This is a genomic window from Selenomonas sp. (assembly GCF_057272215.1).
The window spans coordinates 1-57,127 of the sequence record NZ_DBHIUY010000008.1 but is presented as its reverse complement, the minus strand read 5'-3'; the positions used below and the strand labels follow the sequence as shown (position 1 = coordinate 57,127).

58 protein-coding genes (1 of these 58 cut by a window edge) are annotated in these 57,127 nt (G+C 55.5%); 49 read left to right on the top strand and 9 right to left on the bottom strand.

Going from position 1 to position 57,127, the window contains the following annotated elements; genetic code table 11:
* Nucleotides 1–466, bottom strand: the start of a protein-coding gene (tkt, locus tag ACO5Z0_RS08380; protein ID WP_485649920.1) for a transketolase. Its footprint begins 1,529 nt before the window's first position; only the first 466 of its 1,995 coding nucleotides appear in the window; it begins with the start codon at nt 464–466; its stop codon lies beyond the left edge, outside the window.
* Nucleotides 467–582: 116 nt separating this feature from the next.
* On the bottom strand, nt 583–1,464 hold the full coding sequence (locus tag ACO5Z0_RS08375; protein WP_485649919.1) for a DMT family transporter: 882 nt from the start codon (nt 1,462–1,464) through the stop codon (nt 583–585).
* Nucleotides 1,465–1,669: 205 nt separating this feature from the next.
* Between ACO5Z0_RS08375 and ACO5Z0_RS08370 the strand changes: the two genes are divergently transcribed.
* Together ACO5Z0_RS08370 and holA are read left to right on the top strand one after the other, a co-directional pair.
* Entirely contained in the window at nt 1,670–2,611 is a 942-nt protein-coding gene (locus tag ACO5Z0_RS08370; RefSeq protein WP_485649918.1) for a 2-hydroxyacid dehydrogenase, read from the top strand.
* A gap of 118 nt (nt 2,612–2,729) precedes the next feature.
* Nucleotides 2,730–3,809, top strand: coding sequence for a DNA polymerase III subunit delta (gene holA, locus ACO5Z0_RS08365; protein WP_485649917.1), 1,080 nt, complete (start codon nt 2,730–2,732; stop codon nt 3,807–3,809).
* A gap of 65 nt (nt 3,810–3,874) precedes the next feature.
* Here holA and ACO5Z0_RS08360 read toward each other — a convergent pair whose 3' ends face one another.
* From ACO5Z0_RS08360 to ACO5Z0_RS08350, 3 genes are read right to left on the bottom strand one after another with little or no spacing between them, the layout of a single operon-like run.
* Nucleotides 3,875–4,273: a putative toxin-antitoxin system toxin component, PIN family gene (locus tag ACO5Z0_RS08360; RefSeq protein WP_485649916.1), complete on the bottom strand. Its 399-nt coding sequence runs from the start codon at nt 4,271–4,273 to the stop codon at nt 3,875–3,877.
* Entirely contained in the window at nt 4,257–4,589 is a 333-nt protein-coding gene (locus ACO5Z0_RS08355; RefSeq protein WP_485649915.1) for an AbrB/MazE/SpoVT family DNA-binding domain-containing protein, read from the bottom strand. Before ACO5Z0_RS08355 ends, ACO5Z0_RS08360 begins: the two co-directional genes overlap by 17 nt.
* On the bottom strand, nt 4,586–5,509 hold the full coding sequence (locus ACO5Z0_RS08350) for a hypothetical protein (protein ID WP_485649914.1): 924 nt from the start codon (nt 5,507–5,509) through the stop codon (nt 4,586–4,588). Before ACO5Z0_RS08350 ends, ACO5Z0_RS08355 begins: the two co-directional genes overlap by 4 nt.
* Before the next feature lie 202 nt (nt 5,510–5,711).
* On the opposite strand from ACO5Z0_RS08350, the gene ACO5Z0_RS08345 reads away from it, so the two are divergent.
* From ACO5Z0_RS08345 to ACO5Z0_RS08305, 9 genes are all read left to right on the top strand, one after another.
* Entirely contained in the window at nt 5,712–6,680 is a 969-nt protein-coding gene (locus tag ACO5Z0_RS08345) for a glycosyltransferase family 2 protein (RefSeq protein WP_485649977.1), read from the top strand.
* Between the two features lie 30 nt (nt 6,681–6,710).
* Nucleotides 6,711–7,133 carry a sugar 3,4-ketoisomerase gene (locus ACO5Z0_RS08340; RefSeq protein ID WP_442672325.1) on the top strand — a complete coding sequence of 141 codons (423 nt, stop codon included), beginning with the start codon at nt 6,711–6,713 and terminating at the stop codon, nt 7,131–7,133.
* Nucleotides 7,123–8,235 carry a DegT/DnrJ/EryC1/StrS family aminotransferase gene (locus tag ACO5Z0_RS08335; protein WP_485649913.1) on the top strand — a complete coding sequence of 371 codons (1,113 nt, stop codon included), beginning with the start codon at nt 7,123–7,125 and terminating at the stop codon, nt 8,233–8,235. Before ACO5Z0_RS08340 ends, ACO5Z0_RS08335 begins: the two co-directional genes overlap by 11 nt.
* Nucleotides 8,236–8,245: 10 nt before the next feature.
* Complete coding sequence (locus tag ACO5Z0_RS08330; protein WP_485649912.1) at nt 8,246–9,478, top strand: CDP-glycerol glycerophosphotransferase family protein; 1,233 nt, start codon at nt 8,246–8,248, stop codon at nt 9,476–9,478.
* Between the two features lie 3 nt (nt 9,479–9,481).
* A complete protein-coding gene (locus ACO5Z0_RS08325; protein WP_442672322.1) occupies nt 9,482–10,081 on the top strand; it encodes an HAD-IB family phosphatase in 600 nt (199 codons plus the stop codon).
* Nucleotides 10,054–10,689 carry an NTP transferase domain-containing protein gene (locus ACO5Z0_RS08320; protein WP_485649911.1) on the top strand — a complete coding sequence of 212 codons (636 nt, stop codon included), beginning with the start codon at nt 10,054–10,056 and terminating at the stop codon, nt 10,687–10,689. Before ACO5Z0_RS08325 ends, ACO5Z0_RS08320 begins: the two co-directional genes overlap by 28 nt.
* Before the next feature lies 1 nt (nt 10,690).
* On the top strand, nt 10,691–11,464 hold the full coding sequence (locus tag ACO5Z0_RS08315; RefSeq protein ID WP_485649910.1) for a class I SAM-dependent methyltransferase: 774 nt from the start codon (nt 10,691–10,693) through the stop codon (nt 11,462–11,464).
* A 273-nt stretch (nt 11,465–11,737) separates the two neighbouring features.
* A complete protein-coding gene (locus ACO5Z0_RS08310; protein ID WP_485649976.1) occupies nt 11,738–12,226 on the top strand; it encodes an aspartate/glutamate racemase family protein in 489 nt (162 codons plus the stop codon).
* A 37-nt stretch (nt 12,227–12,263) separates the two neighbouring features.
* Nucleotides 12,264–13,202, top strand: a complete 939-nt coding sequence (locus tag ACO5Z0_RS08305) for a GNAT family N-acetyltransferase (RefSeq protein ID WP_485649909.1) — start codon at nt 12,264–12,266, stop codon at nt 13,200–13,202.
* Between the two features lie 17 nt (nt 13,203–13,219).
* Here ACO5Z0_RS08305 and mutY read toward each other — a convergent pair whose 3' ends face one another.
* The gene (gene mutY, locus ACO5Z0_RS08300; protein ID WP_485649975.1) at nt 13,220–14,380 is read right to left on the bottom strand and encodes an A/G-specific adenine glycosylase; all 1,161 of its coding nucleotides are present in this window, start codon (nt 14,378–14,380) and stop codon (nt 13,220–13,222) included.
* Nucleotides 14,381–14,690: 310 nt separating this feature from the next.
* Between mutY and dapB the strand changes: the two genes are divergently transcribed.
* The 36 genes from dapB (at nt 14,691) to ACO5Z0_RS08120 (ending at nt 47,358) form a co-directional block, all read left to right on the top strand.
* Nucleotides 14,691–15,482: a 4-hydroxy-tetrahydrodipicolinate reductase gene (gene dapB / locus ACO5Z0_RS08295; RefSeq protein WP_485649908.1), complete on the top strand. Its 792-nt coding sequence runs from the start codon at nt 14,691–14,693 to the stop codon at nt 15,480–15,482.
* 31 nt (nt 15,483–15,513) lie between these two features.
* The gene (locus tag ACO5Z0_RS08290) at nt 15,514–16,548 is read left to right on the top strand and encodes an aspartate-semialdehyde dehydrogenase (protein WP_442675842.1); all 1,035 of its coding nucleotides are present in this window, start codon (nt 15,514–15,516) and stop codon (nt 16,546–16,548) included.
* 43 nt (nt 16,549–16,591) lie between these two features.
* Entirely contained in the window at nt 16,592–16,855 is a 264-nt protein-coding gene (locus ACO5Z0_RS08285) for an IreB family regulatory phosphoprotein (RefSeq protein WP_485649907.1), read from the top strand.
* Entirely contained in the window at nt 16,855–17,301 is a 447-nt protein-coding gene (gene ruvX / locus ACO5Z0_RS08280; RefSeq protein ID WP_485649974.1) for a Holliday junction resolvase RuvX, read from the top strand. Before ACO5Z0_RS08285 ends, ruvX begins: the two co-directional genes overlap by 1 nt.
* Nucleotides 17,302–17,312: 11 nt before the next feature.
* Nucleotides 17,313–17,651, top strand: coding sequence for a DUF1292 domain-containing protein (locus ACO5Z0_RS08275; protein WP_485649906.1), 339 nt, complete (start codon nt 17,313–17,315; stop codon nt 17,649–17,651).
* A gap of 104 nt (nt 17,652–17,755) precedes the next feature.
* Nucleotides 17,756–19,003, top strand: coding sequence for an endolytic transglycosylase MltG (gene mltG / locus ACO5Z0_RS08270; RefSeq protein ID WP_485649905.1), 1,248 nt, complete (start codon nt 17,756–17,758; stop codon nt 19,001–19,003).
* A complete protein-coding gene (locus ACO5Z0_RS08265; RefSeq protein ID WP_485649904.1) occupies nt 19,004–20,281 on the top strand; it encodes a peptidase U32 family protein in 1,278 nt (425 codons plus the stop codon). It abuts the gene before it with no gap.
* Nucleotides 20,282–20,287: 6 nt separating this feature from the next.
* Nucleotides 20,288–20,572 (top strand): acylphosphatase, encoded by a 285-nt coding sequence (locus ACO5Z0_RS08260; protein ID WP_442672328.1) that lies wholly within the window; start codon nt 20,288–20,290, stop codon nt 20,570–20,572.
* A gap of 29 nt (nt 20,573–20,601) precedes the next feature.
* Nucleotides 20,602–21,051: a type II 3-dehydroquinate dehydratase gene (gene aroQ, locus ACO5Z0_RS08255; RefSeq protein ID WP_442672310.1), complete on the top strand. Its 450-nt coding sequence runs from the start codon at nt 20,602–20,604 to the stop codon at nt 21,049–21,051.
* A complete protein-coding gene (locus tag ACO5Z0_RS08250; RefSeq protein ID WP_485649903.1) occupies nt 21,048–22,124 on the top strand; it encodes a M24 family metallopeptidase in 1,077 nt (358 codons plus the stop codon). The genes aroQ and ACO5Z0_RS08250 overlap by 4 nt, the downstream gene beginning before the upstream one ends.
* A gap of 22 nt (nt 22,125–22,146) precedes the next feature.
* Entirely contained in the window at nt 22,147–22,704 is a 558-nt protein-coding gene (gene efp / locus ACO5Z0_RS08245; protein ID WP_442672308.1) for an elongation factor P, read from the top strand.
* A gap of 81 nt (nt 22,705–22,785) precedes the next feature.
* Nucleotides 22,786–23,163, top strand: a complete 378-nt coding sequence (locus ACO5Z0_RS08240) for an Asp23/Gls24 family envelope stress response protein (protein WP_442672327.1) — start codon at nt 22,786–22,788, stop codon at nt 23,161–23,163.
* Between the two features lie 17 nt (nt 23,164–23,180).
* Nucleotides 23,181–23,759 carry an alkaline shock response membrane anchor protein AmaP gene (amaP, locus tag ACO5Z0_RS08235; RefSeq protein ID WP_485649902.1) on the top strand — a complete coding sequence of 193 codons (579 nt, stop codon included), beginning with the start codon at nt 23,181–23,183 and terminating at the stop codon, nt 23,757–23,759.
* A gap of 14 nt (nt 23,760–23,773) precedes the next feature.
* Nucleotides 23,774–24,046 carry a DUF2273 domain-containing protein gene (locus ACO5Z0_RS08230; RefSeq protein WP_485649901.1) on the top strand — a complete coding sequence of 91 codons (273 nt, stop codon included), beginning with the start codon at nt 23,774–23,776 and terminating at the stop codon, nt 24,044–24,046.
* A 77-nt stretch (nt 24,047–24,123) separates the two neighbouring features.
* Nucleotides 24,124–24,546 (top strand): transcription antitermination factor NusB, encoded by a 423-nt coding sequence (gene nusB / locus ACO5Z0_RS08225; protein ID WP_442675848.1) that lies wholly within the window; start codon nt 24,124–24,126, stop codon nt 24,544–24,546.
* 65 nt (nt 24,547–24,611) lie between these two features.
* Complete coding sequence (gene xseA / locus ACO5Z0_RS08220; RefSeq protein WP_485649900.1) at nt 24,612–25,814, top strand: exodeoxyribonuclease VII large subunit; 1,203 nt, start codon at nt 24,612–24,614, stop codon at nt 25,812–25,814.
* The gene (gene xseB / locus ACO5Z0_RS08215; RefSeq protein WP_485649899.1) at nt 25,814–26,065 is read left to right on the top strand and encodes an exodeoxyribonuclease VII small subunit; all 252 of its coding nucleotides are present in this window, start codon (nt 25,814–25,816) and stop codon (nt 26,063–26,065) included. Before xseA ends, xseB begins: the two co-directional genes overlap by 1 nt.
* Nucleotides 26,049–26,936: a polyprenyl synthetase family protein gene (locus tag ACO5Z0_RS08210; RefSeq protein WP_485649898.1), complete on the top strand. Its 888-nt coding sequence runs from the start codon at nt 26,049–26,051 to the stop codon at nt 26,934–26,936. The genes xseB and ACO5Z0_RS08210 overlap by 17 nt, the downstream gene beginning before the upstream one ends.
* 12 nt (nt 26,937–26,948) lie before the next feature.
* Nucleotides 26,949–28,850, top strand: a complete 1,902-nt coding sequence (gene dxs / locus ACO5Z0_RS08205) for a 1-deoxy-D-xylulose-5-phosphate synthase (RefSeq protein WP_485649897.1) — start codon at nt 26,949–26,951, stop codon at nt 28,848–28,850.
* A complete protein-coding gene (locus ACO5Z0_RS08200) occupies nt 28,831–29,673 on the top strand; it encodes a TlyA family RNA methyltransferase (protein ID WP_485649896.1) in 843 nt (280 codons plus the stop codon). The genes dxs and ACO5Z0_RS08200 overlap by 20 nt, the downstream gene beginning before the upstream one ends.
* Nucleotides 29,661–30,515, top strand: coding sequence for an NAD(+)/NADH kinase (locus tag ACO5Z0_RS08195; protein WP_485649895.1), 855 nt, complete (start codon nt 29,661–29,663; stop codon nt 30,513–30,515). The genes ACO5Z0_RS08200 and ACO5Z0_RS08195 overlap by 13 nt, the downstream gene beginning before the upstream one ends.
* A 51-nt stretch (nt 30,516–30,566) precedes the next feature.
* The gene (gene argR / locus ACO5Z0_RS08190; protein ID WP_442675855.1) at nt 30,567–31,022 is read left to right on the top strand and encodes an arginine repressor; all 456 of its coding nucleotides are present in this window, start codon (nt 30,567–30,569) and stop codon (nt 31,020–31,022) included.
* A 10-nt stretch (nt 31,023–31,032) separates the two neighbouring features.
* Entirely contained in the window at nt 31,033–32,739 is a 1,707-nt protein-coding gene (recN, locus tag ACO5Z0_RS08185) for a DNA repair protein RecN (protein WP_485649894.1), read from the top strand.
* A gap of 10 nt (nt 32,740–32,749) precedes the next feature.
* A complete protein-coding gene (locus tag ACO5Z0_RS08180) occupies nt 32,750–33,298 on the top strand; it encodes an NUDIX domain-containing protein (RefSeq protein ID WP_485649893.1) in 549 nt (182 codons plus the stop codon).
* Nucleotides 33,299–33,311: 13 nt separating this feature from the next.
* On the top strand, nt 33,312–33,938 hold the full coding sequence (locus ACO5Z0_RS08175; protein ID WP_442672295.1) for a site-2 protease family protein: 627 nt from the start codon (nt 33,312–33,314) through the stop codon (nt 33,936–33,938).
* Nucleotides 33,939–33,943: 5 nt separating this feature from the next.
* Nucleotides 33,944–34,666: a segregation and condensation protein A gene (locus tag ACO5Z0_RS08170; protein ID WP_485649892.1), complete on the top strand. Its 723-nt coding sequence runs from the start codon at nt 33,944–33,946 to the stop codon at nt 34,664–34,666.
* Entirely contained in the window at nt 34,666–35,319 is a 654-nt protein-coding gene (gene scpB, locus ACO5Z0_RS08165; protein WP_485649891.1) for an SMC-Scp complex subunit ScpB, read from the top strand. The genes ACO5Z0_RS08170 and scpB overlap by 1 nt, the downstream gene beginning before the upstream one ends.
* A gap of 56 nt (nt 35,320–35,375) precedes the next feature.
* Complete coding sequence (locus ACO5Z0_RS08160; RefSeq protein ID WP_485649890.1) at nt 35,376–37,862, top strand: U32 family peptidase; 2,487 nt, start codon at nt 35,376–35,378, stop codon at nt 37,860–37,862.
* 16 nt (nt 37,863–37,878) lie between these two features.
* Nucleotides 37,879–40,254 (top strand): endonuclease MutS2, encoded by a 2,376-nt coding sequence (locus ACO5Z0_RS08155; protein WP_485649889.1) that lies wholly within the window; start codon nt 37,879–37,881, stop codon nt 40,252–40,254.
* Nucleotides 40,255–40,361: 107 nt separating this feature from the next.
* A complete protein-coding gene (locus ACO5Z0_RS08150) occupies nt 40,362–42,527 on the top strand; it encodes a transglycosylase domain-containing protein (RefSeq protein ID WP_485649888.1) in 2,166 nt (721 codons plus the stop codon).
* Nucleotides 42,528–42,560: 33 nt separating this feature from the next.
* Nucleotides 42,561–43,781 (top strand): tyrosine--tRNA ligase, encoded by a 1,221-nt coding sequence (gene tyrS / locus ACO5Z0_RS08145; RefSeq protein ID WP_485649887.1) that lies wholly within the window; start codon nt 42,561–42,563, stop codon nt 43,779–43,781.
* Nucleotides 43,782–43,821: 40 nt separating this feature from the next.
* The gene (locus ACO5Z0_RS08140) at nt 43,822–44,553 is read left to right on the top strand and encodes a YebC/PmpR family DNA-binding transcriptional regulator (protein WP_442672288.1); all 732 of its coding nucleotides are present in this window, start codon (nt 43,822–43,824) and stop codon (nt 44,551–44,553) included.
* A gap of 35 nt (nt 44,554–44,588) precedes the next feature.
* Nucleotides 44,589–45,083, top strand: a complete 495-nt coding sequence (ruvC, locus tag ACO5Z0_RS08135) for a crossover junction endodeoxyribonuclease RuvC (RefSeq protein WP_442672287.1) — start codon at nt 44,589–44,591, stop codon at nt 45,081–45,083.
* Nucleotides 45,084–45,106: 23 nt separating this feature from the next.
* The gene (gene ruvA / locus ACO5Z0_RS08130; protein ID WP_442675865.1) at nt 45,107–45,712 is read left to right on the top strand and encodes a Holliday junction branch migration protein RuvA; all 606 of its coding nucleotides are present in this window, start codon (nt 45,107–45,109) and stop codon (nt 45,710–45,712) included.
* A 24-nt stretch (nt 45,713–45,736) separates the two neighbouring features.
* A complete protein-coding gene (gene ruvB / locus ACO5Z0_RS08125; protein WP_442675872.1) occupies nt 45,737–46,741 on the top strand; it encodes a Holliday junction branch migration DNA helicase RuvB in 1,005 nt (334 codons plus the stop codon).
* On the top strand, nt 46,738–47,358 hold the full coding sequence (locus ACO5Z0_RS08120; protein ID WP_485649886.1) for an epoxyqueuosine reductase QueH: 621 nt from the start codon (nt 46,738–46,740) through the stop codon (nt 47,356–47,358). The genes ruvB and ACO5Z0_RS08120 overlap by 4 nt, the downstream gene beginning before the upstream one ends.
* A 138-nt stretch (nt 47,359–47,496) precedes the next feature.
* Here the strand turns inward: ACO5Z0_RS08120 and ACO5Z0_RS08115 are convergent, their stop codons facing one another.
* From ACO5Z0_RS08115 to murQ, 3 genes are read right to left on the bottom strand one after another with little or no spacing between them, the layout of a single operon-like run.
* Complete coding sequence (locus ACO5Z0_RS08115; RefSeq protein ID WP_442672284.1) at nt 47,497–48,579, bottom strand: DUF871 domain-containing protein; 1,083 nt, start codon at nt 48,577–48,579, stop codon at nt 47,497–47,499.
* Between the two features lie 14 nt (nt 48,580–48,593).
* Nucleotides 48,594–50,027 carry a PTS transporter subunit EIIC gene (locus ACO5Z0_RS08110; protein WP_485649885.1) on the bottom strand — a complete coding sequence of 478 codons (1,434 nt, stop codon included), beginning with the start codon at nt 50,025–50,027 and terminating at the stop codon, nt 48,594–48,596.
* Entirely contained in the window at nt 50,024–50,929 is a 906-nt protein-coding gene (gene murQ, locus ACO5Z0_RS08105) for an N-acetylmuramic acid 6-phosphate etherase (RefSeq protein ID WP_485649884.1), read from the bottom strand. The genes ACO5Z0_RS08110 and murQ overlap by 4 nt, the downstream gene beginning before the upstream one ends.
* 469 nt (nt 50,930–51,398) lie before the next feature.
* Here murQ and ACO5Z0_RS08100 point away from each other — a divergent pair, with 469 nt between their 5' ends.
* Together ACO5Z0_RS08100 and ACO5Z0_RS08095 are read left to right on the top strand one after the other, a co-directional pair.
* On the top strand, nt 51,399–56,279 hold the full coding sequence (locus tag ACO5Z0_RS08100; RefSeq protein ID WP_485649883.1) for a TonB-dependent receptor plug domain-containing protein: 4,881 nt from the start codon (nt 51,399–51,401) through the stop codon (nt 56,277–56,279).
* Between the two features lie 123 nt (nt 56,280–56,402).
* A partial coding sequence (locus ACO5Z0_RS08095) for a transposase (protein ID WP_485649882.1) occupies nt 56,403–57,127 on the top strand: 725 nt, incomplete at its 3' end.

The window sequence follows — 57,127 nt, the reverse complement described above, 5'->3', positions numbered from 1 at the left end:
CGCCGCCGAGGACGAAGGTATAGTGATCGACGATGGGAAACTCCGGCTTGTTGAAGACGGCGGCGAGGTGCGCTTCGGCGATCGCCATGCCGACTGCCATGCCCATACCTGCGCCCAAAGGCCCTGTCGTGGCTTCGACGCCCTGCGTATGGCGGTACTCGGGGTGACCCGGGGTCAAGGAGCCGTCTTGTCGGAAGTCCTTGAGATCGTCGATCGTCAGACCGTAGCCGAAAAGGTGCAGCAGGGAATAGAGCATGGCGGAGCCGTGTCCGGCAGAGAGAATGAAGCGGTCACGGTTTGCCCAGTTTGGATTTTTGCCGTTGTGCTTCATGTGATGCGCCCAAAGCTCGTAGGCGATCGGCGCCGCGCCGAGCGGCAGTCCGGGATGTCCGGAGTTCGCTTTCTGCACGGCATCCGCCGAAAGGACGCGAATCGCGTTTACACAGGTGGTATCAATGTTTCCCATAGATTTCTCCTCCTTGAAACCGTTGTTTGTTCCTTCTCTATCTTACATGATTTCGCTGAAAATGTATAGCATAGGGGGAAAGTTCGGCGAAAAGTCATGCACGAGAAGACGCTCTATCAGCGTCGGTTGAGCAGGGCGATGGAGGTTAAGATCAAAAGTACGCCGACGGATTCCGCGATGCCGAAAGGAACGGCGAGCAGCACGGTGGAGAAGAATACGGCGGATACAGGCTCGATGGAGCATAGGATGCCGACGGTGCTCGGTCGGATGTATTTAAGACTTTCGAGGTACGACCAAAAAGCGATGACCGTGCCGAAGAGTACGACGTAAAGGAAGACGAGAAGGGCGGCGGCATCGACATCGCCGCAAAAGTCCCAAGGCGCATGAAAGAACATGAGCAAGATGCCGCCGAGGAGCATTCCCCAGCCGATGACGAGCGGCGAGCGGAAGTGTTCCAAGAGCCATTTTGGCTGTATGGTGTAGACGGCGGCGCAAAAGGCGGAAGCGACGCCCCAGAAGAGCGCGAGCGGCGGAATGGCAAGCATCGAAAAGCTGCCGCGCGTCACGATGAGGAAGGTGCCGACGAAGGCGAGCAGCACGCAGCAGATCTCATGCAGCGACGGCAGGCAGCGGCTTTTCAAGGCGCTCCATAGGACGACGATGATTGGCATGAGGTATTGCAGTACGCTTGCCGCCGCCGCGTTGCCGTACTCGATGGAAGAAAAGTAGGTGTACTGCACGCCGAGCATACCGAAGATGCTGAAGATGAGGAGATGCTTTGCCGCAGGACGGTTCCGCCACAGAGAGAAAATATTTTCCCGACTCTTTGCCGCATCGAGCAGCAGAAGCAGCATGCCGGCGAGCGACATGCGCATCATGACGAGCCATTCGGTAGAAAAGCCCCGTTCTTGCAGCAGAAATTGTGCGGCGACGCCGGAGCCGCCCCAGAGCAGTGCGCCGAGCGCTACGAGCAGGATGCCTTTGGTATGTGGTTTCATGGTATCGCTCCTTGGTGTTTTATCTTTGAATATAGCATTTTTCCGTAAAAAAGAAAAGCGGAGAAACGCAGGGATTTGCGGAAAACTCGTGCAGGTATGGGATGAATTCGATGAAACGATATGATATAATAGAAACATCATATCGGATGCGGGGCAAGAGGGAGCATCCAAACATTCTTGTCGTTTCAAGAAAGGGAGGATCTGCATGAAACTGGTAATCGCGGAGCCGTTGGGGATCACGGAGGCGCAGGCGGAGGCGCTGAAGAAGGAGTATCTGCCCGCCGACCTTGAGATGGTCTACTGCAACACGCCGCCGAAGGACGATGCGGAGAAGGCTGCGCGTGCCAAGGGCGCAGAGCTTGTCATGCTCGCGAATATGCCGTTCAAGGAGAATGTCCTGCAGGAGCTTAAAGATGTCAAGCTCTTGAGCGTCGCTTTTACGGGCGTCGATCATGTGGGCATGGATTATTGCAAAGCGCATGAAATCATCGTATCCAACTGCTCGGGCTATGCGAACGAGGCGGTCAGCGAGCTTGCCATCGGTTTGGCAATCGGGCTTTACCGCAAGATGCTTGCCGCAGACGAAGCGGTGCGTGCGGGCAAGACGCGTGCGGGGCTTCTCGGCATCGAACTTTCGGGCAAGAAGTTCGGCGTCGTCGGCGCGGGGGCGATCGGCAGGCGTACGATTGCGCTTGCGCAGGCGTTCGGCTGTGAGGTGTATTACTACAACCGCAAGGAAACGAAGATCGACGAAGCGAAGTATGTGCCGCTTGCCGAGCTGATGGAAGTGTCGGACATCATCTCGCTGCATGTGCCGTTGACGGCGGAAACGAAAGGCTTGATCGGCGCGGCGGAAATCGCCAAGATGAAGAAAACGGCGATCCTCATCAACACGGCGCGCGGCCCTGTCGTTGACAGTCAAGCGCTGGCGGACGCGCTCAAGGAAGGCCGCATCGCGGGCGCAGGCATCGATGTCTTTGAAGGTGAGCCGCCGATCGCGGGCGATCATCCGCTGCTTCATGCGCCGAATGTCATTCTTGCGCCGCACGTCGGCTTCGCGACGCAGGAAGCGATGGAAAAACGCGCCGTCATTGCCTTCCAAAATGTGCAGGCGTATCTTGCGGGCAAGCCGCAGAATGTGATGTAAGCGCAAAAACGATGTAATAAAACATCCGTGCAGAAGCTATGGCTCTTTTGTCATAGCTTCTGTTTTTGAAGAAGCGCTGAATTTATCCGTGCTTCTTTGGAACGAATGAGGTGAGGCATTGAAGTACGGGCCGTTCATGGCGGCGCTTCGCAAGGAGCCGCTGAAACATGTCTATCTGCTTGCGGGTGAGGAGCACTATTACATAGAAAAGGCAAAAGCGGCGATCTTAGAGCGCATTTTCCCTGCGGGCGAAGGACGGCAGGACGGTCTGGAAGAAGCGCCTGCCGGCATGGATGCTGACGGGATATGTGCTCTTTTGGAAACCGTGCCGTTTTTTGTGCCGAAGCATGTCGTGCTCGTGCAGGACAGTGCGCTCTTTCGTGAGAAAAAGAAGGCTGCGCGAGATGAAACAGCGGGCGATGCAGCAAAGCAGGGAACGAAGGGGGCGAAGAAGAGCGGTGCGGACAAGAAGGATGAGCGATTGCTGCATCTGCTCTCCGATATGCCCGAGTACGCCTATGTGATTTTCGTCAGCTCGGGCAAGGCGGATAAGCGGCGCAAGGCGTACAAGACGGTCGAAAAGGCAGGCGCGGTGCTTGACGCCGACGCTGTGCGCCCGTGGGAGATCGGCGATTGGCTCGCGGGCAAACTCGCTGAACTGCGCAAGGAGTTTGATCGCGAGGCGTATGCGTATTTCATGGGCGCCGTCGGTATGATGCATGAGGTGTCGCTGTCGTATCTCGACAAGGAGTTTGAAAAGCTCGCGCTCTATACGGAGGAGAAGCGGATCGACAGGAAGACGCTTGCCGCTGTATTTTCGGGGCTGCCGGAAGTGTCGTCGTTTGCGATGATGGACGCAGTGAGCGAGAAAGATGTCAAGAAAGCGCTGACGCTCCTGCGCCGTCAACTGGCGGACGGCGTATATCCGCCGGTGCTGCTTGCACTCATGGTGCGCCATGTGCGTCAGCTGTGGCAGGCGAAGCTATTCATGGCGCAGGGCGTGCGTGGCAAGTCGCTCGGCCCCGCGATGCAGCTCAATCCTTTTATCGCGGAAAAAGTAGGACGCGCGAGCGAGAAGTTTTCCGAGCCTGTACTGAAGCAGGCGATGCTCTCGCTGATCGATGCCGACTATCTGCTCAAGACAGGACAGGGCGGCGAGGAATTGTTGGAACATGTCGTGATTTCGCTGTGTGCATGAGATGAAAAAGCCGCCCCGGCGCAGGGCGGCTTTTTACGAAAAGAGATATAAGAATCCTTGAAGGATTACTTTTCCATACCGTGAAGGGTCAAAAATTGTGCTGCTGTCATGGGGGTTGGATGATTCATTTCGAGACTGAGGAAATCCTTATCCCCTGTAAGGATAATATCCACATGGTACACGACGGCTGCATTTAAGATGGGCTGATCCTTCGTGTCGCGGATTTGTTTTTCCGCGTGCTCTATCGGAGGAATCTGCTCATAGGACATTTCTGCAAGCAGCGCTTCGGCGGCGGGCAGGAACTGGGGGGCTTTTCGTTGCAGAATATCCCGCAGTTCCGTAAGGTTTTGCTCACACAGAACGATGGTGTGATGCGTGGCAATGTGCAGGAGAGCCTGTGCCGGTTTGGAATGAGGGAAGAGGATGGCGGAAAACAAGATGTTTGTATCAACCAATATCCGCATATTTTTTTCCGTATCGAACTTCGTTTACCAAGGCTTGTATATCTTGCTCATTCGTGATTCCCAAGGCTTCGGCAGCCCCGATCAAAGCGGTCTGTGCTTTGCGAATCGCTTGAGAAGATGCATTTTGCACAACGATTTCTCCATCGTTCTTTTGGAAGAACAGGAGTTTATCTCCGACCTTTAATCCGAGCAGACGTCGTATTTCTGCCGGCACAGTAATTTGGCCTTTGTCAGAGAGTTTTGCCAGATGCATAAAATCACCGTCCATTCTTCGCGCATTCGTGAGGAAGTGCTGAATTTGTCCGTGTTTCTTCAAGTCTCACTGTCAAACGACTGCATCGGTACGCCTTTGCGGGGCTTTGGCAAGTTGCGGTAGGCTCGGGATGCGCTGAAATAACGTGTGGCTACGGTCATGTTTGCGGGGTCGAGGTTTTCGACGGAGTGTTCCGTTGTGCTTGTGAGGTCGCGATACTTTGGCGTCTGCGTGAATTTTGCCCATGCCGATTGCAGGGCGCGCGCCATGATGAATTCGATGCCTGTCGTGTCCTCCGGCTGCTGCACGAAAGCGGAGCTTGTCTTGGGCGGCGGTGCGCTGCCCGTGCGCTTTTCGCTGCCCGCCGCATGAGGTGCGGCATCTGTTGTGCGAGTGGGCTGCGCCGTCTTGACAGCGGCTTTTGTCGTCGTGGTTTTCGCGGCGGGGGCGCTCGTCGCTGTATCCGTCAGATCGAGCTTCCAGCGCGTGCGCGGTTTCGCTGCGCTATGCATGTCGTGCGCGGCAGTCTTTGCCGCAGATGGTGCAGGAGAGCCGTTCGCTGCTTTTTCGGCAGCGGTATCCTTTCGGCGTGCAGCGTTGCCCGCTTCGTTCACGAGACCGCTTGCGATGAGAAACGCCTCGCTTGCTTCTTCCTTCGACGCCGCAGTTTCGAGCTTCTGCACGAGCGCTTCCCGCGCGTCTTGGGCGGCGCGCGCTTTGGTGTAGAGTCCCGAGTCGAACCGCTTCAAGAAGCGCATCTCGTCCGCCATGAGTTCGTCGCCGTTCAAGAGCTTCTGCTGGATGATGCGGCGCATGGCGCGGCTTGCGCCGTCGAGTTCTTCTGTCGGCGGATCTTCGTCCGGGGCGGGGCTTTGCGGTGCGCTTTCTTTGAGCACGCGCCGCGCCTTGCCGCTGTAGTCTATCTTCATGCCGATGTTCTTTTGCTTCACATAGGCGCTGACCTTGTCCGTCTCGTCAAACATGCCGAATCCCTCCTGCAGCTTTCCACTTCCTGCACTTGATATATGGGTTCATTATACCATGTAGTAATACGACTGTAAACTTGTTGAAAAGAATGCTCGGCGGCTTCGCAAGGAACGCATCGATTCCCTTGATTTTCCATGCAGGATGGATTAACATAGAATGAGGGAATTGCGGATAAAAAGAAGGAGAGAAATCGCGTTGATGATGAACTATCCCTTTACCGTTTCCGTTTGCGTCACGACGTACAAACCCGATGATAAGAAGCTGAGACTGACGCTGGAATCCATCATGCGGCAGAAAAATTGTCCCTTCGAGATCATCGTGGCGGACGATGGCACGGAAGATCTTGCACAGGAAGAGATCGAGGATTATTTTGCAGCATGGAATTTTCATGCTTATAAGATTGTGCGTGCGCCCAAGAACTATGGGACGGTTCACAATACGCTCGCAGCTTACCTCGTGGCTCGCGGCAAGTATATCAAGGACATCTCGCCTGGCGATTATCTCTATGCGGACACGGCGCTTGCCGATATGACCGCTTTCATGGAGGCTGGGGGTCACGAAGCCGCTTTCGGCCGTGCGTGCTATTATTGCGAGGAGCAGGGGGTATACCGCATCTTGGATTATATGAATCCGCGTGATCTTTCGCCATACGAAGCGGGAGATTTCGCGGCGGCGGCGTATGCACAGCTCCTTTGTCAAGATTATCCGTGCGGCGCTGCTTTTATGGCGCGGCGTGAGCTTTTGACCGGATATATGCGCCTTTTGCTTGATCGCGTGACCTTTACGGAGGATCGCGCCTACACCATGATGTTAGCAGACGGCATTCGACTTGCTTTTTGGAATCATAATTTCGTTTGGTACGAATATGGCGGCGGTATTTCGACGAACAGGGAAAACGTCTGGCAGGAGAGAATAATAAGAGATAACCAAGCGTTTTTTGCACTTTTGGCGCAAAGGCATCCCGAGCTTTCTTCCGTGTGCCGATGGCATATTTTTGACGGGTATGAGGCAGAAGATATATGGTACGCTTATGCAGAAGAAACGAAGGAATACTATCGAAGAATTGATGAGGCGAGGGCGCAGGGCATGTTTTCCTATCTGCGCGGCGCCGCTCCCGAAGAGCTGGCGAAATTGGTGCGCGAGAAAGTGACGTTTTCTTGCGTTTGAACGCGAAGAGAAGAAATGAGGAATGAAGAGATGCAGATCGTAAAGTATGTGTTCCAGCCGCATGGCGATGCGCGTGGGATGCTCGTCGCTCTCGAAGAGTTTACGGATATTCCCTTTCGCATCAAGCGCGTCTACTACATGTACGACACGCTCGAAGGCGTCGTGCGCGGACACCATGCGCATAAAAGTTTGGAGCAAATCCTGATCTGCATTCACGGCAGCTGCAAGATACGCTTGGACAACGGGCGGGAAAAGAAGGTCGTGCCGCTCGAAAAACCATACGAAGGACTTTACGTGGCGAATTATATGTGGCGTGAAATGTATGATTTTTCATCCGATGCTGTTCTTATGGTGCTGGCTTCCGATATATATAAAGAAGAGGATTATATCCGCGACTACGATGAATTTTTGCGTTTGTCGCAAAGGGAAGGGGAATGGGTGCGTGAAGATTGATCTTTCCGTCTTGGGGCGAAAGTTTGAGCGGCATCGGCAGGAGTATGAAGCCGCCGCCTTGCGCGTCCTGCGTTCCGGACACTATATCTTGGGGGATGAAGGGGCGGCGTTTGAGCGGGAGTTCGCGGCGTATACGGGAGCGAGGTACGCCGTGGGGGTCAATTCGGGGCTTGATGCGCTGCGCCTTTCCGTTCGTACATTGGGACTGGGGGTGGGCGACGAGGTCATTGTGCCGGCGAACACATATATCGCGACGGCTTTGGCTGTGACGGAAAACGGCGCGCGCCCTGTCTTTGTCGAGCCGGATGAATATTTCAACCTTTCCGCCGAGCATCTTGCAGAGGCAATCTCGCCGCGTACGAAAGCGATCCTCGTCGTCCATCTTTACGGACAGGCGGCGGATATGGCAGCGATCTTAGAGATCGCTGAAACGCATGGCATACCTGTACTCGAAGACTGCGCACAGTCGCATGGGGCGCACTTTGGCGGACGTATGACGGGGCGGTTCGGCGTCATGGGCTGCTTCAGCTTTTATCCGACGAAGAATCTCGGCGCGTTTGGCGATGCGGGGGCAGTCGTCACGGACTCTGAAGAGATGGCAGAAACGCTGCGCATGATGCGAAATTATGGCAGTAAGGTCAAGTATCAAAATGAAATTGCAGGCGTCAATTCGCGGCTGGATGAGATGCAGGCGGCGCTTCTTCGCGTCGGATTGCGCCATCTCGCGGCAGATATCGAGGAAAGGCAGCGCATCGCTGCCGCTTATCGGGCGCATATTGTCAACCCTTGGCTGGAACTGCCGAAAAAGCGCACGGCTGCCGAGCATACATACCATCAATTCGTCGTGCGCAGCAGACATCGCGATGACTTTCAGCAATATTTGAAGGCGAATGGCGTCACGACGCTGATTCATTATCCTGTGCCGCCGCATCTCGCGCAGTGCTATCGTGCGCTTGGCGGCAAGGCGGGCGATTTCCCGCTGGCGGAGAATATGGCGGCTGAGGTGCTGAGCTTGCCGATGTTCAACGGCATGACGCAAGAAGAGGTACAGTACGTCATGGATCTCTGCAACGACTATCAGCCCGACGTCAGACGTGCATAGGAGCAAAGGCATGAAGATCGAAACTTACTATGAGATGTATCGGCTCATCCGGCAGGAATGTTATCTGGACTGCTTGAAAGAGGTGCAGGAGAAAAATCTGCGCCGCATACGCGCCCAGAAGAAAATTCGCATCGCCTTTCAAAGTTCGTGTCTTGCCGAGTGGGTCGGCGACGCGCTCGTGCGCAAGTTCGCTGAAAATGAGCGTTTCGATGTGACCGTGGTCATCGTCTGGCAGGTGAATACGGACTTTGACAAGGAGATTCCTGCGCTGATCGAACATTTCGAGCAGTCGGGGCTGCCGTACCGCTTGTCCGACGGCAGTGTCAAGCCCGGGGATTTTGATATCGTTTTCTATACGTCGCCTTACATGGAGATTCTTTCTCATTGGATGGATCGCGATATTCCGCTTTCGACGCTCGTTTGTTACATCCCGTACGGCTTTTATCTTGCCGATATACAGAAGATGCAGTTCAACTTGTTTGCGCATCATATCTGCTGGAAAAACTTCACGTTGGCGAAGGGATACGACATCATGGCGGAGCGCTACAGCGACATTGGCGCGTACGGGATGGTTTACGCCGGCTATCCGAAGCTCGACGGGCTGCTCGATCCTGCGTGTGCGGACCGTGCCGCATGGAAGATCGCGGGCAAGGGATCGGTAAAGAAGATCATTTTTGCCCCGCATCATTCGATCGCGGAGAAGCCTTATTACGCTACGTTTGCCGCGAACCACCGCTTTTTTCTTGCGTATGCGCGAGCGCATGGGGAAGATACTTCGTGGGTGTTCAAGCCGCATCCGATGCTCGGTCTCAGCTGTGTGAAGAACGGCGTCTTTTCTTCTTTGGATGAATACGACGCGTACTGCCGTGCCTGGGACGCATTGCCGAACGCTAAGGTGGAGATGGGAGAGTACCTTGCCTACTTCGCAAGTTCGGATGCGATGATCCTCGACAGTGTATCGTTTATGGCGGAGTATCTGTACGTTCATAAGCCCGCGCTCTTCCTCACGCGCGAAGGGGAGCGTTTCAATGAGTTTGGCGAGATGGTCGCCTCCTTGCTCTATCGTGCGTCGGGAACGGATTATGCCGCTATCGAGCATTTTCTCGATGTACTGATCGAGCGTGATCCCATGAAGGATGCGAGGGAGAACTTCTTCCGTCAAGTCCTCGACTATGCAGCTGAACACCGCAAATCGGCGACGCAGTTTATCTATGATGATATTGTATGCTCGATTGGAGTTTGAATCATGACGAAATTTATCTTTGACCTCGATGGAACGGTCACGAAAGAAGAAACGCTGCCGCTCATCGCCAAACATTTTTCTGTGGAAGAGGAGATCGAAACGCTCACGAAGCAGACGGTCATGGGGCATATCCCGTTTGTTGAGTCGTTCATTCGGCGCGTCTTTATTTTAGGGAAGCTGCCGATTGACGAGATAGATGCGCTTTTGGCGAATGTGGCGCTTCATGAGGCTGTCGTGGCGTTTATTCAGCGAAATCGTGCACATTGTGCGATTGCTACAGGGAATCTTTCCTGCTGGGTCGCGAAACTGGTTGCAAAGATTGGCTGTGAGGTCTATTGCTCGGAGGGCATGATCGAAAACAATCAAGTGGTAAAGCTCACGGACATCCTCAAGAAGGAAAGCGTCGTCGAACGGTATCGCGCCGAGGGGCATCGCGTCGTATTCATCGGCGATGGCAACAACGACGTCGAGGCGATGCGTACCGCCGATGTTGCCATTGCCTCGGGGCTTACACATGCGCCGACGGCGAGCGTCATTTCCGTGGCAGATTATCTCGTGTTGAATGAGGTGGCATTATGCAGGCAACTCAATCAGTTGTTATAAGCTGTGCGGGCATCGGCTCGCGTCTGGGGCTGGGGACGACGAAAGCGCTGATCAACATTCATGGCAAATCGTTGATTCGCTGGCAGCTGGAACTTTTTCAAGATGTCGAGGATATTCGCGTCGTCGTCGGCTTTGAGGCGCAGGATGTCATCGAGGAAGTTCGGCGCTACCGTCCCGATGCTGTGTTTGTATTCAACCACAACTATTTTGAAACAAAGACGGGGGCAAGCTATCACTTGGGGGCGAGGGACGGCAACGAATACGCGCTGGAGTACGACGGCGATCTCCTCGTGCATCCCGACGATATGAAGAAGCTCCAAGAGATGCAGGGCGAGTGGATCGCCTATGCGGACAAGATGTCGGACGACGCCATCTTCGTGCGCGTCAATGCGCATGGCGAGGTGCTGTCTTTTTCGCGTGCGTCGGGGGATTACGAATGGACGGGGCCGTGCTGCCTGAAGCGAGAGCGCATCGCCTATACGTCGGGTCATGTTTACAATCAGCTGGAGCCGTACCTGCCTCTGCCGGGCATCAAGATTCGCGCCTGTGATATTGATACATACGGCGATTACGAACGCGCGTTGAAGTTTGTAGAATCGTGGGGTTGAAATGCAGGAAAAAAGCGCCGGAGAGCGCATCCGAGAGAAGAAAGTTTCGCTCGATACGGCAAAAGTCAAAGCGTTCTTTGATGCGCGCTGCCAAAAGGACCTGCCGTATCTCTATAATTATACGAACTATCAGGACAATCACCCTGCGCTTGCTTTAGAGCGCGACCGTGCGGAAAAGGCGCGTATCGCGCCGTTGCTTGCGGCGGCGAGTGATGCGCTGATCCTCGACATCGGCTGCGGCGTGGGACGCTGGGGCGACGAATTTGCCGTGCATCTTGCAGGGAATGGGCGTTATGTCGGCGTTGATTACAGCGAAGGACTTTTGCAGATGGCAAAGGAACATGCGAAGGAACGTGAAAACTGCGAGTTTTACTGCGGGAGCTTTCAAGAGCTTTCTGCGACTCTGCCGCAGAAATATCGCGGTAAGGTTTTTGATCGTATTCTCGTCAACGGCGTTTTGATGTATGTCAATGACGAGGATCTCTCTCTGTGTATATCCAATGTAAAAGACCTTTTATCCCGTGGGGGGATATTGTATGTCAAGGAGTCCGTAAGCTATGGCAAGCGGCTGACTTTGAATCAGATGTATTCCGAAGAGCTCTCGCACGACTACAGCGCGATTTATCGCGGCATCGACGAGTATGAAGCGCTCTGGCGTGAATTTTTTCCGGCGCAGGATGGCTGGAAAATCATCGAGCGCGGCGAAGTCTGGGAGAATGCGCTCGGCAACCGCAGGGAGACGACGGCATACTTCTGGCTTGTGCAAAGAAAATAGAAGGATGAGATGGGGGAAGTGCTTTGCAGGATGTTTTAGGCGTCGTCGGCGGCTTCGGAGGCTATGCGACGCTGGATTTTTTTGCGCGTGTATTGAAAAAATTCGCTTCGGAGTCGGAGCGAAGCTATCCGCATATCATTATGGACAACGATTTCTCGATGCCCAGCCGCACACGTGCACTTTTGACGGGAGAAGGATATGCGGATGTTGTTGCTGCGATTGCTTCTTCGATGAGGTTTTTAGTCTCGCGGGGGGGGGACAAGTGTACGATATATTGTCCTTCCCTGCGGCACGTCGCACTACTTCTTGCCGGATGTTTACCGTCTTGTGCCCGAAGCGGAAGAGCGCGTCGTTCATGCCATTCGTTTGTTGGGGCGTGAGTTAAAGGCGAAGGGTGTTGAAAATGTGCTCGTGATTGCGGCGGAAGGGGCGTTGAAAAAGCATCTCTATCGCGATTGTCTGCACGAATATGATATTGCGGTCAGTGAACCTTGCGCGGTAGAGTATCAAGAGATTCGCCGGTTCATCGAATATGTCAAGGCAGATGCTTATCCTGTTGATCTCGCCGAGCGTTTTTCCGCATTTTTGCAAAAATACGAGGAAAAGGACGTGGTTCTCGGCTGCACGGAATTTCCCGTACTCATGCGGCGTCTCATGGAGAGGAATGATGCGCCCGCATCCGACGTCTGTTTGTGGCGCGGCAGGCGTTTTTACGACCCGCTGACGATGGTCATTGATTTCTTATATGCGAATATGGCATGAGTTTGGTGAAGTCCTAGATGATTTCGGAGGGGAAAAGATGCGCGTATGTTTTTATAAGCCGGCGGATCGGACGCTTTGGGATGATTTTGTCCGCAAGGCGAAGAATCGTCACTTTTTTTTCCTGCGCGATTATATGGATTATCATAAGGCGCGTTTTTTTGACGCATCCATTCTCGTTTTTGATGAAAAGGAGCGGCTGCTGGCACTTTTGCCGCTGTCGCGTCAGGAAGCGACGGCGGTTTCTCACGGCGGTCTGACGTTCGGCGGCTTCCTCGTAGGAGAGCGCATGGCGGCGGAGACAATGGTCGATCTTTTCGTCGATGTGCGCCGCTTTCTCTGTGGGCATGGCGTGACGAAACTGCTCTATAAGAGTATGCCGTGGATATACCATCGCTATCCGGCGGAGGAGGACTTGTACGCTCTGTTTGTGCATGGGGCGCGACTCGTGCGCCGCGATGTTTCATCGACGATTTTTTTGCCGCAGCGTTACGGCTATCGCAAGGGCAGGGCGTGTGAGATCAAGAAGGGATATAAGAATGGGCTGTCTTTGCAGGAAAGCGGCGATTATGCGACGTTTGTCGATTTGCTGAGCGAGGTGCTTCGCGAGCGCCACGATGCGGTTCCCGTTCATACGGCGGCGGAATTGCAGATGCTTGCCGGCCGCTTCCCCGAAAATATCAAGCTCTATACGGCGCAAAAGGATGGTGCGATGCTCGCGGGAACGGTCATCTTCGACAATGGCGCGACGGTGCATACACAGTATATGATGAATACGGCGCAAGGGAGAACGATGGGGGCGCTCGATGCGCTGATCGATCATTTGCTTGTGGAGGTTTATTGCGATCGCCGTTATTTTGACTTCGGCATATCAAATGAAGATGGGGGACGGCGGCTCAATCGAGGTTTGGCGGCACAGAAGGAGGGGTTCGGCGGCAGGGCGGTTGTGCATGATTTTTACGAGATTGACTGTCGATGAAGCTTGGCGTCAATCGCTCAGGATTGCTCATCGGGTGTACCGATGTAGGGAAAATAGCTGCGGTAAGCGGAAGGTACGCTGTAAGTGTCGGCGATCTCCTGCGCTGTCGCCCAGAGAAGCGGCGGCGTCTTTACCGTCGTGCCGTAGGGGGCGGCGGCTTCCTGAAGGAGCAGGGGAGCCGTTTGTGCGGTTTCTTCGTTGGAAGTTGGCGCTGTCTTTGAAGCGGCGGCGCCGCTTTGCCGATCTTTTGCCAGTTCGACGCGCCAGCCGATCATCTGCCATGTGATATGGGAAAAGATGTGCTGTGCGGCAGGAAGCGCATCAAGTTTCGCAGGGGAAAGACCGATGGTTTGCAGCGCTTTTTTTGCCTCGTTCTTTTTGAGATGCCCTGTCATGGCGGGGAAGCTCCAAAGTCCCGCGAGCAGCCCTTTATCGGGGCGTTTTTCGAGGGCGATTTTGCCGTCTTTCGACAAGAGGAATATCGTGAGTTTTTCTATGCGCCGCCGTTTGGGCGGTGTTTTTTTCGGCAGTTCCGCTTGCAGATCGGCTTCTTTGGCGAGGCAGAGGCGCTGCAAGGGACAGACGGTGCAGCGTGCTGCCCCGCGCGGCAGACATACGAGAGCGCCCAGCTCCATCAAGGCTTGGTTGAAGTCGCCGGCGGCTTCGGGCAGGCGCGGCAGCAGCGCTTCTTCAACGGCGCGTTTCGTACTGTCCTTCAAGATGTCGGCAGGCGATGCAAGAAGCCGCATGATGACGCGCAGCACGTTGCCGTCTACCGCAGGGACGCGCGCGCCGAAGGCGATGGATGAGACGGCGCCCGCCGTATAACGTCCGATGCCGGGAAGTGCGAGCAGATCGGCAAAGCGTTCGGGCATTTTGCCGCCGTAGTCGCGGCAGATGATTTGCGCGGCAGCCTGCAGATGGCGTGCGCGGCTGTAGTAGCCGAGACCTTCCCAGAGTTTCATCAGCAGGGTTTCGTCAGCGCAGGCGAGCGTGCGTACGTCGGGCAGCGCGGCGATGAAGCGTTCGAAGTACGGTTTGACCGCTTCGACGCGCGTTTGCTGCAGCATGATTTCGGACACCCAGACGCGGTACGGCGTGGGATCGTCACGCCACGGCAGGCTGCGCTTCTCGCTGTAGAACCAGCGAAGAAGCGGCTCGGCGATCTCATCGAGCATTTTTGTATGTTTCAAGATGTTTTCCTTTGCTGTTTTTGTCACGGGAAATCTCCTCGGTGTGTTGATTTTATTTGGGCATATATACGCTATAAACGGCTCTTCTATTATTGCAGGGATATGGGGCAGCGTCAAATATTTGCTGGTTTTTGCAGGTGGAAGAAAGGGCTTTGTTTATGACGGCTCTGCGCGATGTTCGAATAAGATTGCCGACGGAAATTCATTGACTTTTTCCATGCGCTTCATATACAATAGATTCACGCTGGACTTGCGGGCAAATGCTCGGCAGTCCGATTTGAAGGGGGCGCATATCTTGGTAAAGGTGTTGGTCAGCGGAGCTTGCGGGCGCATGGGACAGGCTGTCGTCAAGGCGGTGCAGGGCGATGCGGAGCTTTCTCTCGTCGCTGCCGTTGATGTCTGCGGCGGTGCGGATGCAGGAGAGCCGGCAGGCTGCGGCAAATGCGGCGTGATGGTGGAAACGGATCTTGCGCAGGCTTTGATCGAGAAGAAGCCGGATGTCATGGTGGATTTTACGCGCCCCGACGCCGTCTTTTCCAACGCGATGCTTGCCGTGCAGCATGGGGTCGCGCCCGTCATCGGCACGACGGGCATGACAGCGGACGAAAAAGCGCAGCTTGAGGCGTTGGCGGTTGAGAAGAAAACGCCGGTATTTCTCGCGCCGAATTTTGCCATCGGCGCTGTGCTCATGATGCTCATGAGCCGCCAAGCGGCGAAGTATATGCCGCACGTCGAGATCATCGAGCTGCATCACGACAACAAGCTCGACGCGCCGTCGGGCACGGCTTTGCAGACGGCGGAGCTGATCAAGGAAGCGCGTGAGAGTATGCGGCAGGGACATGCCGAAGAGGTGGAGAAAGTCGCCGGCGCACGCGGCGCCGAAGTCGATGGTATGCGCATCCACAGCGTGCGGCTGCCGGGCTTCGTCGCACATCAGGAGGTCATCTTCGGCGGTTTGGGACAGACCTTGACGATTCGTCACGATTCGATCAACAGGGAATCGTTCATGCCTGGCGTCGTGCTTGCGTGCAAGAAGGTCGGGGAGCTTACGGGGCTTGTCGTAGGCTTGGAGAAGCTGCTCGATTGAGGGCGGCAGGAACATGACAGGAGTTGGCAGCATGAAGAAATATAATGTGGCGATCATGGGCGCGACGGGCGCTGTAGGGCAAGAGTTTTTGAACCTCATCGAAGAGCGCAGGTTTCCCTTTGCGGAGCTTCGTCTGCTTGCGTCCTCGCGCTCGGCAGGCAAGAAGATCGCTTTCATGGGAAAGGAATACACGGTTGAGGAGACGCGCGAGGATTCCTTCGAAGGCGTTGACATCGCGCTCTTTGCGGGCGGCGGCGCGAGCAAGACGTTTGCGCCTGCGGCGGTGAAAGCGGGCGCGGTCGTCATCGACAATTCGAGTACGTTCCGCATGGATCCCGAGGTGCCGCTCGTCGTACCGGAAGTCAACCCCGAAGCGATCAAAGAGCATAAAGGCATCATCGCGAACCCGAACTGCTCGACGATCATCATGGTCATGGCGCTGAAGCCGCTTCTTGACCTCGCGCCCATCAAACGTGTCGTTGTCTCGACCTATCAAGCTGTTTCGGGCGGCGGTAAGGAAGCGATGGCAGAGCTTGAAGAGCAGGTCGAGGCGATCGTTGCGAAGAAGCCTGTCAAGGCGGAGATTTTGCCGGGGGCATCGCTCAAGAAGCACTATCAGATCGCTTTCAATTTGATTCCACAGATCGATATTTTCAAGGAAAACCTCTATACGAAAGAGGAGATGAAGATGATCGACGAAACGCGCAAGATCCTTGCAGAGCCTGATTTGCGCGTGACGGCGACGACGATTCGCGTGCCTGTTTACCGCAGCCATGCGGAGTCGGTCAATGTCGAATTTGCCCGAGAGGTCAGCGTCGAGGCGGCGAGAGCCGCGATCGCCGCCTTCCCCGGCGCAGCGCTCAACGATAATCCGGCAGAGCAGGAATATCCGATGCCGCTCTTCACTTCGGGCAAGGACGATGTTGAAGTCGGCCGCATTCGTCGCGACGAGTCTGTGGATCACGGTCTGAATCTCTGGGTCTGCGGCGACCAGATCCGCAAGGGCGCGGCGCTCAACGCGCTGCAGATCGCCGAGTATATGATTAGCCATGAGATGATTGGCTGAGACTGCGCCGTGGGAGTATTTCCGATGGGAGGGACAGCAAAAGATGGTCAGCGATGAAACGATGATGTTCCGCTTCGGTGCGGAGGAAAACAAGGCTGAGGTCATCATACGCGAGGCTTGTGAAGCGATGGAAGAAAAGGGCTATAATCCGATCAATCAGCTGGTCGGGTATCTTCTCTCCGGCGATCCTGCCTATGTGACGAGCTATAAGGAAGCGCGCAGCAAGGTGCGAAAGCTGGAGCGCGATGAACTTTTGGAAGAGCTTGTGCACTTCTATGTTGAGGCGCATCGGGAGAAGAAAGCGTGATGAGGCGATTTCTCGCACTTGATGTCGGAGACAAGACGATCGGGGTAGCCGTAAGCGATGCACTCGGGCTCACGGCGCAAGGGGTTGAAACGATACGGCGCAAATCGTGGGATAAGGATTTTTCTCGTATCAAGGAGCTTATGAAGCTTTATGAAACGGACGCTTTCATCATCGGTTTGCCGAAGAATATGAACGGCACACAGGGCGAGCGCTGTGATATCGTGCGTGATTTTGCAGAAAGATTGCAGAAAAAATGCAAAGGAAGCAGCGTCGTCTTTTGGGACGAACGCCTTTCGACCGTGGCGGCGGAGCGCTCGCTGATCGCAGCTGATGTAAGCCGCGCCAAGAGACGCAAAGTTATCGACAAGATGGCGGCGGTCTTTATCTTACAAGGCTATTTGGACAATATAGGGATGCGTGTCGGCGCAGTCCCGGAAGAGAAATGAGGAGAAGAGATATGTCGGACAAAGAAAAAGAGATTTTGGAAGAGGACGAAGATGTTATCGTTGAGATGACGGATGAAGCGGGGAACAGCTATTATTATCGTGAGGAGATGATTATTCCTGTGGGTAATGATAAGTTTGCACTGCTCATCGGCATTCACGATGAGGAAGAGGAACATACGCATAGCTGTGGCTGCGACTGCGGCTGCGACGAGCACGATGAAGACGTCCTCATCGCGAAGATCGTCATGGGTGAGAACGGTGAGGAAGAGTACGTTGAGCCGACGGATGAAGAGTTCGATGCCGTGCAGCGTGCGTATGACGAAATCATGGACGAGGAAGAGGAAGACTGACAGAGAAGAAAAGTGCCGACGCTTTTGGGCGTCGGCTTTTTCTATGCCTGTTGTAATTTTTGCAGTCTTTGCGTATAATGAGATTTGGGAAGTACTGACATTGAATGGAAGGGGATGTTTTTTTGCGGCTGCCGGATTTTCTTGCGCCTTGGCTGGAGCGCTTCAAAGGTTTTGTTTCTGCTGCGCTCAAGAAAGATGCCGGAGGAGAGCGCATTCTTGATCAGGCGCAGAAGTATCTTGGACAAGGATTGGCGCTTCTTCTCGTGGGTGTGGTATGGGTGCAGGAAATCTTCCTCTCATGGATGAAAAGTCTTTCTTTCGATGAACTGCGGCGTTTTCCGCCCGAAGATTGGACGGGGTATATGAAAAAGTACGTCTTGCCGCCCGCGCTGCTTTTTTTCTTGCTGCTCGGCGTCTTTTCCTATGCGCTTTCTTCGTCGGCGCCCGTTTCAGAAGAGCAGGAGACGGTTTACCTTACGGTTCGCTCGGGGATGACTGCCGATGATGTGGCGGCGCTGTTGGAAAAGCGCGGCATCATACGAAGCCGTTTGAAATTCTGGCTGGCGGCGAAGATGAACGGTTCTGACGGCTCTTTCAAGGTCGGAACTTATGCTTTCTATACGAATATGGAGCCGCGCGATGTGCTGCAGGCTTTGGTTGAAGGGCAGACGGTACAGCTGCGCTTTACGATTCCCGAAGGTTTCACGGTCGAGGATATCGCCAAGCGTTTGGACGCGAAGGGGATTGTGAAGAAGGATGATTTCCTGCAGGCGGCGAAACACTACGCCCCTTACGACTATATTGAAAAAAACGAAAAAGTGCGCTACTATGCCGAGGGTTTCCTCTTCCCTGATACATACGAGATCGACGGCGACGTCACAACGGACGGCATTCTCTCGATGATGTCGCGTGATTTTGACCAGCGTCTCACGCGTAAGATGCGCGAGCGTGCGGAGGAGGAAAATCTGAGCATCTATGAGCTTATCATCCTTGCCTCGCTCGTTGAAAAAGAAGCGCGTTACGAGGAAGACCGCGCACTTATCGCACAGGTGTTTTTGAAGCGTCTTGCCATCGGTATGCCGCTGCAGTCGGATGCGACGCTGCAATATTTGCTCGATGCGCCGAAGGAGGATGTGACGTATAAGGATACGGAGCTGGATTCGCCGTACAATACTTATCAGCATCGGGGGCTGCCGCCCGGTCCCGTCGCCAATCCCGGCATAGCGTCGATTGAAGCGGTACTCTGGCCGGCAAAGACGGACTATCTCTATTTTGTCGCAGATCGTGAGGGGCATAATTATTATTCTCATACATACGCAGAACATGATGCCATTGTGCAGAAGGTGCGCTAGATGAGTTTGGTGAAAGATTTTACTTCGGCGCCGCAGAGTACAGGCGGATGCAGAAAGAAACCGGAGCTTCTCGCTCCGGCGGGGAATTTGGAAAAGCTCAAAATGGCGCTCATCTATGGCGCGGATGCTGTCTACCTCGGCGGCAAGAGCTTCGGACTGCGCGCTTTCGGCGGCAACTTCAGCGAAAATGAGATGGCGGATGGCGTGCAGTTTGCTCATGCACGCGGCAAGAAAGTTTATGTGACGCTCAATATTTTTCCGCACAATGCGGATTTGGAGAAGCTGCCTGCGTATCTTTCCTTTCTCGCTGATATTCGCGTTGACGGGCTGCTCGTTTCCGACCTCGGCGTCTTTTCCCTTGCGCGCGAGCTTGCGCCCGCGCTGCCGCTGCATATCAGCACGCAGGCGAACAATACGAATTGGGCGACGGTCAACGCATGGCAGAAGCTCGGTGCGGAGCGCGTCGTGCTCGCGCGGGAGCTTTCGCGCGCTGAGATCGCTGAGATTCGCGCGCGTTCGACGGTCGAGTTGGAGATGTTCGTACACGGTGCGATGTGCATATCGTATTCGGGACGCTGTCTTTTGAGCAGTTACTTCACGGGGCGTGATGCGAACCGCGGTGCGTGTGCGCAGGCATGTCGCTGGCGCTATGGACTCGTCGAGGAGAGGCGTCCGGGTGAGTTCTTTCCGATTGAGGAGGACGAGCGCGGTACATATATCATGAATTCCAAGGATCTTTGTCTGTTGCCGTTTTTGCCCGATCTTTGCGCGATGGGGCTGGACAGCTTGAAGATCGAAGGGCGCATGAAGAGCGTCCATTATGCGGCGAGCGTCACGAAGGTCTACCGCGAAGCGATAGATGCGGCATGTGATGAGGCGCAGCCGTTTGATCTGCGTGCATCTTGGCTTGATGAGCTGCAGAAGGTGTCGCATCGTATCTACACGAGCGGTTTTTTCAGCCATGTACCGGACGCAGACGATCAGATTTATGCGAGCGCTTCGTACGAGCAGTCGACAGATTTCATCGGGCTTGTGCGCGACTATGATGAAAGGACGCAGATGGCGACGGTTGAGCAGCGCAACAATATGAAGGTCGGGCAGGAGATTGAGATATTTCAGCCGACACGAGAGACGTTTTGTCAGCGCTTGGAGGAGATGACCGACGAGATGGGTGCGCCTTTATCGGTCGCGGCGCACGCGCAGCAGATTGTGCGTATGCGCATGAAAGAACCCGTTGAGGAATATGCCATCGTGCGCCGTCATAGAGAGGAAGGGTGAGATGTGATGGAAAAGGAAATCGTGCGCTTTTTTGCCAGAGCCGAAGGACGTGTGCAGGGCGTTGGCTTTCGCTTCTTCGTGCAGCAAAATGCGATGGAGCTGGGGCTTTGCGGCTGGGTGTGCAATATGGATGACGGCTCTGTCACAATGGAGGTGCAGGGGACGGCAGCGGCGATTGAAAAACTTTGGAATAAGATCTGGCAGGGCAACGGCTTCATTCGCGTCAGCGGACTGGAAACGGCGGCGCGGGAAACGGTGGAGAGCGAGCGTAATTTTGCGATTCGCCGTTGAGACGGTTAAGAAATGGAGGATGAACGATCTTGCCGAAAATTTTAGTTCTGAATGGGCCGAACCTCAATCTTCTCGGAAAGCGGGAACCGGAGATCTACGGCGCGATGACGCTGGCGGACATCAACGAAAGGCTGCGAAAGCGTGCAGCGGAAGCGGGCGCAGGCATTGCGTTTTTCCAGTCGAACCATGAGGGGGCGCTCGTTGATGCCGTGCAGAATGCTGAGGGGAGCGCGGATTTCATCCTATTGAACGCCGCGGCTTTCACGCACTACAGCATCGCTTTGCGCGATGCGATCGCCGCCGTCTCCGTACCCGTCATGGAGATCCATCTATCGAACATCCATAAGCGCGAGGAGTTTCGCCATACATCGGTGATCGCGCCCGTCGTCATGGGGCAGGTCGCGGGTTTTGGCGCGGAAAGTTACTTGGGAGCGCTTGAAATCGCTCTGATGATCTTGAAAAAGGGGGCGGAGCGATGAATACGGCAAAGCGCATCGAGCGCCTGCGCGATCTCATGAAGGAGAAGGGCGTCGAGGCGATGATCGTGAGCAAGACCGTCAATCTGCGCTATTTCAGCGGCTTTACGGGCGATGATTCGCTGCTCTTCATCACGGCGGAACGCGAGTTTTTGCTTACGGATTCCCGCTATCTTGAGCAGGCGGCGGCAGAAACATCCTTCGAGGTCGTCGAGCAGAAAGACGGGCTTTGGAAGCAGGCGGCAGCCGCCGCACAGGAGCTTGGATGCCGCATTCTCGGCTTCGAGGGCAAAGATGTCTCCTTTGATACATTTCAAGCGATTCGCAAGTTCTTGCCTGCTTTTCATGAGGAAAATTTTATCAGTCTCGTTCTTGAACCGCTGCGTGAGATCAAGGACGCTGAGGAGATCGCCTGTTTGAAAAAGGCTGCGGAGATTAGCGATCTTGCGTTTGACGACGTGCTGAATTTTTTGCGTCCGGGCATCTCGGAGCACAGCGTCGCAGCCCGTCTGGAAGCTTTCATGCGCGAGCGCGGTTCAGAGCGTCCCGCTTTTACAACGATTGTTGCTTCGGGTGTGCGCGGCAGTCTGCCGCATGGAACTGCGTCAGAAAAGTTGCTTGTTGCGGGTGAATTTGTTACAATGGACTATGGTGCTGTTTATCAAGGGTATCATTCCGACATCACGCGCACGGTTGTCTTGGGAGAGGCGTCTGAAAAACAGAAGGAGCTTTATCACGCGGTGCTGCAGGCGCAGAAACTAGGCGTGCAGCGCCTTCGGGTCGGCGCTTCGGGCAAGGAGGTTGACAGGGCGGTGCGCGACTGCCTGATGAAAGACGGCTATGCCGAATACTTCGGTCATGGGCTTGGTCACAGTGTTGGGCTGGAGATTCATGAGGAGCCGCGTCTTTCGCCGAAGAGCAAGGCAGAACGCTTGGAAGAAGGCATGGTCATCACGGTCGAGCCGGGCGTCTATCTGCCGGATTGGGGCGGACTGCGCATCGAAGATACGGTACTTTTGGAGAAGCAGGGCGGTGTGCCTCTGACAAAGGCGGCAAAACACCTGATTGAACTTTAGGATAAATAATGGAGGGCTACAAATGATTTCAAGCACAGATTTTCGTACGGGTCTTACGATCGAGATCGACGGCGGCGTTTGGCAGGTCGTCGAGTTTCAGCATGTGAAGCCGGGAAAGGGTGCGGCGTTCGTGCGCACGAAGATCAAGAATGTTGAGACGGGCGCCGTCGTCGAACGCACGTTCAACCCGAACGAGAAGATGCCCGCCGCGCGCCTTGATACGCGCAAAATGCAGTACCTCTATGAAGCTGACGGCATGTATACGTTCATGGATACGGAAAATTACGAGCAGACCGAACTCAGCAAGGAGCAGCTCGGTGATGCGCTGAACTACCTGCAGGAGAATATGGAAGTCAATTTGCAGACGTTCAAGGATCGCATCATCGGCATCACGTTACCGACATCCGTCAACCTCAAGGTCACGGAGTGTGAGCCGAGCGTCAAGGGCAATACGGCGACGGGTGCGACGAAGATGGCGACGGTCGAGACGGGATACGTCGTGCGTGTGCCGCTCTTTGTCAACGAAGGAGATGTTCTGCGCATCGATACGCGCACGGGCAACTATATTGAACGCGCCTGATCTATCGTGTGCGCCTGCTGTTTGCAGGGCGGCGTTTCATGTGTTTTGAAGGAGGTATTTTCCGTGGCAGAGGAAACCATCATGAGCAAGAAGGGAGCTATCGGTTCGATTCGCATCGCCGATGAGGTTGTGAGCATCATCGCCGGACTTGCCGCGACGGAGATCGACGGCGTGGCGGGCATGAGCGGCGGCATCGCCGGCGGTATCGCTGAAATGCTTGGCAAAAAGAGCTTCACGAAGGGCGTGAAGGTCGAGGTCGGCGAAAAGGAAACGGCTGTCGATCTCTATATGATCGTGAAGTATGGCGTGCGCGTTCCCGATGTCGCCATTGCCGTGCAGGAGAATGTCAAGAAGGCGATCGAGAACATGACGGGTCTGACCGTCGTCGAGGTCAACGTCCATGTGCAGGGTGTGGGCTTCGACGAGGAGACAGAGGAAGAGGAAATCCGCGTCCACTGAGGAAGAGGAGATAGTTTATGGGGTTTATCAATCGCCTTCTTTTGCTCCTTTACGCGCTCGCCGTCGCCTGCCTTTCGCTGGGGGTTGCGGCGCTTGCTTTGCAGATCGTGCCGGAGCCTATGCTGCTCAATGAATATCGCTATTTGATGGGGCAGCAGCAATGGTCTCTCGTTGCGGGCGGCGGTCTCGTTTTTCTTCTGAGCATCCATCTGATCGGCTGCAGTTTTTCCTGCGGCTCGACAGAGCGTAGCGGCGGCGAGTTCCTCGTACTTCACGGCAAGGCAGGCGATGTGAGCGTCTCTCTTGGCGCCGTCCACAATCTTGTGGAAGAGACGGCGCGAACCGTTTCGGGGGTGCGCAGTCTCAAGACGAGGGTTTCTACTGAAAAAGCGGCGGCGAAGGGTGAGCGTGCATTGATTCTTCGTCTTGCTGTCGTCATCGGCAAGGAGGCGAACGCCGCCGCTGTTTCCGATGACATTCGCACGGAGATTCGCCGCTATATGCGGGATACGCTCGGCGTCGATGATTTTTCGTTGGAGATCGTTGTTGAAGATATTTCCAATGCGCCTTTGACGAAGAAGAAGCGCGTCGTTTGACAGGGGGCGGAAATATGAATGAGGAAAGGGTTTGCCCTTTCAAGGCTTTTTTTGAAGCACATGCTCCCGGATTGGAGCCGCATCGCGGCAAAATCTTCGGCGTACTTTTCGGGGTCATGCTTGCTCTGGCTATCCTTATCTTCGGTTTCCTGCCGACCCTTTTCGTGCTCTTTTGCGGCTTCCTTGGTCTTTTGATTGGCATCCGCATCGATCATGGCATACGTCTGCGTGACGTGGAGGATTTTTTCAAGGAGTTGTTTCCTTATCGGTACCGCCGCTACAAATGATGGCAGCGAACGCAAAGATCTGCCGATGGGCAGGGGAGTTGTGATTTGAGCAGGCAGGAAAGGAAAGGTTTTGTTCTATGAGTCGCAGACAGGCGCGTGAAGCCGCACTTCAGACATTATTCCAACTGGAGCTTAACTCGCCGCCGGAGGCTGCCTCTGAGGAGGCGTGGCAGACATGGGCGCTCGATGCCGCCGTCGAGGAGATGCCGCTGGAAGGGAAGCGGGATTACCGCTATGCGGCGGCTCTCGTACGCGGAACGCGCGAAAATCTTGCGGCGATCGACGAGGCGATTGCCGCATCTGCGCACGATTGGAAGCTCGATCGCATGGCGGGCGTTGATCGAAACATCGTGCGACTGGCGGTCTATGAGATGAAGTACGGCGCGGAAAAGCTCGATGTCGGCATCGTTATCAACGAGGCGGTCGAGTTGGCAAAGAAATTTGGCACAGATGATTCCGGCCGCTACGTCAACGGGATCTTGGGCGGATTGGCAGGATAATCCTTGGGCTGTTGCCATTGCGCGACAGCCCCTTTCCTTATATGGTTTTGGAAGGAGGCGTCAAGTTGGCGGTTCACAGCGTATCTGCTCTGACGCAGTACATTAAGCGTATGTTCCAAGCGGAGGACATGTTGCACCATGTCTCCGTCGAGGGCGAGCTGTCCAACTATAAGATGTACGCTTCGGGACATTGTTATTTTACACTGAAGGATGAAACGGCATCCCTAAAGTGCGTGATGTTCAAGAGCCGCGCACGTCTCTTGCGCTTTCAGCCCGAAAATGGCATGAAGATCGTCGCTGCGGGGGAGATTTCTGTCTACGAGCGCGACGGCGCTTACCAGCTCTATGCTGAACGGCTGCTTCCGGCAGGGGCGGGTGAACTCAGCATCGCCTTTGAACAGCTCAAGGCGCGTCTTGGCGCTGAAGGGCTTTTTGATGTCGCGCATAAGAAGGGGCTGCCGTCCTTCCCGCGCACGATCGGCGTCGTGACGTCGCTTTCAGGAGCTGTGCTGCGCGATATTTACCGCGTGTCCAAGCGGCGGGATCCGAAGATTCGCTTGGCTCTTTATCCGGCGCTTGTGCAGGGGGAGGGGGCGGCGGCGGAGATCGCGTCTGCGATCCGCTTTTTTAATGAGAAATATCCCGTGGATCTTCTGATCGTCGGCAGAGGCGGCGGCTCTATGGAAGACCTCTGGGCGTTCAACGAAGAGCCGGTTGTACGCGCGATTTATGATTCGGCGATTCCGGTCATTTCTGCCGTCGGTCATGAGACGGATACGACTCTTGCCGACTATGTGAGTGATGTGCGGGCAGCGACGCCGTCGCAGGCGGCGGAAATCGCCGTGCCCGAGGCCGCAGTGCAGAGTCGCCGGATTGCTGAGTACGAGACGCGGCTGCACAAGGCGGTGCAGAGCCGTCTTGCCTATGAACGTGAGCGTACAGCGCGTTTGAGCGCCGCTTTCCTGAAGCGGCAGCCGCAGGCGCTTCTGGCGGCGCGTCGGCAAAGGCTTGATGCGGCGTCGGAAGCGCTTTTCCAAGGGATGCGCCGCATCTTCTTGGAGAAGCGGCACGCATTTCGCGTCGCGGCGGAGAAGCTCGAAATGCTCAGTCCGCTGCACGTCATAGGGCGCGGCTACAGCATCGTCGAAAAGTCGGGCAGGATGGTGCGCAGCATGAAGGAGCTCACCGTCGGAGATGAAGTCTTGGTGCGACTTTCGGACGGCGGTTTTGACGCCGTCGTGCGCCATGTGCAAGAAGGAGGTTTATGATGCCAAGGAAAAAGACGCCGTCCTTCGAGCAGGCGCTCATAGAGCTTGAAGAGCTTGTACAGGCGATGGAAGGCGGCGATTTGAGCCTGGAACAGCTCATGGACAGCTATGCGAAGGGCGTGGAGCTTTCGAAGTTCTGCATGACTTCGCTTGATCGCGCAGAAAAAGCGATGGACGTCGTACTCAAGGAGAAAAACGGCGTTGTTGAAGAATTTCGCTTGGAGATAGAAGGTGATGCAGGTGAATTTTAAGGAAGAATGGAAGCGACGCGCCGACTTGGTGGAAAATGGTCTGGCGCACGAATTGGCAAAGGCGCCTGCTTACGACGAGACGCTCGGGCGTGCGATGGAGTACAGCCTTATGGCAGGCGGCAAACGTCTGCGCCCTGTGCTTTTGATGGCGGCTGCAGACGCCGTCGGCAAGGATGGCGAGAAATTCCTTACAACGGGCTGTGCCATCGAGATGATCCATACATATTCGCTGATCCATGATGATTTGCCGGCGATGGACGATGATGACTATCGGCGCGGCAAGCTGACGAACCACAAGGTTTTCGGTCAGGGCATGGCGGTGCTTGCGGGCGATGCGCTTTTGACGCTCGCTTTCGAGGTCATGCTGCGCCAACCGGCGGCATCGGCAGAAACCATTGCTGCTGTCGTTTTCGAAATGAGCCGCGCGGCGGGGCCTTATGGCATGGTTGGCGGACAGGCGCTCGATCTTGAGGGCGAGGGCAAACACCTCGACATGGCGGCTTTGCAGAAGATGCACATGGGCAAGACGGGGGCGCTCTTTCGCGCCGCCATCCGCTCGGGAGCGATTTTGGCGGGCGCGGGCGAGACGGAACTTGCCGCGCTGACGATCTATGCCGAAAGATTCGGGCTTGCTTTCCAGATCACGGATGACATCTTGGATGTCACGGGTGATGAGAAAACGATTGGCAAGCCCGTGGGCAGCGATGTGCGCAACGAAAAGGCGACGTATGTGACGCTGACATCCTTGGATGAAGCGAAGACGTTGGCGCAAAACGCAGTGGATGAAGCTGTGGCAGCGCTTCGTGTCTTTGGTGAACGCGCGGCTTTTCTGCGGGATTTGGCGCTGTTTTTGTTGAAACGAGAAAATTGAGGGCGGATGGATATGGGACAGCTACTGGAACACATCAATGAGCCATGTGAACTGAAATATTGTACGCTCGACGAGCTTTCTCAGTTGGCGCGGGAACTGCGCCGTGAAATTATTGACACGGTTTCTCAGACGGGCGGGCATCTTGCGCCGAGCCTCGGCACGGTGGAACTCACGCTTGCCCTGCACAGGGCGTTCGACTGTCCGCAGGATAAAATTATATGGGACGTCGGACATCAAGCCTATGCGCATAAGATTTTGACAGGCAGGCGCGAGGCGTTTGCCGGACTGCGCCAAAGAGGCGGCATCACGGGTTTTCCGAAGATGGATGAAAGTATCTTCGATGCTTTCGGTACGGGACATTCGAGTACGTCGATCTCCGCCGCCTTGGGCATGGCGGCGGCGCGTGACATCGCGGGAGAGCATTACCGTGTTGCGGCGGTCATCGGCGACGGCGCTCTGACGGGCGGCGAGGCGTTTGAGGGACTGAACAATGCGGGGACACAGGGGCGCGATCTCATCGTCGTCTTGAACGACAACGGCATGTCGATCGCACCGAACGTCGGCGCAATGTCGGAGTACCTGTCACGTTTTCGCGTTGCGCCCGGTTATCACCGTGCGAAGCAGGACATCAAGAATTTTCTCAAGAGCATTCCTCATATCGGTGAACGCGTCTATCGCACGGCGGAGCATATCAAAGACGGCGTGCGTTCGGCACTCGTGCCCGGCGGTCTCTTCACCGATATGGGGTTTCACTACATCGGTCCTTTGGACGGGCACAACATCGCGCTCCTGCTCGATGTATTTGAACAGGCAAAGCAGCTCAAAGGACCGCTGCTCATTCACGTTGAAACGTGTAAAGGCAAGGGCTATATGCCGGCGGAAAAAGCGCCGGACAAGTTTCACGGCATAGGCAAATTCGATGTTGCCGCTGGAACGGCGTTCAAAAAGGTGGGAGCAAAGCCGACGTATACGAGCGTATTCGGCAAGGCGCTGCTGGAAGTCGCCGCACAGGATGCAGATGTCGTCGCCATCACGGCGGCGATGCCCGACGGCACGGGACTGCGCGCTTTCAGTGAGAAGTATCCCTCGCGCTTTTTCGACGTGGGCATCGCCGAGCAGCATGCCGCGACGTTTGCCGCAGGTCTTGCGGCGGCGGGCAGGAAGCCTGTGCTCGCGCTCTATTCGACGTTTGCCCAGCGTGCTTACGATCAGATCGTGCATGACGTCTGTCTGCAGAACCTGCATGTCGTCTTTGCGCTTGACCGCGCGGGTTTCGTCGGCGAGGACGGTGCGACGCATCACGGCATCTTCGACTATTCCTATTTGCGTCATTTGCCGAACATGACCGTACTCGCTCCGAAAGATGAGAATGAGCTTGGACGTATGCTCAAGACGGCTCTTTCGATGGAAGGTCCCGTCGCGCTGCGTTATCCGCGCGGAGAAGGACTTGGCGCAGCTCTTGAAGAGCCGTTTACGCCACTCAAAGATCTGCGTGCGGAGGTCATAGAAGGGCGCGGTGAGATCGCTCTCTTAGCGGTCGGCAGTATGGTTGAAGCCGCAGAAAAGACAGCGGAGCTTCTAAAAGGAGAAGGAATCGCTGCCGCCGTCGTTAATATGCGTGTCGTAAAGCCTTTGGATATGGAGCTTCTTTGTCACATGGCGCACGAGAAAAAACTGCTCGTGACGATGGAGGAGAATGTGCTTGCGGGCGGCTTCGGCTCCGCTGTTCTCGAATCGCTGGCAGATCGAGGGATTTTTGTGCCCGTCGTGCGCTTTGGCATCGGCGATGTTTTCATCGAGCAGGGAAAGCCGCAGGAACTTTTGGAAATCGCAGGGCTTTTGCCCGAGCAGATGGCAAAGCGTATCCTAGAGGTGTGGAAGGGAGCGGAACACGGTGGCGAAGGAGCGGCTTGACATTTTGCTCGTCGAGCGCGGTCTTGCTGCAAGCCGTGAGCGTGCACGCGCGATGATCATGGAAGGACGCGTGCTCGTTGACGGCAAGAAGGTAGAAAAGGCAGGGATGGCGGTAAAAGCAGATGCAGAGTTTCGTATTTTGGGCGAGGATCTGCCCTATGTGAGCCGCGGAGGCTTGAAACTTGCGAAAGCTATGCAAGTCTTTTTCCTCGACCTCACGGGCAAAACGGTGGCGGACATCGGCGCTTCGACGGGCGGCTTCACTGACTGCGCCCTGCAAAATGGCGCGGCGAAGGTCTATGCCATCGACGTCGGTTACGGGCAGCTTGCATGGAAGCTGCGCACGGACGCGCGTGTGAGGAACATGGAACGCACGAACATCCGTCATGTAACTCCTGCGATGCTCGGCGAACTCGTTGACTTCGCGTCCATCGACGTCGCTTTCATCTCACTCGCGAAGGTTCTTCCTGCTGTGCGTGCGTTACTCAAACCGCACGGTGAGGTCGCGGCGCTCATCAAGCCGCAGTTCGAGGCGGGACGCGAGAACGTCGGCAAAAAAGGAGTCGTGCGTGCACCGAGCGTACATGAGGCTGTTATTCGCGATGTCTTTTTTGCCGCGCAGGAAGCGGGATTTTGCGTCAAAGCCCTATCCTATTCTCCCGTCAAGGGACCGGAGGGCAATATCGAGTACCTTATGCACCTCGTATGCGCGGGCGAAGGAACGTCTTCTTTATGCGATGTTTTGGAAGAAGAGATCATTGCTGTCGTGCGGCAGGCACATCAGGAATTGGACAAGCAGGCAGGGATCAAATGTTTACGATAGCGGTTTTTCCCAATGTGACAAAGGCGAATATCCGGGCGATTCTTGAACGCGTCCTCGCGTTCTTTGCGGACAAGAAAGATGTCTGCGTCTTGCTTCCGTCAAAAGAAGCGGCGCTCTTGGGGCACGAGGAGTTCGGCGCTCGAAATATCAGTCAGCGCTCCATTGACATGGCGTTGAGCATCGGCGGCGACGGCACGCTCTTGAATGTCTGCCGCCGCGTCTATGATCAATGCGTTCCTGTCTGCGGCATCAACTTCGGTACCGTCGGCTTTCTCATCGACATCGAGCTTGATGAGATTGAGACGAAGCTGCAGAAGATCCTTGACAAGGAGTATCGCATCGAAGAGCGCTTGATGCTTTCGGGTTACGTCGTTCATCGCGGCAGGAAGAGTTACAAGGGCAGCGCCGTCAACGACATCGTCGTGACGAAAGGCGGCATGGCGCGTATGCTGCGTTTCGGGCTTTCCATCAATGATACTTGCATCGCGAACTATAAGGCAGACGGCTTGATCGTTTCGACGGCGACGGGATCGACGGCATATTCGCTTTCCGCAGGCGGTCCCATCGTGAACCCGCTCGTCAAGGCGCTCGTTCTGACGCCTATCTGCCCGCATACCTTCGATATTCGCTCGATGGTGATATCGGAGGATGATACGATTCGTATGCGCATCGAGGCGGGGCATCCCGACATTTTCATCACCTTTGATGGACAGAAGTCGCATCAGATCGCCGATGAGGATGAAGTGATCGTACAGAAAGCGAAAAATCCCGCGCGTATCGTGAAGTTTGGCGACAAAGACTATTATCGCACGATGAAGGAAAAGCTCTGGGGGCATCCTTGAAATGTATGTCGAGGAAGGTGTTGTGCTGCTGAGAGAATAGGAGGAACGGGCATGAAGCTCAAGCGTCATGCAGTCATTCGCGAGATCATCGAAAACTCGCCGGTGGAAACACAGGAGGACTTGGCGGCGGCGCTGCGCGCACGCCACATCGACGTGACGCAGGCGACCGTGTCGCGCGACATCAAGACTTTGATGCTCGTCAAAGTTCCCGCAGGAAACGGTCGCTACCGCTACGCATTTCCCAAAGAGAAGGGGGCGCTTTTATCGAAGGAGCGCATGGCGCGTCTCTTTTACGATTCTGTTGTTTCGCTGGATTACAGTGAGAACATCGTCGTCGTCAAGACGCTGCCCGGCACAGCGAATGCGGTCGCCGCCATCTTGGATCACATGCCGTGGCAGGAGGTCGTCGGTACGGTGGCGGGCGATGACAGCATCATCGTCGTCGTCAAGCCAAAGGAAGCTGCGCCTGAGATCGTGCGGCGCATGGAGAATTTCTTCGCTGAGTGAGAGGGAAATCATGTTAAGGACATTGATGGTTTGGAATTTTGCTTTGTTGGAGCATGTAAAAATCGAATTTGGCGCAGGTCTGAACATCTTGACGGGCGAAACAGGCGCGGGTAAGTCGATCCTCATAGACGCCCTGGGCGCAGTCCTTGGCAGCCGTCTGGCGGCGGCTGCTATACGAAGCGGCTGTGAATGGCTGCGCGTCGAGGCGGTGTTTGATCTTGAGGGGCAGGCGGCTTTGAAGGCGCTCTTAGAAGAGCAGGCGATCCCTGTTGAGGACGATGAGCTGATTATCACACGCCAAGTCTCGCACAAGGGGAAAAATTCCGTGCTTTTGAACGGCTGCCGCGTGACACTCACGCTGCTGAAGGAGCTGGGCGCACATCTCGTCGATATTCACGGACAGCACGACAACCTCGCTCTCTTGCGTCCGGAAAATCAACTCGTGCTGCTTGACAGTGCAGATGCACAGATCGAAAAGCAGCGCGGCGTCTATCAAAAGAGCTTTGCCGCGTGGAACGACTGCAAGAAGCGCCTCAAAGCCAAGGAAGAGGAGGCAAAGAGTACGACGGAGCGCCTTGACCTTTTGCATTGGCAGGAAAAGGAGATTGAGGAAGCGGCGCTCAAAGATGGCGAAGATGAACGCATTGAGGCAGAGATTCGTAAGCTCTCAAATGCCGAGAAGATATCCGGCTTCGTCGAAGAGTCGTATACACTCTTGAACGGTGAACTGGGCGGTAAAGCGCTGAATGTTCTCGCGGCTCTGAGCAAGGTCAAGAAGAATTTGGAATCGCTCTCGCGCTTCGGCAGCGAGTTGGACAATGCCTGTAAGATGGTGGAGAACGCTTACTGTGACTTACAGGAAGCATCGTATGAGATTCGCGATTATGGCTCGGATATGGAGTTCGACCAGCACAGGCTCGATGCGCTCGAAAACCGCATGAGCGTCATCGACAAATTGTGCCGCAAATACGGTGCGACGGCGACAGACGTACTCGCGCATCTGGCGAAGGTCAAGGACGAACTGCAGCGCATTGAGAACTATGATGCCGACGTCGAGGACTTGAAAGTTGCGCTCAGGCAGTCGGAAACCGCTCTGAAAGACGAGGCGAAGAAACTCACAAAACTGCGTGCGGCAGCGGCGAAGGAGCTTTCTTCGCGCATCGGTGAACAGGTCAGGGAACTTGGCATGGCGAAGGCGCGCTTTTCCATCGCACTTCGTGCCGCCGACTACGGCGCAACGGGGGCGGATGACATCGTCATGCTCTTTTCAGCAAACGCAGGCGAGAAGGAACAGCCGCTGCAGGATGTCGCTTCGGGCGGCGAACTTTCGCGCGTGGCGCTCGCCGTCAAGGCGGTATCGGCGGCAAACGACGATTCACCGCCAAGCATGGTGTTCGACGAGATCGACACAGGCATCGGCGGCAAGACGGCGCGTATGGTCGCCGAACGCATCGCTATGGTTGCGCTGCATCGCCAAGTCCTCTGTATCACACATTTGCCGCAAATCGCCTGTATGGCGGATGCGCACCTCTACATTCATAAGGAAACACAGGGAGAGCGCACCTTGACCGAGGTGCATCTCCTCACAGAGGGCGAGCGCATCAACGAGATCGCACGCATGGCGTCGGGCAGCGACATCACGGCGGCTGCGCTTGACAACGCGCGGGAAATGGTGGATAATGCTAGAATTAAGCGTGCAAAAATCAGCCGCAGATAAAGGGGAAGCCATGTACGAAGATTTATTGGAAAAAAAGAGCAAAAGCGAGAGCATCTACGATGGTGTGCTGCTTCATGTCAAGCGAGATACCGTGGTGCTGCCGAACGGCAAAGAAGCCGTGCGCGAATGGGTCAAGCACCCCGGCGCCGCCGCCGTTTTGCCCATCTTTTCAGACGGCACGGTGCTTCTCGTGCGCCAGTACCGCTATCCGGTCGGGCGCGTCACGCTGGAGATTCCCGCCGGCAAACTCGATGCTTCGACGGAGGATCCGCTCGCTTGCGCCATGCGCGAATTGTCAGAGGAGACGGGCTACACGGCAAAAAGCTATGAAAAGCTCACGACAATCGGCACGACCGTCGGCTTTTCGGATGAGTATATTCATATCTACGCCGCGCGTGATCTGCAGGCGGGTGAGCAGCATACGGACGACGACGAGTTCATTCACGTCGTCAAGATGCCGCTCGAAGAGGCGGTGCAGCGCGTGAAAAAAGGCGAGATCTTCGACGCAAAATCTGTGACGGCGATTCTTTTGACGGCACTCAGAGAAGCGAAAGATTGACAGGGGGCAGTGTATGTTTGGTTCTGATTTGATGTGGTTTATCGCGGGCATCCCGGGCATTCTGATCGCGATGGTTGTGCACGAGTATTCCCATGCGCGCGTCGCCGTCGCTATGGGCGACATGACGCCGCGCCTCATGGGACGTCTTACGCTCAATCCCAAGGCGCATATCGATCCCATCGGACTTTTGATGCTGTTTATCGTGCATTTCGGCTGGGCGAAGCCCGTAATGGTCAATCCGCGAAACTTCCGCGACATGCGCAAGGGCGAAATCCTCGTGGCTCTGGCAGGACCGGCTTCCAACCTCGTCGTGGCATTTTTGACCATCGTATTCATGCTTCTTTACGCGAGACTCGGATTGCCGACCACGGATGGTTTTTTCACGGTCATGGATTATCTTGTTATCATCAATATCAATTTTGCCTTGTTCAACATTCTTCCGTTGCCGCCGCTCGATGGTTCGCGCGTCCTCATGACGTTGCTGCCGGGACGCTGGGCGTATGAGATCATGCGGTTGGAGCGCTATACGTTCATCATCCTCATCGCCCTCTTCGTCATCGGTCCCTTTGGAAAACTTCTGGCGATGGCGTCTTTGAAGATTCGCTGGCTCATGGTTCACTTTATGGCGCTCTTTTTTTAACCGGCATGGACAAGTACACGGTAAAGCTCCAAGCCTTTGAAGGGCCGATGGATCTTCTCATGCACCTCATTGAGAAGAACAAGATCGATATTTACGACATCCCGATGGCGGTCTTGACCGAGCAGTATATGGAATACCTCGGGCAGATGCAGGAGTTCGATATCGAGGTAGCGAGCGAGTTCATCGTCATGGCGGCGACGCTTCTGCAGATCAAGTCGCGCATGATGCTGCCGAAGCCGCCGAAAGAAAAGGAGGCGGAAGAAGAGGACGACCCGAGACGTGAGCTGGTGGAGCGCATCTTGGAGTATCGTTGCTTTCGCCGCGTCAGTGTGGAGCTTGACGGTCTCGCCGCGCTGCGGCAACGGGTATTCGCCCGAACCCCTACGCCGCTTCCGGCGCGTCGTCTGCCTCCTGATAATATGTCTGTCGCGCTCTTAATCGACGCTTTTCGCATCGCTATGGAAGTGCGAGAGGAGATCACGATACCGAAGGCTCTCGTCGCACCCGACGCTTACAGTATCCAGGGAAAAATGGAGGATATTCTCGTGCTCCTTGACCACGGCGGCGGACAGATCCCGTTTGCCGCTGCGTTTCCATCGGGTACACGCGCGGAGCTTATCGTGTCCTTTCTCGCGCTGCTGGAGCTTATCAAGCTCCACTCCGTTGTGATTCGTCAAGGCGATCTTTTTGGCGATATTCTTGTTTGTCTAAGGACGAGTGATCCCTGATGTTTATGGAAGAAATGCAGGCTCCGTTGGAAGCGCTGCTTTTTGTACGCGGCGAGCCGGTGACGGCGGCGCAGCTTCGAGAGATCTTGGAGATCGATGAGGAGAGTTTTGCCGAGCTTCTTGCGCTCTACGAAAAAACATTGGAAGAGCGCGGGAGCGGGCTCATGCTGCATCGCGTAGCCGGCGGCTTTCAGCTTGTTACGCGTCCCGCGTGCCATGCCTATGTGCAGAAACTCACAGAAGTGCAGGATAGAAAGCTCTCGACGCCGACGTTGGAAACGCTCGCCATCATCGCTTTCAAGCAGCCGATCACGAAGCAGGAGATCGAGCATATCCGCGGTGTGCGCGTTGAACGAGCCATGCAGAAGCTCTTGGAGATGGAACTCGTCGAAGAAGTCGGCAGAAAGCCTGTGATCGGACGACCGATTCTCTATGGCACGACGGATGTATTTCTCAAGTGTTTCGGACTCAACGAACTCAGTGATTTGCCGGCTTTGCCTGCGTTGGAAGAGGTGGCGAAAGAGGACGATGTGCAGATCGAGCTGATCGCCGCCGATGGTGCAGCGCAATGCCGGGAAGAAGAATCGGCGGAAAAGTCTGCCAGGGACTTGGTGAACGCTGAGAATCTGGATGAGAGATTACAGAAGTATTGATAAGATGAAGTCGCCCGGATTTGCATAGATGCACTGGGGCTTTTCGGAGGAAAAAAGTGGTTGAATTACTGGCGCCGGCAGGAAGCAGGGAGGCGCTCACCGCCGCTGTGGAGAGCGGCGCTGACGCTGTTTATCTGGCAGGCAATATGTTCGGCGCACGCGCTTATGCAGACAACTTCGATGAGGACGGGCTGCGAGAAGCGATCGGTTTCGCGCACAGCCGCAATGTGCGCGTGCATGTGACGGTCAATACCATCGTGCGTGACGATGAGCTGGCGGCGCTCTCGCACTACCTTCGCTTTCTTTACGAAGCGGGGGCGGATGCGGCGCTCGTGCAGGATCTCGGCGCTTATCGCCTCGCGCGGCAGGCGGCTCCTGATCTGCCGCTGCACGCGAGCACACAGATGACCGTACACAACCTTGAAGGTGTGCTCGAACTGCAGGAAATGGGCTTCGAGCGCGTCGTGCTTTCGCGTGAGCTTTCGCTTGAGGATATACGCTATATCACGGCGCACAGCGACGTGGAAATCGAAACTTTCGTGCATGGGGCGCTTTGCGTCTGCTACTCGGGACAATGTCTGATGAGCAGCATGATCGGCGGCAGGAGCGGCAATCGCGGCCGCTGTGCGCAGCCGTGCCGCCTGCCGTATACGCTCGTCGACGAAACGGGAGCGGATGTGCTGGGCAAGGCAGCGGGGCAATTCCTGCTGTCGCCCAAGGATCTGAAAACCATTGAGCTTTTGCCGGAGCTTTTAACAAGCGGCATCGCATCGCTGAAGATCGAAGGGCGCATGAAGCGGCCTGAGTACGTCGCAGTCGTTGTTGATGCCTATCGCCGCGCCATCGACGCCATAGAGGCGGGCAAGGCTCTGCCGAGCATCGCTGACGATGAAAAGGCGTTGGCACAGATCTTCAACCGCGATTTCACGACTGCCTACCTCAAAGAGCGGCCGGGGCGTGCGATGATGAGCGATTCGCGTCCGAACAACCGCGGTTTGCTCGTCGGCCGCGTTCTTTCCAACGACAGAGCGGCGGGACGCGTGACGCTGAAACTCTCGGGGGATTTAGCAGAAGGCGATCAGTTGGATTTTTGGGTCAAGGTCGGCGGCAGAAGAGCGGCGACGGTCACGGATCTGCGCGACAAAAAGGGGCGCGTCTCCCTTGCGGCAAAAGCGGGTGAGGAGATCACATTGTCTCTGGATGCAGCTGTAAAGCCGCATGATCGCGTATTCAAGGTGTTTGACGCGCAGCTGATGGAAAAGGCGCGCGGTTTTTTTCGCGCAGGCGCTCCCGTGCGGCGCGTCTCTGTGGCGGCGCATGTGGGCGTGCGTCTCGGCGCGCCGCTTGTCATCTCTTTGCGTGACGCGGACGGCTTTACGGCGGAGGCGGCGACGGAGTTTCTTGCCGAGCCGGCAAAGAAGCGTCCGCTGGATGCCGCAGCCGTGGAAAAGCAGCTGCGCCGCATCGGCACGACGATCTTTTCGCTGGATGAAGTCGCGTTGGATATTGTGCCGGGCGTGATGGTTCCCCTCAGCGAAATCAACGAAGCGCGGCGCAAGGCATTCGCTTTGCTGCAGGAGAAGCGCACGGTGCGCTGTCCGCGTCCGGCTCTGCCCGTCTTTCGTTATGAAAGACCGCTCGCGCAGGTGAAGGGCAAGGTTGAGGCGCACGTCGTGGCAGTGACGGATACGCTTGCCGGCGTACATGAGGCTCTGCGTGCCGGAGCCGATGAAATCCTCTTCGGCGGTGATTCGTACCATCATCGTCAGATTCCTCTGCGCGACTACGAGGAAGCGGCGCGGCTCGCACACGACATGAAGCGGCGCGTCGTGTTCAATACGCCGCGCCTTGTCGTGTGCCGCGACATGACAGCGCAGCGAAGGCTTGTCGATGGCTTTGTGCGCCTTGCGCCCGATGCCGTCAGCGTCCACAATATCGGTATGATCCGCCTCGTGCGCGAGGCGGGGCTGAAATTCCATGCCGACGCATCGCTTCCCGTTGTCAATCATTTAGCTCTTGCGGAGCTTGCAGATCTCGGGGCGAGCCGCGCCGTACTTTCGCCCGAACTTACGTTGGAGCAGGCGGCGTCGCTCGCGTCATGCGCACCTTTTCCCGTCGAGTGTATCGTCGAGGGAAATCTTGAGCTGATGGTATCCGAATATTGCGCGCTGGGCAGTTTTCTCGGCAGCGCAGCTTCGGGCGCTTGTTCGATGCCATGCTGCAAGGGGAAGAAGCGCTACGCCCTCATGGATAGGAAGGACATGCAATTTCCGCTCGTATTCGATCAGTCATGTCACATGCACGTCCTCAACAGCAAGCGGCTGACGATGCTGCTTCATGCGATGGAGTTCGCGCCGCGCGGCATCTCGTTTCTGCGCATCGACGGACGTTTTATGGATACGGCGGAGTTTGGCAGGCGCGTGCGTCTTTACAAGGAATGGAGCCGTTTTTCGGGTAAACTGCTCAAAGAGCAGGAGGACTATCTGAAGGAGCAGGAGGGCAAGGATACGACGCGCGGTCACTACTTCCGCGGCGTACAGTAGGAGATAGAAATTGTTTATGGAAAAGGAAACACTCGACACGCTTGAATACGATAAGATCCGCGCGATGCTTGCGGCGAAGGCAGGCTCCGTTCTTGGAAAGGAAAAGGCGCACGCTGTTCTTCCTGCAAGTGATTTTGACGAGGTTGCGGAGCTTTTGCGTGAAACGGAAGAGGCTGTGCGTTTGTCGGCATTTTCCTCGCCGCCGATGGGCGGCGTTTTCGACATGCGCGAGGCGTTGACAAAAGCCGAGCGCGGCGCCGTGCTCGATCTCGGCGATTTTACAGATCTTCTGAGTACGATGCACGCCATGCGAGCCGTCAAGCACTTCTTCAAGGGAGTAGAGCTGGATGCACCGCTCCTCAAGGAGCAGGCAAAAGGCATCGAGGTTCTTGGACAGCTTGAGCGTCGATTGGAAAACAGCGTCGATGAGCACGGCAGCTTGCTCGACGACGCAAGCGTGGAACTTTCGCGCATCCGTCGGGAGCTTCGCTCGGGCAGGCGCAGAGCGAAGGAGCAGATGGACGCTATCCTGCATCGTACGGAGTACCAGAAATTCTTTCAAGACGCCATCGTTACACAGCGCGGTGAGCGCAACGTCATACCGATCAAGCAGGAGTATCGCCAGAGCTTCCCGGGTATCGTCCACGATCAGTCGGCAAGCGGCGCGACGCTTTTCATCGAGCCTTTAGCGCTCGTTGACCTCAACAACGACCTCAAGCAGCTTGCGCTTGCCGAGAAGAATGAGGTGCAGCGAATCCTGCGGCTCCTCTCGCAGGAAGTCGGCAGAAACAGCGCCGTTCTGCAGGAGAATTGCGCCATTCTCGCTGCGCTGGACTTCATCTTCGCACGCGCGAAGCTCGCCGTAGAGATGCAGGCGACGAAGCCCGCGATCAATCGTGAGGGCAGGACGAAGCTCCTCGCCGCGCGTCACCCGCTGATTGAAGCGGCGAAGGTCGTGCCCATCGACATCAAGATTGGCGAAACGTATCGTATGCTGCTCATCACAGGTCCCAATACGGGCGGCAAAACAGTCAGCTTAAAGACGCTCGGTCTCTTTGCGCTCATGGTGCAGTCAGGCTGTTATATTCCCGTCGCCGCAGGCTCGGAAATTTCCGTCTATCCGAACGTCTATACAGTCATCGGCGACGAGCAGAGCATCGAGCAGAGCCTCAGCACGTTTTCCGCGCACATGTCGCATTTGATTAAGCTGTTGGCGTGCGTCGAAAGAGATGACCTCCTGCTGCTTGACGAAATTGGTGCGGGAACCGATCCCGAGGAAGGTGCCGCGCTTGCCGTGGCTATCCTTGAGCAGTTCCTCACGCGCGGCGCCACGACGATCGTGACGACGCATTACTCGGAGCTAAAGACCTTCGCTTTTACGCGCGATGGCATCGAGAACGCTTGTGTGGAATTTGACGTTGAGACATTGCGCCCGACGTATCGCTTGCTGACAGGTATACCGGGCGCAAGCAACGCCTTTGCTATCAGCCGTCGTCTCGGTCTTTCGGAGGCGACGATTCTGCGTGCGCAGCAATTCATCAAGGCAGATCACGCGCAGTTCGAGCAGGTCGTCAATCAGCTCGAAAGCGAAAAGCGCATGTACGAGCAAATGAATGCCGACGTCTTGGAACGACAGCAGCGCGTAGCGAAGCTCGAAGAAAAGACGCAGGCGCTGAAAGATGAGATTCGAGAGAAGAAGGAGCAAATGCTCAAGAAGGCGCGTCAGGAGAGCGCATCTCTCGTGCGGCGCACGCGGCGTGAAGCGGAAGAAATCATCAAGAGTCTCAAGGAGCAGTTCGACGATCTCGGCATAGAGAGCCGCCGCCGCGCCATGCAGGCAGCGCGTGAGAAGCTGCAGGAAGCGGCGGAGCGCTCACGCACAGGACTTCTTCCCGGCAAGGCGTACAAAGAGAAGATCGACATGAAGAAGCTCGCCGTCGGCGATGTCGTCTATGTGCGAAAGCTCGACAGACAAGCGACGGTGCTCAAAATCCAAGGCACGAGCATCGAGGTGCAGCTCGGCAGTCTCAAGACGTGTGTCAAGGCGGGCGACTGCCGCTTCGTCGAAAGAGCGAGGAAGGAGCCGCCCGCCGCCTCGACAGGCGGCGCTAAGAAAAGCGCCGGCAGTTTGCTGCAAAAGACGGCGAATCTGCACCGTGAGATAGACGTGCGGGGCCTCATGGTCGATGAAGCGGAGCAGGCGCTTGGCAAGTTCTTGGACGACGCCGTCATCGGCGGTCTGGGGCAGGTGCTCATCATCCACGGCAAAGGCACGGGCGCACTTAGAAAAGGGATTCATGCGTATTTGAAACGACATAAAAGCGTCCTGCGCTTCAATTTCGCCGATATCAGCGAGGGCGGCACGGGAGCGACGCTCGTCGATTTGCAGTAGAGGCTGCAAGGATAACAGGGCGGCAGGTTTATCTTGCCCTGTCACTTTCGTTGCAGTATAATGAAAAGCGTATGATTGCGTAAGATGGATTAGGAGGGAGCTTCTTCATGGAAAAACGTACCGATGCGACGCGTGCTTCGCGGCAAGATCTGCAAAGGCGCCTGGCACCGAAGCCGAATCCGAAGCCGCCGCCGAAAAAAAGCCGCGGCGGAAGGATCGTGCGCGCTCTCGTGGGTTTCCTCATTGTCGTATTCGTCATGTTCGTCGGTATCGGCTGCGGTTTTTTGACCGCAAGCATGAATACGAAGGATCATCTTGTCGAGGATATACGTCCGCCGGCGTCCTCGCACATTTACGACATCAACGGCAACGAGATCGCGAATGTTCATGCGGCAGAGAACCGCGAACCTGTCAAACTATCACAGATTCCTCAGAACTTACAGAATGCTTTTGTTGCAGTTGAGGATAATCGCTTTTATGAACACATGGGCATTGACCCGCGAGGCATCCTGCGCGCCGTTTATGCCAATGTCACGGGCAGGATGATCTCCGAGGGCGGCTCGACGATCACGCAGCAGCTCGCGAAGAATGCTTACCTGACGCAGGATCGGACGATAAAGCGCAAGATTCAGGAAATATTCCTCGCCCTCCAGATCGAGCGGCAGTACACGAAGCAGGAGATCTTGGAGCTGTACCTGAACCAGATTTACTTCGGGCAGGGCGCCTACGGCGTGCAGGCAGCGGCGCAGACATATTTCGGCAAGAATGTCGAGGAGCTTGACCTCAACGAGTGTGCGATGCTTGCGGGTATACCGAAGAGCCCCAACTATTACTCACCGTTCAACAACTTCAACGCCGCGCAGGAACGCAAGGGCATCGTGCTCGATCAGATGGAAAAGTACGGCTACATCAACCATGCATCGGCACGCAAGGCGAGCGAAGAGAAGCCGAAGCTCGTTAATCACAAGCAGGAGAAGGATTCGACGGGCGCTTACTTCATTGATTACATCACGCAAAAGGTCATTGATAAATACGGCGCTGACGCCATCTACAAGGAAGGCTTGAAGATCTACACGACGATCGACATGACGATGCAGAAGGCGGCAGAGGAGGCAGCGCATGAGCTGAATGTGCAGCGCACGGACGGCAATGGCATACAGCAGCCCCAGATGGCGCTCGTCGCCATCGATCCGCACACAGGCTACATCAAAGCGATGGTCGGCGGCCGCGGCACAGATCAGTTCAACCGCGCGACAATGGCAGAGCGCCAGCCCGGCTCTTCTTTTAAGCCGTTCGTCTTTGCAGCGGCATTGGAAGAAAACTATTCTCCTGATACCATCATCGACGACAGCCCGATCAAGATTGGCGACTGGTCGCCGAAGAACTACAGCGGCAACTACAGCGGCAAAGTGACACTGCGCACGGTGGCGCGCTATTCGCTCAATGTACCTACGGTAAAGATCGCCCAGAAGCTCGGCATAGAAAAGCCGATTTACTACGCGCAGGAAATGGGCATCACAACCTTTGTGCTCGACGGCGAGCGCAGCGATCGGAATTTCGCTACGGCGCTCGGCGGTCTAACGAAGGGTGTGACGCCGCTTGAGATGACGAGCGCCTACGGCACGTTTGCGAACAAAGGCATACACGTTGAACCTGTCGCCATCGTCAAGATCCTTGACCGCAACGGCAAGGTTCTTGAGCAGGCGGAGCTAAAGCAAAAAAGCGTCATCAAAGAGAGCAGCGCGGCGTCTCTGACGAGTATGCTGCAGGATGTCGTGCAGCATGGTACGGGCACTCATGCCAATATCGGACGCCCCGCCGCAGGCAAGACGGGAACGACAGACAACTATCACGATGCGTGGTTTGTCGGCTATACGCCCGACCTTGTGGCAGGCGTTTGGGTCGGCAACGACGACAATACATCATTGGGCATGATGACGGGCGGCATGGCGCCTGCGGAGATTTGGAAAGCATTCATGCAAAAGGTCGTCGCAGGCACGCCCGCGAAGAACTTTGACGGTGTGTCCTATACGCCGGGTAACGTCAGTGAAATCAAAGACGAGAAAGCTGTGAAGGAAGAAAAGGCTTCTGACAAGAAGGAAAAGAACGCCAAAGACGCCAAGGGAACGGTGCCATCCAACGCAGGCAGCAAAGCTTCGAGTACAGATTCATCGGCGAAGCAGCCCGCTTCCGTACCCACGCAGCAGCCGTCGCCGCCTGCTGCAGACGGCGGACCGGAGCCGGGCGGCAGTGTTTCCAAGGGCAGAGATTGATAGGTACATGTGAGAAGAGAAGGGAAGAGTTCGTTGGCAAATGTTTTTGATGTTTTGAAAGAGCGCGGCTTCATCGCTCAATGTACCGATGAGGAAGGCGTGCGGGAGATGCTCGATAAAGAGTGTGTGACATTCTATGTAGGCTTCGATCCCACCGCGGACAGCCTGCATGTCGGGCACTTTCTCGGACTCATGGCGATGTCGCACATGCAGCGCGGCGGACATCGTCCTGTGTGCCTCGTGGGCGGCGGCACGGGAACGGTCGGCGATCCTTCAGGGCGTACGGACATGCGCAGGATGCTCACCGATGAAGACATTGAGCATAATTGCAGCTGCTTTAAGAAGCAGATCGCGCGTTTCATCGACTTTTCTGAGGATAAGGCGCTGATGGTCAACAATGGCGATTGGCTGCGGAAACTTAACTACATTGAGCTTCTGCGCGAGGTCGGAGCGCACTTCACCGTCAACCGCATGTTGGCTGCCGAAGCGTATAAATCACGCTGGGAAAAGGGGCTGACCTTCCTCGAATTCAATTACATGGTCATGCAGGCGTACGATTTCATGGAGCTTCATCGCCGCCATGACTGCAAACTGCAGATGGGCGGCGATGACCAGTGGTCGAACATCATTGCAGGCGTCGAACTCATTCGCAGGAAGGAAGCGAAGTCCGCTTACGGTCTGACCTTCACGCTGCTTACGAAGAGCGACGGGCAGAAGATGGGCAAGACGACGGGCGGCGCGCTTTGGCTCGACGCCGAAAAGACGCCGCCGTACGACTTCTATCAATACTGGCGCAACATTGATGACGCTGACGTTGAAAAATGTCTTGCACTCTTGACGTTCCTGCCGATGGAAGAGGTGCGTCGCTTGGGCGCACGCAAGGATGCGGCGATTAACGAGGCAAAGACGGTGCTTGCCTACGAAGTTACGAAGCTCGTGCATGGCGAAGCGGCGGCAAAAAAGGCGAAAGCCGGAGCTGAGGCGATGTTTGGCGGCACCGGCGCGTCGGCAGATATACCGACATTTACGCTGATGCCGGAAGATATGGGTAAGAAGCTCATCGACATCCTCACGAAGCACGGTATTTTCCCTTCAAAGAGCGAAGGCAGGCGGCTCATCGCGCAGGGGGGCGTCACGCTCAACGACGTGAAGGTAAGAGACGCTGATTATTGTCTGTGCGATGAAGATTTCACCGACGGTGCAGCGCTCGTCAAGAAGGGAAAGAAAAAGCATTATCGGCTTATGAAAGCCTGAAGCATAACGATACATTTTGGATAAGGAGTTGCAAGGTTTCATGTCAGGACATTCCAAATGGGCGAACATCAAGAGAAAAAAAGGGGCGAATGACGCGATTCGCGGCAAGATCACGACGAAGATCGGCAGGGAGATCACCATTGCCGTCCGCATGGGCGGCGGCGATCCGACGGGAAATATGCGCTTGAAGCTGGCGCTTTCCAAGGCAAAGGCGAACAATATCCCCAAGGACAATATCCAGCGTGCCATCCAGAAGGGGCTTGGCGCTGCTGAAGGGAGCAACTACGAAGAGCTGACATACGAGGGTTACGGTCCGGCAGGGTCCGCCATTATGCTCGACATCCTGACGGACAACCGCAATCGCAGCGCCGCCGATGTGCGCCACATTTTCTCGAAGTACGGCGGCAACCTTGGCGAGACGGGATGCGTTGGCTGGATGTTCAAGCAAAAAGCCGTTTTTATCGTAGAAAAAGAAACGTTCGAGGATGAAGATGAGCTTATGGGCATTGTTCTCGATGCTGGTGCAGAGGACTTCAAGGCGGAAGACGACGTCTTTGAAATCACTGCCGATCCTGCCGACTATGAAGCAATCGAAGCGGCGCTCGGTGAAAAGGGCATCGAAACGGCGTCGGCAGAAATCACGATGGTGCCTGATACGACTGTGAAGCTTGAGGGCAAGGATGCGGAGAAGATGCAGAATCTCATCGACGCGCTTGAAGAGAATGATGATGTGCAGAACGTCTACAGCAACTATGCATTTGATGAAGAGTAAAGGTTTGTGGTCGTGCGATTTGCAGCGGAGTCGTCATGCTTGCTCTGGGGATTGATCCGGGCACGGCGATCTGCGGCTTCGGCTTCGTCTCTTTGGAGAGCAGTCGCCTCGTGCCGCACGCATACGGTGCGCTGACGACAAGCCCCAAAGCGCGCATGGAAGATCGTCTGATGAAGCTCTACGATGGACTGGACGCTCTCATCAAAGAGTATAAACCGGATGTCATGGGCATCGAGCAGCTTTTCTTCAATCGCAACGTCACGACGGCGATTCCTGTCGGACAGGCTCGCGGCGTCGTGCTTTTAGCGGCGGCGAAGAACGGACTGCCAATCGCAGAACATACGCCGCTGCAAGTCAAGCAGGCGGTAACGGGCTACGGAAAGGCGACAAAAGAGCAGGTCATCTACATGGTGTCGAAACTTCTGCATCTTGCTAAGCCGCCAAAGCCCGATGATGTGGCGGATGCGCTCGCTGTCGCTGTATGCACGACACACTGTATGGGAAGCGTCGCTTGGCGCAATCGTTTGTAGTTCGGATATGCGAGGAGATTCTAATGATCGGTTTCCTGCGGGGAAAGGTCGCGCGCCTTTCCCTTGATTTTTGCTTCCTTGACGTCGCGGGTGTCGGCTATCGTGTCTTTGTGTCGGGCGCGACGCACAGCCGTCTGCATATCGGTGAAGAAGTGATGCTCTTTACGCATCTCGCCGTGCGCGAGGACGCCATGACGCTCTATGGATTTTTTTCCGAGGAAGAGTACGAGCTTTTTCAAATGCTCGTTTCCGTCACGGGCATTGGTCCCAAAGCGGCTCTCGGCATCCTGTCGAATATCACGCCGGAGAACCTCTGTCTTGCCGTGCGGAACAAGAAGGCAGCCATCCTGACGAAAGCGCCGGGCATCGGCAAAAAATCAGCAGAGCGTATCATTTTGGAGCTAAAGGACAAGATGAAAGGATTCATGGCGGATCATGAAACGATTGTCGAGGAAGGTTTGATTGAAGAGCCTGTTGAAGATACGATGTTTGCTGAAGCGGGCGCGGCACTCCTCTCTCTCGGCTATACGCAGGCGGAGTTCACACCCGTCCTGCGGCGTGCCAAAGACTGCAAGGATGCTGAAGCGCTCATTCGCTTTGCATTGAAAGAGTTTGCGCAACACCGATGAGGAAGGAGGGGCGGCATGGATGAGATGGAAGGGCGCATCATCGCGCTTGACGAACAGGCAGCGGACACTTGGCAGTACAGTCTGCGCCCGAGAAAGCTCGTCGAGTACATTGGACAGAAGAAAGCGAAGGAGAACTTGAAGATCTTCGTGCAGGCGGCATTGAATCGCGGTGAGGCGCTCGACCATGTGCTGCTCTACGGGCCGCCCGGCCTTGGCAAGACGACGCTCGCGGGCATCATCGCCAATGAGCTTGGCGTGAACTTTCGCATCACCTCGGGACCTGCCATCGAACGCTCGGGCGATCTCGCTGCGCTCTTGACGAACCTCGGCGAGCGCGATGTGCTTTTCATTGATGAGATACACAGACTTTCCAGAAGCGTCGAAGAGGTGCTTTATTCGGCGATGGAGGACTTCGCGCTCGACATCATCATCGGCAAGGGACCGAGTGCGCGTTCCATCCGACTTGACATCGCACCATTCACCTTGGTCGGAGCGACGACAAAAGCAGGGGCGCTTGCCGCTCCTCTGCGCGATCGTTTCGGTGTGATCTCACGCTTGGAGTATTACGAGCCGCAAGAACTCATGCTCATCATTGAGCGCGCGGCGGAGATCCTGCAAATCTCCATCGAAAAGAGCGGTGCAGAAAAGATCGCACGGCGTTCGCGCGGCACGCCGCGCGTCGCGAACCGCCTCTTGAAGCGTGTGCGCGACTTCGCGCAGGTGCAGGGCGCGTCGGCGATTACGGCTGCGATTGCCGATGCGGCGCTCGATCGGCTTGAAGTAGACCGCATCGGACTCGATCATACCGACCGCCGTATGCTTTTGACGATGATTCAAAAGTTTGCGGGCGGTCCCGTCGGATTGGAGACCTTGGCGGCTGCCATAAGCGAAGAGAGCGATACGATCGAAGATGTCTACGAGCCGTATCTCCTGCAGCTCGGCTTTATCAACCGCACGCCGCGCGGCCGCGTCGTGACGCGCACCGCCTATGAACATCTCGGCGTGCCTTATGTGGAGGACGGAAAATGAGCTTGAAACTTTTGCTCCATATGTGCTGCGGTCCCTGCGCGTGTTATCCGGTCAAGAAACTCAGACAAGATGGTGTAGAACCTGTCGGCTACTTCTTCAATCCCAACATCCACCCGTATAAAGAGTGGGATATGCGCTTGAAGACAGCGAAGGAATTTGCCGCCAAGACAGACTTGGATATACGAACGGACGAGAACTATATGCTGCGCGACTTTCTGCGGCGTGCTCTGAACGCCGAGCGACTGCCCAACGGCCGCTGCCGCATGTGCTATACATGGCGTTTGAGCGAAGCGGCGCGTTACGCGAGTGAAAACGGCTTCGAAGCGTTTACGAGCACGCTTTTCTACAGCATCCATCAGCAGCACGATCTCATGCGCGAGACAGCGGAGTTCTTCGCAAGAAAATATGGCGTCGATTTTTACTACGAGGACTTCCGCTCGGGCTGGCAGGAAGGCATCGACATCAGTCACGAGCTTGCGCTTTATCGCCAGCCGTACTGCGGCTGCATCTTCAGCGAGGAAGAGCGCTACAGCAAAGCGATCCGCAAGGAAAAGAAAAAGCGGGCGAAGCAGCGCAGAGCAGCAGCATTGCAGACGCAGATAAAAAATGTCGGATAAGGTGTAGGAAATAAAGAACTTCCGCCAAATAAGCCGCAGGGCTTGGCGGAAGTTCTTTATTTCGTGCAAACTTTCAGGACATATTTAACCGCCGCACGAAGCGGCATGAGGTGCTTTTCAAGCGTTCAGAATGGTGCGCTATTCATCGAGGTGGAAGGAAAATTTCTTACCGGGGATGATGTAGTTGATGAGAAACTGCTCTTCCTCTGGAATGAGCGCAGCGACGTTGACGCGGGCATCGGCAGGCTGCGGGTGCTTGATGATCTGCAGCTCGCCCATGTATCTGCCGTAGTCCTTGTTGTCGAGCGTAACAGCGCCGTAGGGGCGCATCTTTTGATTCTGCGGCAGGATATCTTGCCCCATTTCCTTGAGAATGGCGCGGCTCTCCTGCGCACGCACAGCGTCGCGCGCTTCGTCGAGTCTGGCGGTAAAGACATGCGTTAACAGCTCTTCTTGTACGGGCTCGCGCAGAGAAAGCTCGGCGCGCATAGTCACGCAGTTGTCCTCAATCGAGGTCAGCGTCTCCAACTCCTCGGCAGACGGTAGAGAATCGCCGATGAAAATAGAATCCATGCCGATGGCAGCGAGGTGGCGGGCTGCAAGGGAAAGCGGGAAGTCGCGATGCATCTCAAGCGTCGGCAAGCCGCAGCGAAGCGGCGAACGGCGGCGGAAATGGCAGGGAACAAAAGCGCCGACCGATATGCCCGCCTTGTGCAGCATCGCCGTTTTGCGCACGAGTGTCGCTTCGGCAAGTCCTGTGCCTTCGCGCGGATAGAAGTTGTGCAGTGCGTCGATCTTGTCGAAGTCAGCGTTCTCCTGCAAAAGCTGTGTGAGGAATTTGCCTGTGACCGTAGAAGCATTGATCTGGATGCGCATATTCTGCGTATTGCGGCTGAGTTCAGCGATGTGCGCGGCGCCATATCCGTAATCAATGCGCAGGGTATGTATACCCATAAATTGAAATGCGGCGAGGGAAAAATGACGCATACCGAGAAGTTCAAGAGTTGCAGGAGAAATATCGGAGATGATCTCCATATCATACTTACGAGCCGTCTGCACGATGGCGCTGAACTCTTCCTTGAGCGTGCGCTGATTCGTTTCAGGGATATGCAAGGAGGTGAATATGCGCGTGACGCCAAGTTTGGCGGCAGACTCGATGAGGTGAAGATTTTCTTTTGGGGTGTTGTCAAGAGCGGGATAAACAGAGATTCCTGTCTGCATGGCAATGCCTCCTTTCATTGTTTTAGCGCTTCTTCGGGATCTTGGAAGCCGAGCAGCCAAGTCGCGCAAAAACCTGCGATGTATGCAGTCAAAAGTCCGACGAGATAGATCGTGAGATTGTCCGTGACAGCGGCGAGCGGCAGCCCCGATATCCCCATAGCATGAGCGCCGATGCTGAAAGATGCCTGTACCGCGCCGCCGCAGGCGCCGCCGATGCAGGCGCCGAGGAAGGGGCGTCCGAGCGGCAGTGTGACGCCGTAGATCAGCGGCTCTCCAACGCCCAGTATGCCGACGGGAAGAGCCGTCGCTACAGTTTTCTTGAGAAAAGTGCTCTTCGTTTTGCAATAGACGCAGATGGCTGCGCCTACCTGTCCCGCACCTGCCATGGCAAGCACGGGCAGCAGGATCGTCACACCATAGCGTGAGAGCAGTTCTGCGTGAATCGGCGTCAATGCCTGATGTATGCCGAGCATGACCATCGGCAGCCATGCCCCGCCGAGCAGGAAGCCTGTCAAAGCGCCGCCGCTGTCGATGGCAGCGGTCGCAGCCTTCCCGATCCATTCAGAGAGGATGCCGCCGACCGGCTGTAGGATAAAGAGAGCCGCGAAACCGGCGATGAGCAAGACGAGAAGCGGCGTGAGAAATAGGTCAAGCATCTCGGGTACGAGACGATGGAGCTTCTTTTCGAGCCATGCGGCGAGCGCCGTGACGAGAAGCACAGCGATGATGCCGCCGCGTCCCGGTACGAGAGAGAAGCCGTCTAAGGAAACAGCGGCAAGTCCCGGATGCGACAGGATGACGGCGAGTGTGCCGCCGAGCATGGGCGAGCCGCCGAATTCTTTCGCGGCGTTGACGCCGACGAGAATGTTCATGCCGAAGAATACGGCATTGCCCATGAGCGCGAAGAGTGCGGCGTAGGGCGTCGCGGCAAGTGCAGGAAAAACTTTGAGCGCGATGTTCAAGAGCCCGGTGATGATGCCACAGGCGATGAAAGCGGGAATCAACGGGATGAAAATATTGGCGATGCGCTTCAAGAAGAGCTTCGCCGGCGTCGCATTCCTCCGACGTATGGTTTCATGCAGCGCTTTGCCATCGCCGACGGCGGAGCCTTGCGCCGCCTGGCGCAGCGAAAGCAGCGCTGCATCGCCGCTTTCTTTTGCATCGTGCGCTTGCTGCGATGCTTCTGTAGGGGAGAGAGCCTTTGCAAGGAGCGCTTTGAACGTTTCCGTCACGGAAGCAGCGCGTCCGGGACCAAGGATGATCTGCAGTTCTGCATCGCTTGTATGCGTACCTAAGACGCCGTCGAGCATCTTGAGCTTTTGCTCAAGATCGGGCGGGCGCGTCCGCAGCTCAAGGCGCAGGCGCGTCATACAGTTTGTCGCTTTGCTGACGTTGGCGGCGGGTCCGACGAGACGGAGAATCTCCGCTGCAAGAGCTTCAGGCTTCATGAAGATTCCCCCTTGAGCGCACGTCCGATATAGCCGTCCGCATTCGCAAGCTGCACGCGCGCCTCTTCGGCAGAAAGATTGGCGAGAAGCATGAACACGGCGAGTTTGGCGCTGCCCGCTGCTTTTGTCAATGCTTCTTCTGCCTCTCGAAGGTTCTTTCCTGTCGCTTCCATGACGATGCGCCGTGCTCTTTCTTTGAGTTTGTCATTGGAAACCTTCACATCGACCATGAGATTGCCGTAGACTTTGCCGAGACGGATCATCGTACCTGTGGAGAGCATATTGAGGATGATTTTTTGCGCTGTTCCCGCCTTGAGCCGTGTCGATCCGGTGATGACCTCGGGACCTGTGACCGCCGTGATCGCGATGTCGGCGAGTGCAGCGATGGGAGAATCGGGTGTGCAGGCGACGGCGATGGTCGCCGCTTTGAGCGACTTCGCGTAGCCGAGACCGCCGATGACATACGGTGTGCGTCCGGAAGCCGCGACGCCGCAAAGTACATCCGCAGCACAAAAGCCTCGTACCTGTAAATCTTCCTGTGCCTGCGTGAGAGAATCTTCAGCTCCTTCCTGTGCATGAAAGACAGCATCCGTGCCGCCCGCGATGACGCCCTGTACGAGAGAGGGATCTGTGCCGAAGGTCGGCGGGCATTCGACAGCATCAAGGATGCCAAGCCTGCCCGATGTGCCGGCGCCTAGATAAAAAAGGCGGCCGCCTTTCTTTAGACGAACCGCAATGATTTCCACAGCCCGAGCAATCATGGGCAGGGCGCTCTCAACAGCTCCGATGATATTTTTGTTCTCTTCATGGATTGTGCGCAGCATGTCAGGGATGGGAAGCTCGTCAATATGAAGCGTCGCCGTATTGCGCTGCTCCGTTGTGAGCTTGTCGAGATCAATCATGAAGACAAAGCACCTCAAATCTTATTTCGTTCAGTTCTGGATTTGCAGACGACGAGAGGACAGTGCAGATATTGTGAAGATGGGGTGCTGAATCTATCCGGGCTTCCCAAGGAAGGAAGATGAAAAAACCGACCTCTCTCAAATTCCTTACTTTGACATGAAAGACGTAAATCCTCTTTCCATAGTAAATAATTATCAAAAAAATTGCAAAAAAATGCAGATGATGAAAAAGGACAGTAACCTGCACGCGCAAACATCCACTTTGCGGACATGGTGCGCCGCCCTAATCGAAACATGGTCAATCGCTCCGCGCTTACGGCTCGACCAATTGGGATTCGATGCTCTGCAAAATGAATCGCATTCATAATAAATTCTTTCGTGAAAACACTAGACTTCTCTTCATGTCGTGCTATAATAAGAATCGTATTTAATATCATTATCGAGTAATAGGAATGGGGAGGAAGCAGGCATGAAAAAGATTACAAGCCGCAGGATCGGGAAGGTTCTTGCTTCGGCGGTCGCGCTGCATTTTATGCTGCCCGCTTGTGCTGTATGGGCGCACGAAAGTGCGGGGGGGGCAGACATTCAGACGGAATCCGTTGACGTCGAAGCGAACGCCGCGAAAGAGGATGCGAAGTACGAGTCGCAGTCTACGACGATCATCACGAAAGAGGACATCGAGAAGAAGCAGGCGAAGTCCGTCGAAGACATCATCTTCGACGAGACAGGCATGACGCGGAGCGTCGATGCTATGGGGCGCGTCACGCTCTCGATTCGCGGCGCGGAGCCGCGCCATACCTTGATCCTCGTCGACGGGCAGCCCGTCATGGGCGACTTCGCCAAGTATACGGGCGCGGGCGACGAGTTGCAGCGGCTCGGCACGGAGAACGTCGAGCGCATCGAGATCATCCGCGGCGCGGCGAGCGCGAAGTATGGCGCCGACGCCATCGGCGGCGTCGTCAACGTCGTCACGAAGGCGGCGGCGAAGAATGCAGGTTTGCGTCTGAATCTTGAAGGCAGACGTGCTGCGGGCGATTCGAATCTGCCATACAAGAACTTCTTCCTGCGCGCCGACTCGGGCGACATCGGCAAGCTGCGCGTCGCAGCCTACGGCGGCAAGCGCGACATCATGCCGATTTACAGCACGGAATCCTTCGGAGGTCTCATCAAGAGCGGAAGCTCTTATGAAGACGAGGAAAGCCATGTGCGAAACTCGCTGCGCTACTATGGCGACATCAAGAATATCGGACTTGTCGCATCCTACGATCTTGATAAGAATCATAGTCTTTCTTTGAACCTCGATCATACAGCAGAAGATATGGAGCGCTTCGTCAAGCGATCGAACTCTGGAGGAGAGGGGCTGCAGCACTTCAAGCGTGAGCTTGACCGCAACACCTATCGCCTCTCGTATACGGGGCGCGGCGGCAATTCGGATTGGAATGTCTCTTTCGACTATACGAAGATGAACGAGGACGACATCACGCTGACCTCGGACTATATCAATTCTCCCTATGAAGGCAAAAACACGCTCAACTACATCGACGACCTTATGCATCAGCAATGGAGCCTCAAGGCGTCGGCAAACACCCAGATCCATCGCGATCATCTGCTGACCTACGGCATTGGCTACACGCAGGAGAAGGGCGAGGGCAGCCGCATCAAAAACGCGCCGAACAGCTATACGCGCATGATCGACCCGTGGGATTACGACAAGAACCTTTATACGAGAGGCGGCGCGGGTGCGCCATCTTCGCGCGTACACGACTATGCGATGACGCGAAATGAAGCGGGAGTACCGAAGTATGACAATGAATACGAGTGGTATGGACATAAGGACGCTGCCGGACGCTCGCAGGCGCCGCTCTATACATATCAGGACTATTTGAAATACGGACCGTATGGAGTTGACAGCGATGGAAATCCGGCGCCGCCGGATGTCATGGCGCGGCTCATGGCATTCGGCAAACAGTTGCAGGATGATGCGCGAAATCATGATTTGCCAATCTTGTCGGAAACCTCGGCGATTAACCACTACTATGACGAAAACATGAGGAATTATGATCGCCAGACTTATGGACACGCAGCGCTTTGGAACGGAAAAGCGTTCAACGAGGAATTTGAGGCGCGGCAGAACCGATTGACGATCGGCAGTGTGGAGATTAAGAAGCAATATGTATTTTTGCAGGACGCATGGCAGATCAATCGAAATACGCTGCTCTCGCCAATTCTGCGCGTCGATCACAGTAGCCTTTTCGGCACACATGCGACGTTCAATATCGGCATGACGCACAACATCGGCGGCAAGGCGAACCAGCGCTTTAAGGCGAACCTCGGCACGGGCTATACCGAGCCGGGCATGGGAGAGCTTTATTACAACTGGGAGATGTATGCAGGCTCGCCGATGGGACTTGAACGCGCGCGCCTTGGCTACTACTGGGTCGGCAATCCGAACTTGAAGCCGGAGAAGTCCCTCAACTTCGATCTTGGCTATGAGGGCGAGAGCACAGATGGCAGGGACAGCTATCGTATCAATGCGTTTCACAACCGCATTGACAACTATATGACGACCTACTTCACCGGCTATCTTATGGATTTCCATCCGGAAATTTCCGCTGATGGCAGATGGCTCATGCCGCCCGATATGATTTACAGCTTCAAGAACATCGGCAAAGCGGAGATCACAGGTCTTGAAGCGGAGTATAACCATCGCTTTGACAAGCATTGGTCGGCGAAGCTTGGCTATACCTATCTTCATGCCATCAACAAGAGCGATCCGAACATGCCGGATCGTTTGCTCAATCGGCCGCAGCACAAGATCGACCTTGGCGTGACCTACGAAAACCAAGGCTGGCGTGCGACGCTCTGGGGAAACTACTACGTCAACATGCTCGACAGCAACAGCGTGGCGAACAACGGCAACTATTACGACTGGGACGGCGTGGCGAAAAAGTGGCATTATAACTTCGCCGAAGGTGGTAAGCAGACGTACGAGACAAAGACCTTCGGTATCTGGAACTTCATCCTGCAAAAAGACTTCGGCAAGGATGCGAGCGCCTATATCGGCGTCGACAATATCTTCAACCATCGCGACGACGACCGCGCGATCAACGAGCGCACCTATCGCATTGGCGTGAACTTGAAGTTCGGGCCCGATGCGAGCACGGGGGTGGGCGGGCGCTTCAAGAAGGAAGAAGCGCATCTCATCCCCGAAGACGCATGGTTCATCCAAAAGCCCTTCGATACGACGAAAGAAAAGGGCGTGCGTGTCATCGGCGATTATCGCTGGCGTTGGAACGCCTTTACAGGCAAGGAAAAGCCGTCTGAAGCGCGTGTCACGACCACCGCGAGCGTAAGCGACGGCGCGTATAAGAACTACCTCGAAAAAGCCGAGCACGGCTTCGAGCAGCGGCTGCGCGTCGGCGTGGATGCGAGGATCGATGCGAATACGAACCTCACCATTTTGGGAAGCGCTTCGGGGGCTGAGGGCGTCGGCACCGATACCGATGTCGCCAAAAGCCGTGGACTCAATCATGTGCGCCTTGATGAAGCGAATCTCACCGTACATGCAAACGACTGGGACTTCTCGCTTGGCCGTATGACGGAGCCGATGGGCGTCACAGGCTACTACTTCGGCAAAGAGTACGACGGCGGACGCGCCGTCTGGACGGGAGCCCATACGCAGGTGCGTCTCGGCTACGGCGACTTCCGGCACTCGACAGGCGTCACAGACTCCGCCTATACGCACGCGACGCGCCAGAGCTTCGTGCGCGGCGTGACCAAGGAGGAATGGCTGGGCTATAAGGCGACCTCGATCAACAGCCGTACGACGGGCGCCGTTCCGTATTATCCGAACTATAGCACGCTCATTAAGGATACCCCGGGCTTTGACGGACTGTATCAACGGCTCGTCAAGGCGCAGAGTTTGGCAGAGCAAAAGCAGATTCTTGACGAGTATCTGAATGTTGTCAAACAGGATAATCCCAAAGTATATCAGAAATTGATGGATCGATTGTCCGAGGAAGGGGAAATAGAGCACGATAATTTCGCATGGTACAAGGTGACGGTGAGGGACAAACATGGCAACGTCGTCGGGACATATCTTTCGCAGAAAGAAATTCCACAGTTGAAGAAGCTGCACCCAGAAAAAAGCCTTTCCTATCAGGACAGATTCAATCGCGAAAAGATGGAGGATGTCACCCGTAAGGCATGGGAGTCGGCGGAGGCAGATCTGGAGACGACACGGACGCGGGTGGATAGGCGTGAAGATATCGACGGTCATCCGGATGGGGTTTATAAGCTGACGTATGAGTTCTACGGCTATGGAACATATCACGGAAAGAAGCCGATTCTTGGCTACAATCTGAAGATGAGTGATTTGCAGCCCGGAGATTTCAGATCGATGACGAAGGATGAGGCAAAAGAGCGCACCATTCGTTCCTCTTGGGATAAAAGCGCTTACCACGGGGTGCAGTCGTTGAAACGCGATCCGAATGATCCCGATACCGCATATACACTAAAGGGGAAGATTCCGGCAGGCAATAAGAAGGGTATATCGCATCTCGGTCAAACGATCATCAACTATCTGATTGAGGATGATCAGTGGGGTCCGGAGGACAAGAGCGCTCTGCCGCTCAATCTGCTGAAACGCGCGGGCTATTTTGTGCTGCAAGTCGGCACCGTTCTCGAGCGCGACCAGATCCCTGCGCTCAAGCAAGCCTTCTATGTGCAGGCGCGTCATGAACTCACGCCGAATCTCGGCGTCGCCGCTTGGTATCTGCGCTCGGTCGGCAATGACTCGCATCGCTTCCTCGCGGCGAACGGCGCGACGAACGATGTCAGCACCTTCGACACGCTCGCGAACGTCGTCGGCGTCGGCGCGAAGTGGCAGCTCTCGAAGAACGCCGCCGTCTCCTTCGACTACGGCGTGAACACGACCGACTTCGGCAAGTACATGAACGGCCACACACGCTACGAGCACAAGAGCGGCACATCCGACTTCGCCATCAAAGGCAGGGAAACCGGCTCTGCACCGAAATTCTGGGTCATGCGGCTCGATCTCGGCAAAGCCGATACAAAAGTGCCGCACTCGTGGAATGCGTTCATCGACTACAAGCGCTTCGAACACGGCTCCTTCTTCGGCGGCAACGGCACGGAAGCGCTGCCCGACCGCTACCTCGACGGCATCAAGAGCTTCACCGTCGGCGCGGGCTATGTGCCGATGGAAAACCTCCTCGTCGAAGCCTTCTACACCTTCGGCGCCAAAGGCATCGGCGCACGCGACACCCTCTACGGCCCCGAGCGCTTCAGCCTCGGCGACTACGCAAGGGTGCAGCTCACCTATCGTTTCTAAGGACGAAAATCGAGAAGAAGACGTCAAACAGCCCGACGGCAATCCGTCGGGCTGTTTGCATGTCGCGATTTATGCTATAATAGGGACAGGAAAAAGGACTTTCAGAGAGACGGAGAGACTGCGATGGAAAAAGAGAAGAAAGGCAGACAATATCAAGATACGGTCTTTCGCATGTACTTCAACGAAGAAACGCGACTGAAAGAAGTCGCCGGAGCTTTGCATGGAAGATCATACGCAGAAGAACCGCTGCAAATCGTGACGCTCGACGGAACATTCCTGTCGCAAATAAAAAATGACATCTCATTCCTACTGGCAGGACGCAATTTGATCTTCCTTGAACACCAAAGCACCGCAAATCAAAATATGCCGCTGCGTTGTCTGTATTATGTCTGCGAACAATTACGACAGTACATTCCTGCGAAGAAACTCTACCAGAACACTCCGATCAAGCTCCCTGCGCCGGAGTTTCACGTATTCTACACGGGAAACAGCGATATGCCCGAAATCTGCCAGATGAAGCTGTCAGATGCTTATGTGAAGACAGATGAAGAAATTCATTTGGAGTTAAAAGTAAACTTCCATAACATCGCCTATGACAATGCGAAGTCACTTCTGCAAAGAAGTCGGTCAATTCATGACTACAGCTTCTTCCTTGATCGAATCAAAAGAAATATGGCAGATGGCATGGAAAGAGCGCAGGCAATCCGTAAAGCCATGCGGTACTGTGAAGAAAGCAATATTATGAAAGAATTTTTGCAGCAGCATGAAAGGGAGGTCGTCGATATGGTGAATTTTGAATGGAACCAAAAAGATTTTGAAGAAGCCATCCTTGAAGAGGGCATAGAGCG

Bases quoted from the DNA above. Each gene is read 5' to 3' on its own strand.
- ACO5Z0_RS08375 (WP_485649919.1), bottom strand. From the start codon at position 1,464: ATGAAACCACATACCAAAGGCATCCTGCTCGTAGCGCTCGGCGCACTG.
- ACO5Z0_RS08370 (WP_485649918.1), top strand. From the start codon at position 1,670: ATGAAACTGGTAATCGCGGAGCCGTTGGGGATCACGGAGGCGCAGGCG.
- ACO5Z0_RS08360 (WP_485649916.1), bottom strand. From the start codon at position 4,273: ATGCGGATATTGGTTGATACAAACATCTTGTTTTCCGCCATCCTCTTC.
- ACO5Z0_RS08350 (WP_485649914.1), bottom strand. From the start codon at position 5,509: ATGTTTGACGAGACGGACAAGGTCAGCGCCTATGTGAAGCAAAAGAAC.
- ACO5Z0_RS08345 (WP_485649977.1), top strand. From the start codon at position 5,712: ATGATGAACTATCCCTTTACCGTTTCCGTTTGCGTCACGACGTACAAA.
- ACO5Z0_RS08340 (WP_442672325.1), top strand. From the start codon at position 6,711: ATGCAGATCGTAAAGTATGTGTTCCAGCCGCATGGCGATGCGCGTGGG.
- ACO5Z0_RS08330 (WP_485649912.1), top strand. From the start codon at position 8,246: ATGAAGATCGAAACTTACTATGAGATGTATCGGCTCATCCGGCAGGAA.
- ACO5Z0_RS08325 (WP_442672322.1), top strand. From the start codon at position 9,482: ATGACGAAATTTATCTTTGACCTCGATGGAACGGTCACGAAAGAAGAA.
- ACO5Z0_RS08320 (WP_485649911.1), top strand. From the start codon at position 10,054: ATGCAGGCAACTCAATCAGTTGTTATAAGCTGTGCGGGCATCGGCTCG.
- ACO5Z0_RS08315 (WP_485649910.1), top strand. From the start codon at position 10,691: ATGCAGGAAAAAAGCGCCGGAGAGCGCATCCGAGAGAAGAAAGTTTCG.
- ACO5Z0_RS08305 (WP_485649909.1), top strand. From the start codon at position 12,264: ATGCGCGTATGTTTTTATAAGCCGGCGGATCGGACGCTTTGGGATGAT.
- mutY (WP_485649975.1), bottom strand. From the start codon at position 14,380: ATGCTCGATGAGATCGCCGAGCCGCTTCTTCGCTGGTTCTACAGCGAG.
- ACO5Z0_RS08290 (WP_442675842.1), top strand. From the start codon at position 15,514: ATGAAGAAATATAATGTGGCGATCATGGGCGCGACGGGCGCTGTAGGG.
- ACO5Z0_RS08285 (WP_485649907.1), top strand. From the start codon at position 16,592: ATGGTCAGCGATGAAACGATGATGTTCCGCTTCGGTGCGGAGGAAAAC.
- ruvX (WP_485649974.1), top strand. From the start codon at position 16,855: ATGAGGCGATTTCTCGCACTTGATGTCGGAGACAAGACGATCGGGGTA.
- ACO5Z0_RS08275 (WP_485649906.1), top strand. From the start codon at position 17,313: ATGTCGGACAAAGAAAAAGAGATTTTGGAAGAGGACGAAGATGTTATC.
- mltG (WP_485649905.1), top strand. From the start codon at position 17,756: ATGGAAGGGGATGTTTTTTTGCGGCTGCCGGATTTTCTTGCGCCTTGG.
- ACO5Z0_RS08265 (WP_485649904.1), top strand. From the start codon at position 19,004: ATGAGTTTGGTGAAAGATTTTACTTCGGCGCCGCAGAGTACAGGCGGA.
- ACO5Z0_RS08260 (WP_442672328.1), top strand. From the start codon at position 20,288: ATGGAAAAGGAAATCGTGCGCTTTTTTGCCAGAGCCGAAGGACGTGTG.
- ACO5Z0_RS08250 (WP_485649903.1), top strand. From the start codon at position 21,048: ATGAATACGGCAAAGCGCATCGAGCGCCTGCGCGATCTCATGAAGGAG.
- efp (WP_442672308.1), top strand. From the start codon at position 22,147: ATGATTTCAAGCACAGATTTTCGTACGGGTCTTACGATCGAGATCGAC.
- ACO5Z0_RS08240 (WP_442672327.1), top strand. From the start codon at position 22,786: ATGAGCAAGAAGGGAGCTATCGGTTCGATTCGCATCGCCGATGAGGTT.
- amaP (WP_485649902.1), top strand. From the start codon at position 23,181: ATGGGGTTTATCAATCGCCTTCTTTTGCTCCTTTACGCGCTCGCCGTC.
- ACO5Z0_RS08230 (WP_485649901.1), top strand. From the start codon at position 23,774: ATGAATGAGGAAAGGGTTTGCCCTTTCAAGGCTTTTTTTGAAGCACAT.
- nusB (WP_442675848.1), top strand. From the start codon at position 24,124: ATGAGTCGCAGACAGGCGCGTGAAGCCGCACTTCAGACATTATTCCAA.
- xseB (WP_485649899.1), top strand. From the start codon at position 25,814: ATGCCAAGGAAAAAGACGCCGTCCTTCGAGCAGGCGCTCATAGAGCTT.
- ACO5Z0_RS08210 (WP_485649898.1), top strand. From the start codon at position 26,049: ATGCAGGTGAATTTTAAGGAAGAATGGAAGCGACGCGCCGACTTGGTG.
- dxs (WP_485649897.1), top strand. From the start codon at position 26,949: ATGGGACAGCTACTGGAACACATCAATGAGCCATGTGAACTGAAATAT.
- ACO5Z0_RS08195 (WP_485649895.1), top strand. From the start codon at position 29,661: ATGTTTACGATAGCGGTTTTTCCCAATGTGACAAAGGCGAATATCCGG.
- argR (WP_442675855.1), top strand. From the start codon at position 30,567: ATGAAGCTCAAGCGTCATGCAGTCATTCGCGAGATCATCGAAAACTCG.
- recN (WP_485649894.1), top strand. From the start codon at position 31,033: ATGTTAAGGACATTGATGGTTTGGAATTTTGCTTTGTTGGAGCATGTA.
- ACO5Z0_RS08180 (WP_485649893.1), top strand. From the start codon at position 32,750: ATGTACGAAGATTTATTGGAAAAAAAGAGCAAAAGCGAGAGCATCTAC.
- ACO5Z0_RS08175 (WP_442672295.1), top strand. From the start codon at position 33,312: ATGTTTGGTTCTGATTTGATGTGGTTTATCGCGGGCATCCCGGGCATT.
- ACO5Z0_RS08170 (WP_485649892.1), top strand. From the start codon at position 33,944: ATGGACAAGTACACGGTAAAGCTCCAAGCCTTTGAAGGGCCGATGGAT.
- scpB (WP_485649891.1), top strand. From the start codon at position 34,666: ATGTTTATGGAAGAAATGCAGGCTCCGTTGGAAGCGCTGCTTTTTGTA.
- ACO5Z0_RS08155 (WP_485649889.1), top strand. From the start codon at position 37,879: ATGGAAAAGGAAACACTCGACACGCTTGAATACGATAAGATCCGCGCG.
- ACO5Z0_RS08150 (WP_485649888.1), top strand. From the start codon at position 40,362: ATGGAAAAACGTACCGATGCGACGCGTGCTTCGCGGCAAGATCTGCAA.
- ACO5Z0_RS08140 (WP_442672288.1), top strand. From the start codon at position 43,822: ATGTCAGGACATTCCAAATGGGCGAACATCAAGAGAAAAAAAGGGGCG.
- ruvC (WP_442672287.1), top strand. From the start codon at position 44,589: ATGCTTGCTCTGGGGATTGATCCGGGCACGGCGATCTGCGGCTTCGGC.
- ruvA (WP_442675865.1), top strand. From the start codon at position 45,107: ATGATCGGTTTCCTGCGGGGAAAGGTCGCGCGCCTTTCCCTTGATTTT.
- ruvB (WP_442675872.1), top strand. From the start codon at position 45,737: ATGGAAGGGCGCATCATCGCGCTTGACGAACAGGCAGCGGACACTTGG.
- ACO5Z0_RS08120 (WP_485649886.1), top strand. From the start codon at position 46,738: ATGAGCTTGAAACTTTTGCTCCATATGTGCTGCGGTCCCTGCGCGTGT.
- ACO5Z0_RS08115 (WP_442672284.1), bottom strand. From the start codon at position 48,579: ATGCAGACAGGAATCTCTGTTTATCCCGCTCTTGACAACACCCCAAAA.
- ACO5Z0_RS08110 (WP_485649885.1), bottom strand. From the start codon at position 50,027: ATGAAGCCTGAAGCTCTTGCAGCGGAGATTCTCCGTCTCGTCGGACCC.
- murQ (WP_485649884.1), bottom strand. From the start codon at position 50,929: ATGATTGATCTCGACAAGCTCACAACGGAGCAGCGCAATACGGCGACG.
- ACO5Z0_RS08100 (WP_485649883.1), top strand. From the start codon at position 51,399: ATGAAAAAGATTACAAGCCGCAGGATCGGGAAGGTTCTTGCTTCGGCG.